At 44.9% G+C, this 57,671-nt stretch carries 53 protein-coding genes (2 of these 53 running past the window's edge); 11 read left to right on the top strand and 42 right to left on the bottom strand.

Annotated elements, in window-relative coordinates:
• The 4 genes in view from CS921_RS03955 to CS921_RS03940 are tightly spaced (at most 5 nt apart) and all read right to left on the bottom strand, a layout consistent with a single transcriptional unit that may run on beyond the window.
• Positions 1-1,570, bottom strand: the 5' portion of a protein-coding gene (locus CS921_RS03955) for an L-fucose isomerase (RefSeq protein ID WP_099221755.1). It extends 197 nt beyond the left edge of the window; only the first 1,570 of its 1,767 coding nucleotides appear in the window; the start codon lies at positions 1,568-1,570; its stop codon lies beyond the left edge, outside the window.
• Positions 1,567-2,025, bottom strand: a complete 459-nt coding sequence (locus CS921_RS03950; protein WP_099221754.1) for an RbsD/FucU family protein — start codon at positions 2,023-2,025, stop codon at positions 1,567-1,569. The genes CS921_RS03955 and CS921_RS03950 overlap by 4 nt, the downstream gene beginning before the upstream one ends.
• Positions 2,019-3,503 (bottom strand): rhamnulokinase, encoded by a 1,485-nt coding sequence (locus CS921_RS03945; protein WP_099221753.1) that lies wholly within the window; start codon positions 3,501-3,503, stop codon positions 2,019-2,021. Before CS921_RS03945 ends, CS921_RS03950 begins: the two co-directional genes overlap by 7 nt.
• A gap of 5 nt (positions 3,504-3,508) precedes the next feature.
• Complete coding sequence (locus CS921_RS03940; protein WP_240422295.1) at positions 3,509-4,201, bottom strand: class II aldolase/adducin family protein; 693 nt, start codon at positions 4,199-4,201, stop codon at positions 3,509-3,511.
• Positions 4,202-4,353: 152 nt separating this feature from the next.
• Here CS921_RS03940 and CS921_RS03935 point away from each other — a divergent pair, with 152 nt between their 5' ends.
• The gene (locus tag CS921_RS03935) at positions 4,354-5,109 is read left to right on the top strand and encodes a DeoR/GlpR family DNA-binding transcription regulator (RefSeq protein WP_099221751.1); all 756 of its coding nucleotides are present in this window, start codon (positions 4,354-4,356) and stop codon (positions 5,107-5,109) included.
• On the opposite strand, the gene CS921_RS03930 is transcribed toward CS921_RS03935, so the two are convergent.
• From CS921_RS03930 to CS921_RS03900, 7 genes are all read right to left on the bottom strand, one after another.
• Entirely contained in the window at positions 5,065-5,595 is a 531-nt protein-coding gene (locus CS921_RS03930; RefSeq protein WP_162921688.1) for a GNAT family N-acetyltransferase, read from the bottom strand. The genes CS921_RS03935 and CS921_RS03930 overlap by 45 nt on opposite strands.
• A 5-nt stretch (positions 5,596-5,600) precedes the next feature.
• Complete coding sequence (locus CS921_RS03925) at positions 5,601-6,329, bottom strand: MurR/RpiR family transcriptional regulator (protein WP_099221749.1); 729 nt, start codon at positions 6,327-6,329, stop codon at positions 5,601-5,603.
• A 101-nt stretch (positions 6,330-6,430) separates the two neighbouring features.
• Positions 6,431-7,093, bottom strand: coding sequence for a DUF1129 domain-containing protein (locus CS921_RS03920; protein WP_099221748.1), 663 nt, complete (start codon positions 7,091-7,093; stop codon positions 6,431-6,433).
• A gap of 78 nt (positions 7,094-7,171) precedes the next feature.
• Complete coding sequence (locus CS921_RS03915; RefSeq protein WP_099221747.1) at positions 7,172-8,311, bottom strand: hypothetical protein; 1,140 nt, start codon at positions 8,309-8,311, stop codon at positions 7,172-7,174.
• Entirely contained in the window at positions 8,308-9,423 is a 1,116-nt protein-coding gene (locus CS921_RS03910) for an ABC transporter permease subunit (protein ID WP_099221746.1), read from the bottom strand. The genes CS921_RS03915 and CS921_RS03910 overlap by 4 nt, the downstream gene beginning before the upstream one ends.
• 9 nt (positions 9,424-9,432) lie before the next feature.
• A complete protein-coding gene (locus CS921_RS03905; RefSeq protein ID WP_099221745.1) occupies positions 9,433-10,320 on the bottom strand; it encodes an ABC transporter ATP-binding protein in 888 nt (295 codons plus the stop codon).
• Positions 10,317-10,700 carry a GntR family transcriptional regulator gene (locus tag CS921_RS03900; RefSeq protein ID WP_099221744.1) on the bottom strand — a complete coding sequence of 128 codons (384 nt, stop codon included), beginning with the start codon at positions 10,698-10,700 and terminating at the stop codon, positions 10,317-10,319. Before CS921_RS03900 ends, CS921_RS03905 begins: the two co-directional genes overlap by 4 nt.
• Before the next feature lie 153 nt (positions 10,701-10,853).
• On the opposite strand from CS921_RS03900, the gene gshAB reads away from it, so the two are divergent.
• Positions 10,854-13,187 (top strand): bifunctional glutamate--cysteine ligase GshA/glutathione synthetase GshB, encoded by a 2,334-nt coding sequence (gene gshAB / locus CS921_RS03895; protein WP_099221743.1) that lies wholly within the window; start codon positions 10,854-10,856, stop codon positions 13,185-13,187.
• Positions 13,188-13,407: 220 nt separating this feature from the next.
• Complete coding sequence (locus CS921_RS03890) at positions 13,408-16,284, top strand: hypothetical protein (RefSeq protein ID WP_099221742.1); 2,877 nt, start codon at positions 13,408-13,410, stop codon at positions 16,282-16,284.
• A 137-nt stretch (positions 16,285-16,421) separates the two neighbouring features.
• Here the strand turns inward: CS921_RS03890 and ychF are convergent, their stop codons facing one another.
• From ychF to CS921_RS03835, 11 genes are all read right to left on the bottom strand, one after another.
• Complete coding sequence (gene ychF / locus CS921_RS03885; RefSeq protein ID WP_099221741.1) at positions 16,422-17,522, bottom strand: redox-regulated ATPase YchF; 1,101 nt, start codon at positions 17,520-17,522, stop codon at positions 16,422-16,424.
• 164 nt (positions 17,523-17,686) lie between these two features.
• Complete coding sequence (locus CS921_RS03880; RefSeq protein ID WP_099221740.1) at positions 17,687-18,346, bottom strand: suppressor of fused domain protein; 660 nt, start codon at positions 18,344-18,346, stop codon at positions 17,687-17,689.
• A 29-nt stretch (positions 18,347-18,375) separates the two neighbouring features.
• The gene (locus tag CS921_RS03875) at positions 18,376-18,684 is read right to left on the bottom strand and encodes a PTS sugar transporter subunit IIA (protein ID WP_099221739.1); all 309 of its coding nucleotides are present in this window, start codon (positions 18,682-18,684) and stop codon (positions 18,376-18,378) included.
• Positions 18,685-18,699: 15 nt separating this feature from the next.
• Positions 18,700-20,970 carry a glycoside hydrolase family 3 N-terminal domain-containing protein gene (locus tag CS921_RS03870; protein ID WP_099221738.1) on the bottom strand — a complete coding sequence of 757 codons (2,271 nt, stop codon included), beginning with the start codon at positions 20,968-20,970 and terminating at the stop codon, positions 18,700-18,702.
• Between the two features lie 67 nt (positions 20,971-21,037).
• Positions 21,038-21,340 carry a PTS sugar transporter subunit IIB gene (locus CS921_RS03865; RefSeq protein WP_099221737.1) on the bottom strand — a complete coding sequence of 101 codons (303 nt, stop codon included), beginning with the start codon at positions 21,338-21,340 and terminating at the stop codon, positions 21,038-21,040.
• The gene (locus CS921_RS03860; RefSeq protein WP_099221736.1) at positions 21,337-22,647 is read right to left on the bottom strand and encodes a PTS sugar transporter subunit IIC; all 1,311 of its coding nucleotides are present in this window, start codon (positions 22,645-22,647) and stop codon (positions 21,337-21,339) included. The genes CS921_RS03865 and CS921_RS03860 overlap by 4 nt, the downstream gene beginning before the upstream one ends.
• Positions 22,648-22,750: 103 nt before the next feature.
• The gene (locus CS921_RS03855) at positions 22,751-23,545 is read right to left on the bottom strand and encodes a sulfite exporter TauE/SafE family protein (protein WP_099221735.1); all 795 of its coding nucleotides are present in this window, start codon (positions 23,543-23,545) and stop codon (positions 22,751-22,753) included.
• On the bottom strand, positions 23,542-24,645 hold the full coding sequence (locus tag CS921_RS03850; protein ID WP_099221734.1) for a radical SAM/SPASM domain-containing protein: 1,104 nt from the start codon (positions 24,643-24,645) through the stop codon (positions 23,542-23,544). The genes CS921_RS03855 and CS921_RS03850 overlap by 4 nt, the downstream gene beginning before the upstream one ends.
• Before the next feature lie 76 nt (positions 24,646-24,721).
• Positions 24,722-26,206 (bottom strand): sulfatase family protein, encoded by a 1,485-nt coding sequence (locus tag CS921_RS03845; protein ID WP_099221733.1) that lies wholly within the window; start codon positions 26,204-26,206, stop codon positions 24,722-24,724.
• 10 nt (positions 26,207-26,216) lie between these two features.
• Positions 26,217-28,151: a beta-glucoside-specific PTS transporter subunit IIABC gene (locus CS921_RS03840; RefSeq protein ID WP_099221732.1), complete on the bottom strand. Its 1,935-nt coding sequence runs from the start codon at positions 28,149-28,151 to the stop codon at positions 26,217-26,219.
• A gap of 99 nt (positions 28,152-28,250) precedes the next feature.
• Positions 28,251-29,081 carry a PRD domain-containing protein gene (locus CS921_RS03835; protein WP_205527760.1) on the bottom strand — a complete coding sequence of 277 codons (831 nt, stop codon included), beginning with the start codon at positions 29,079-29,081 and terminating at the stop codon, positions 28,251-28,253.
• A gap of 287 nt (positions 29,082-29,368) precedes the next feature.
• On the opposite strand from CS921_RS03835, the gene CS921_RS03830 reads away from it, so the two are divergent.
• Positions 29,369-29,791 (top strand): hypothetical protein, encoded by a 423-nt coding sequence (locus tag CS921_RS03830; protein ID WP_099221730.1) that lies wholly within the window; start codon positions 29,369-29,371, stop codon positions 29,789-29,791.
• 43 nt (positions 29,792-29,834) lie between these two features.
• On the opposite strand, the gene CS921_RS03825 is transcribed toward CS921_RS03830, so the two are convergent.
• The 4 genes from CS921_RS03825 to CS921_RS03810 all read right to left on the bottom strand — a co-directional run bounded on the left by CS921_RS03825 (position 29,835) and on the right by CS921_RS03810 (position 33,696).
• The gene (locus CS921_RS03825; protein ID WP_099221729.1) at positions 29,835-31,763 is read right to left on the bottom strand and encodes a BglG family transcription antiterminator; all 1,929 of its coding nucleotides are present in this window, start codon (positions 31,761-31,763) and stop codon (positions 29,835-29,837) included.
• 98 nt (positions 31,764-31,861) lie between these two features.
• Entirely contained in the window at positions 31,862-32,065 is a 204-nt protein-coding gene (locus CS921_RS03820) for a DUF951 domain-containing protein (RefSeq protein ID WP_099221728.1), read from the bottom strand.
• A gap of 25 nt (positions 32,066-32,090) precedes the next feature.
• A complete protein-coding gene (locus CS921_RS03815) occupies positions 32,091-32,942 on the bottom strand; it encodes a ParB/RepB/Spo0J family partition protein (protein WP_099221727.1) in 852 nt (283 codons plus the stop codon).
• Positions 32,935-33,696: a ParA family protein gene (locus tag CS921_RS03810; protein ID WP_099221726.1), complete on the bottom strand. Its 762-nt coding sequence runs from the start codon at positions 33,694-33,696 to the stop codon at positions 32,935-32,937. Before CS921_RS03810 ends, CS921_RS03815 begins: the two co-directional genes overlap by 8 nt.
• Before the next feature lie 282 nt (positions 33,697-33,978).
• Here CS921_RS03810 and CS921_RS03805 point away from each other — a divergent pair, with 282 nt between their 5' ends.
• Positions 33,979-34,773 (top strand): SDR family NAD(P)-dependent oxidoreductase, encoded by a 795-nt coding sequence (locus CS921_RS03805; protein ID WP_162921687.1) that lies wholly within the window; start codon positions 33,979-33,981, stop codon positions 34,771-34,773.
• Between the two features lie 69 nt (positions 34,774-34,842).
• Here CS921_RS03805 and CS921_RS03800 read toward each other — a convergent pair whose 3' ends face one another.
• The 14 genes from CS921_RS03800 to CS921_RS03730 all read right to left on the bottom strand — a co-directional run bounded on the left by CS921_RS03800 (position 34,843) and on the right by CS921_RS03730 (position 49,119).
• Positions 34,843-35,574: a helix-turn-helix domain-containing protein gene (locus CS921_RS03800; RefSeq protein WP_099221804.1), complete on the bottom strand. Its 732-nt coding sequence runs from the start codon at positions 35,572-35,574 to the stop codon at positions 34,843-34,845.
• Positions 35,575-35,770: 196 nt separating this feature from the next.
• A complete protein-coding gene (locus CS921_RS03795; RefSeq protein ID WP_099221724.1) occupies positions 35,771-36,082 on the bottom strand; it encodes a hypothetical protein in 312 nt (103 codons plus the stop codon).
• 16 nt (positions 36,083-36,098) lie between these two features.
• Positions 36,099-36,959: a nucleoid occlusion protein gene (gene noc / locus CS921_RS03790; RefSeq protein ID WP_099221723.1), complete on the bottom strand. Its 861-nt coding sequence runs from the start codon at positions 36,957-36,959 to the stop codon at positions 36,099-36,101.
• Positions 36,960-37,078: 119 nt separating this feature from the next.
• Positions 37,079-37,795: a 16S rRNA (guanine(527)-N(7))-methyltransferase RsmG gene (gene rsmG, locus CS921_RS03785; protein WP_099221722.1), complete on the bottom strand. Its 717-nt coding sequence runs from the start codon at positions 37,793-37,795 to the stop codon at positions 37,079-37,081.
• 60 nt (positions 37,796-37,855) lie between these two features.
• On the bottom strand, positions 37,856-38,587 hold the full coding sequence (locus CS921_RS03780) for an HIRAN domain-containing protein (protein WP_162921686.1): 732 nt from the start codon (positions 38,585-38,587) through the stop codon (positions 37,856-37,858).
• Positions 38,588-38,892: 305 nt separating this feature from the next.
• On the bottom strand, positions 38,893-39,426 hold the full coding sequence (locus tag CS921_RS03770; RefSeq protein WP_099221719.1) for a HipA domain-containing protein: 534 nt from the start codon (positions 39,424-39,426) through the stop codon (positions 38,893-38,895).
• Positions 39,427-39,542: 116 nt separating this feature from the next.
• Positions 39,543-41,429 (bottom strand): tRNA uridine-5-carboxymethylaminomethyl(34) synthesis enzyme MnmG, encoded by a 1,887-nt coding sequence (mnmG, locus tag CS921_RS03765; protein ID WP_099221718.1) that lies wholly within the window; start codon positions 41,427-41,429, stop codon positions 39,543-39,545.
• A 21-nt stretch (positions 41,430-41,450) separates the two neighbouring features.
• Positions 41,451-42,824 (bottom strand): tRNA uridine-5-carboxymethylaminomethyl(34) synthesis GTPase MnmE, encoded by a 1,374-nt coding sequence (gene mnmE, locus CS921_RS03760; protein ID WP_099221717.1) that lies wholly within the window; start codon positions 42,822-42,824, stop codon positions 41,451-41,453.
• Between the two features lie 312 nt (positions 42,825-43,136).
• Positions 43,137-44,378 carry a DUF1015 domain-containing protein gene (locus tag CS921_RS03755; protein ID WP_099221716.1) on the bottom strand — a complete coding sequence of 414 codons (1,242 nt, stop codon included), beginning with the start codon at positions 44,376-44,378 and terminating at the stop codon, positions 43,137-43,139.
• A gap of 81 nt (positions 44,379-44,459) precedes the next feature.
• The gene (locus CS921_RS03750; protein WP_099221715.1) at positions 44,460-45,650 is read right to left on the bottom strand and encodes a phosphoglycerate dehydrogenase; all 1,191 of its coding nucleotides are present in this window, start codon (positions 45,648-45,650) and stop codon (positions 44,460-44,462) included.
• Positions 45,643-46,737 (bottom strand): 3-phosphoserine/phosphohydroxythreonine transaminase, encoded by a 1,095-nt coding sequence (serC, locus tag CS921_RS03745; protein ID WP_099221714.1) that lies wholly within the window; start codon positions 46,735-46,737, stop codon positions 45,643-45,645. The genes CS921_RS03750 and serC overlap by 8 nt, the downstream gene beginning before the upstream one ends.
• Positions 46,738-47,047: 310 nt before the next feature.
• Positions 47,048-48,202, bottom strand: a complete 1,155-nt coding sequence (locus CS921_RS03740; RefSeq protein ID WP_099221713.1) for an MFS transporter — start codon at positions 48,200-48,202, stop codon at positions 47,048-47,050.
• A gap of 13 nt (positions 48,203-48,215) precedes the next feature.
• Positions 48,216-48,638: a MarR family winged helix-turn-helix transcriptional regulator gene (locus tag CS921_RS03735; protein WP_099221712.1), complete on the bottom strand. Its 423-nt coding sequence runs from the start codon at positions 48,636-48,638 to the stop codon at positions 48,216-48,218.
• 121 nt (positions 48,639-48,759) lie between these two features.
• Complete coding sequence (locus tag CS921_RS03730; protein ID WP_420843736.1) at positions 48,760-49,119, bottom strand: hypothetical protein; 360 nt, start codon at positions 49,117-49,119, stop codon at positions 48,760-48,762.
• 235 nt (positions 49,120-49,354) lie between these two features.
• On the opposite strand from CS921_RS03730, the gene CS921_RS03725 reads away from it, so the two are divergent.
• Positions 49,355-49,954, top strand: a complete 600-nt coding sequence (locus CS921_RS03725; protein ID WP_099221710.1) for a nitroreductase family protein — start codon at positions 49,355-49,357, stop codon at positions 49,952-49,954.
• A 163-nt stretch (positions 49,955-50,117) separates the two neighbouring features.
• Here CS921_RS03725 and CS921_RS03720 read toward each other — a convergent pair whose 3' ends face one another.
• A complete protein-coding gene (locus tag CS921_RS03720; RefSeq protein WP_099221709.1) occupies positions 50,118-50,891 on the bottom strand; it encodes an endonuclease/exonuclease/phosphatase family protein in 774 nt (257 codons plus the stop codon).
• Positions 50,884-51,609, bottom strand: coding sequence for an alpha/beta hydrolase (locus CS921_RS03715; protein ID WP_099221708.1), 726 nt, complete (start codon positions 51,607-51,609; stop codon positions 50,884-50,886). The genes CS921_RS03720 and CS921_RS03715 overlap by 8 nt, the downstream gene beginning before the upstream one ends.
• A 314-nt stretch (positions 51,610-51,923) precedes the next feature.
• On the opposite strand from CS921_RS03715, the gene CS921_RS03710 reads away from it, so the two are divergent.
• The 5 genes from CS921_RS03710 to CS921_RS03690 all read left to right on the top strand — a co-directional run.
• A complete protein-coding gene (locus CS921_RS03710) occupies positions 51,924-53,174 on the top strand; it encodes a sugar ABC transporter substrate-binding protein (RefSeq protein WP_099221707.1) in 1,251 nt (416 codons plus the stop codon).
• A gap of 85 nt (positions 53,175-53,259) precedes the next feature.
• Positions 53,260-54,153 carry a carbohydrate ABC transporter permease gene (locus CS921_RS03705; protein WP_099221706.1) on the top strand — a complete coding sequence of 298 codons (894 nt, stop codon included), beginning with the start codon at positions 53,260-53,262 and terminating at the stop codon, positions 54,151-54,153.
• A gap of 18 nt (positions 54,154-54,171) precedes the next feature.
• Entirely contained in the window at positions 54,172-54,996 is an 825-nt protein-coding gene (locus CS921_RS03700) for a carbohydrate ABC transporter permease (RefSeq protein ID WP_099221705.1), read from the top strand.
• An 18-nt stretch (positions 54,997-55,014) separates the two neighbouring features.
• Positions 55,015-55,632 (top strand): YitT family protein, encoded by a 618-nt coding sequence (locus CS921_RS03695; RefSeq protein WP_099221704.1) that lies wholly within the window; start codon positions 55,015-55,017, stop codon positions 55,630-55,632.
• Positions 55,633-55,723: 91 nt separating this feature from the next.
• Positions 55,724-57,671, top strand: partial view of a glycoside hydrolase family 3 N-terminal domain-containing protein gene (locus tag CS921_RS03690; RefSeq protein ID WP_099221703.1) — the 5' portion only. Its footprint extends 224 nt past the window's final position; the window shows 1,948 of its 2,172 coding nt (coding positions 1-1,948); it begins with the start codon at positions 55,724-55,726; its stop codon lies off the right edge, out of view.

Raw genomic sequence — 57,671 nt, 5'->3', positions numbered from 1 at the left:
TGGCTCCCCAATTGTTCATCACTTGATAGACATCCTGAAATGCCCCTTCGCCCGTCAAAATTGGCGCAAACCAGGTGGTCGGCCAGGTCGGGTCGGTCCGTTCGTCTAGTTGCCGATGAATCTCCTCAGGCAGCTCGACTGTGTAGCCTTCTGCGATTTGCAGGACCGGTCCCAGGCCTTTCACCATATTCAGCCGCGTCATCGTGACTTTCATATTGCCCTTCGTTAAAAAGTTCGTCGAGAAGCCGCCGCCGCGGAAATATTCTTTGGAAGCCGGTCTGAACTGGGTGGCCTTGAGTGTATCGCTGACCTCCTGCCCGGTGATCTCCCAGAATGGCTTCATGGCTGGTTCGCCGTCTCGACTTTGGCAGCCCGTTCCGTCCAGTGCCGCCGATCCGGAATTGATCAGATGGAGCAGACCGCCCGCCGCATGTCCTGCCAGCTTATGCCCCGTTACCCGCTCGACCGAATCTGGGCTCCAGAAGGTCCGGACGTCAGCGAAAATTTGTGCCGTATTGGTCAGCAGGTAGTTGAAAAGCATCGACACGCCGTTCAGACTGTCATTTTCTGTTGCAACTAAATGCGGCGCCCGAATGCCGTTCCAGTCAAACGAGCTGTTCAAAATGGTTTCCATAAAGTCCCCGTTTGGAAAATGATCCGTCCACTGCCGCTGCCCCTGAAAGCCCGCCAGAATCGCCGCATGTCCCGCGGCCTCCTCCGCAAATCCCGCTGCCGCCAGCTCAGGATTGCCAACCATCAAATCGCGCCCGATCAGCGTCATCTTAACGACCGTTTCCCAATCCGCCGCATGTTCCGCCTGACTGCTCTGCAACGGTTCGGGATTGTTGTCCGCGCCCTGCTGCAAGTTCTCCTTCACCCACCGGAGAGCATGTTCATATTCCGCCTGGTCATAGATGCCCTCCTCGATTCGCCGCGTGAATTCCGACATGTCGACATATTCGTTCCGCATGCCCAGATACTCTTGGAAAAAGTCATCCTTTACGATCGAGCCGGCGATGCCCATTGAGACGCTGCCCATTGACAGGTAGGCCTGATTTTTCATGATCGAAAGGGCCAGCCCCGCCCGCGCAAATTGAAGCAGTTTCGCCTCGACATCTGCCGGTATGGACTGGTCGTCCGCTTCCTGAACTTCTCGACCGTAGATTCCGAAAGCCGGAATACCCTTTTGGGCAAAAGCTGAAAGTACGGCCGCCAGATAGACTGCCCCTGGCCGTTCCGTTCCATTGAAGCCCCATACGGCATGTGGTATGCGGTCATCCATGTCCATCGTTTCTGTCCCGTAGCACCAGCAAGGCGTGACCGTGATTGTCAGACCAACTTTCTCCAAATCGAATTTTTCCTTTGCCAAAGTGGCTTCGTGCACACCGCCGATCGTCCTGTCCGCAATGACGCAGCGCACTGGCTCCCCGCTTGGATAGTACAGCTTTTCCGACAGCAGTTGCGCCACATTTTCCGCCATCCGCATCGTTTGCTCTTCCAGCGACTCCCTGACACCTCTTCTGCGCCCATCGATCGTCGGCCTGATTCCAATTGCCGGGTAATGTTTCATTTTAACCGCTCCTTTTCCTCGCGGGGCAACTCTACGACCCCTTTTTTTAAAATAATATTCGCATACAAAGCCGTTTCACTCGTCGCCACAATCAGATAGCTGTTTCGGCTCCGTTCATAAAAATCAAAGCGTTCCAGACAGTCGACAGTCCGATTTTCCGCCGTACTGTCCGCCAAAATTTCTCGATAGCGCCGCCAAATCCCCGGCGCATCATCCCCCGGAACAGGCTGCATCAGGGTAAACGCAGCGCCATCCGTGTAAGTATCAAGCGGTAGAAGCACCAGTATCGCCGCCAGCAGGTCGCAAGTTCCCAGTCCGTCCGCCCGAATCACCTGCTGCCCATGCGTGTGACACGGATAGTTGCCGTCTGCAATGACAAGCTCGTCGCCATGCCCCATCTCTGCCAGCGCCCGCAGTAGCTCGGGAGAAAGAACCGCCGGAATCCCTTTTAACATGCGCCTTCACCCTCCTTGAGAAGCTTTCTAAAAATCGCTTTCTGCTCTGACCAGCCGCATTCCCTCGGCTCATATGTCTGAAAACTGAAAGATTGCCGGATCATTTGGCGTGCCTCCTGAATCGATTCAAACTCCTCCAACGCCAGCAGCTGCAAAGCGATGTTCCCCGCCGCCGTTGCTTCGACCGGACCAGCCAAAACCCGCCCGCCCATTGCTTCGGCAGTCATTTGGCATAGTAGCTCCGCCTGCGCGCCGCCGCCCATCAAGTAGACCTCAGACAGCCGGTAGCCGATCACCCGCTCGATTTCTTCACGCGCCGCGGCATATTTTAGCGCCAAGCTTTCATAAATCGTCCTGAAAATTTCACCATCTGAACGCGGCGGATTCTGCCCCGTTTTACGCGCATATTCCTCCATGCGCGCCACCATATTGCCCGGAGCCTGAAACAACACATCATCCGTGTCAATCAAGCATGCAAACGGCCGGCTTTCCTGTGCAAGCGCCGCAATCTGCTGATAATCATACGCTCTCCCTTGGCTTTCGAGATAACGCTTACACTCTTCCAACACCCAAAGACCCGTAATATTCTTTAGTAGCTGCGTGGTCCCGCCGTAACCCCGTTCATTGGTCAAATCGCCCAAAAATGCCTTTGTCGTCATGACCGGCGAATTGAGCTCGGTCCCAACGATAGACCATGTTCCGCATGAAATGAATAGCGCCTCCTCTTCCAGATTTTTCGGTACGGCCGCGACCGCACTCGCCGTATCATGCCCGCAGACAGCCACCACTTTCACTTCCGGAATCCCCAGTTCCTCCGCCAGAATCGGCTGAAGTGTTCCAACCAGTGTCCCCGGATCGATCAGCGGCGGAAAAAGCGCCTTTGTCAGCCGGTAAGCCGTCAAGATTTCCTTCTGCCAGTCACCCGTCCTAGGATCAAGCAGCTGACTTGTCGAAGCGATCGACCGCTCGGCAAAGCGCCGTCCAGTCAGCAGATAGTTGAACAAGTCCGGCATCATCAAAAACGTTCCGGCGAATCGGAACCGTTCTGGCTGCTGCTCCCTCTCTGCCAAGAGTTGAAACAGCGAGTTGATTGACATTGCCTGATTCCCCGTCAACTGGTACAGCTCCTCACGCGACAAAACGGTTAGCGCCTTTTCAAAAACCGCCTCCGTCCGCGGATCCCGATAATGAACAGGCGGCACCAAAAGCTCCCCTTTGCGGTCCAGCAAGCCATAATCGACGCCCCAGGTATCCACCCCCACACTTTCCAGCGAAGTAGTAGCCGCCGCCTTTTGAAGCGCAGTTTTCATTTCAGTAAACAATTGCACAATGTCCCACTGCAGCGTCCCGTCACGCATGATGCCCCCATTGTCGAACCGGTGCACCTCCTCCAAAGACAAGCGACCATCTGCCAGACGTCCAATGATCGCCCGACCACTTGTCGCCCCAAAATCAAACGCCAATACTGATTTTCCCACGCTCATCAGCTCCGTTCAGTCGAATATTTGCGGTAGCCCGGATGTCTCCCCGTAATTTTATATCCAGCACGCATGTCAAACAGCCGATCCAGCTGCGCACGCGGAATTTCCTTCTCGGGTTCGCCGCCCTTCAAAGTCCGCGCCACAAAAATCGTCTTTGCCACCAGTTCAAGCGTCTCCATGCGGTAGTAAGCCGTGATCAAGTCACTCCCCACCGCCAGCGCCCCGTGATTCGCCAAGAGCAGCACATCATGATCCGGCAAAAACGGCGCAATCGATTCCGGCACCTCATCCGTCGACGGCATCCCAAACGGCGCAATCGGCACGGAACCAATCGTCAGCGAACTCTCAATCAGCGAATAGGTATCAAGCGGCATCTCCGCCAAAGCAAAGCCTGTCGCAGTCGGCGGATGGGCATGGACGACCGCCCCAACATCCTCCCGCTCCTGATAACAGCGCAGGTGCATTTTGATCTCGCTGGATGGTCGATATCCATTTTCCCCCTCGATGACCTTGCCCTGCCCATCAATGATTAGCAATTTTTCAGGCGTAATAAAACTTTTGCTGATTCCCGTCGGCGTAGCCAAAAACCGATCCTCCCCAAGTTTTACCGTCACATTGCCATCATTTGCCGCCACCCAGCCCTGCTGCCACATCTTATTACACACAGCACAAAGCTGCTCCTTCAAATCCTCCATGTTCATTTCCTCCCGTCATTGATTTCTCTCTCAGTATAAAAATGATTCCGGCAAATGTTAATACTTGAAGGAAAAGTTGAAAAAACAGCGCTTCCAATGATATAATTTCTTCAACATTCATCAAAAAAATTCATGAGGAGGCGTTACGATTGATGCAAACCAATGAACGGATGGAAAAAATCATGCAAATCCTGCGCAAGAAAAAACATATCGCGCCACAAGCCTTGTCAGAAGCGCTGTTCGCCAGCCCCGCCACCATTCGCCGCGACTTAATCGAGCTTGAGAAAAACGGCCTGATCAAGCGATTCCACGGCAGCGTCTCACTTGTGCCCGCCACAAATACCGAAATGTCCCATTTTTTTCGCGAAATGGAGCACCCCGCTGAAAAGCAAGCCATCGCAGAGCTTGCCACCACTTTCCTGACAGACGGACAAGCCTTGTTCCTCGACTCCAGCAGCACCGTCAACCATCTCGTCCCGCACCTCGGCGACCTTACCAAGCTGATCGTCGTCACAAACGGCCTCAAAACCGCCCTGGGCCTAAGTGGCATGGATAATATCACCACTTTCATCGCAGGTGGCGAGGTTAAAACCGACTCCGCTTCCGTTGTAGGCGAATTTGCCGGCGATTTCCTGCCGAATTTCCGGGCTGACATTGCCTTTTTGAGCTGTCGCGGCATTGACGAAAACGGTCTCTACGAAGCCAATCAAAATCAAGCACTCATCAAACAAAAAATGATTGCCAACGCAGCCATGACTGTTATGTTGTGTGATAACAGTAAACTGGGACAATCACATTTCTTCAAGCTCACTTCATTTGATAAAATCGACGTATTGATTTGTAGTGCGGCACCGCCTAAACCGCTACTTGATAAAATCACAGCCGCCGGATGCGAAGTCCTCTGGTAGCCAAAAATCCACCTTTTGAAGCGCCATATGCTGAACCGCATGTCTCTTTTGCTCCTCATCGATAAAGTCCGCTTCCCGTCTATCGGTCGTTTTGAAGCCCACTTTTTCATAAAGACCAATCGCTCGGCGGTTCTCTTGAAGGACCGTCAACTCAATCTCCTCCGTCAGCCCCGCCTCAAAAATGGCTTGCAGCAAAAGTTGAAGACTAGTCTTTCCGTACCCTCTGCCGCGTTCATCCGCCTCACAAACCTTGATTCCGACTGCATAACTACCCGTTTCCGTCTGCCGATAATTGCATTCGCCGATCGCCTGCTCACCCTTCATAATCATCAGACGCGTGCCACTCTCGATCCGCGCCAGAATGTCCTCCGCTTCCTCTGAGAGCCCATTCGGAAAACCCACATGGCGCATCGTCTCAGGATCCAGATACCACGCCAGCAACTGGGCAACATCGCCTTCTTCCGCCTTTCTCAGCCAAATCTCCACACTTGTCACCCCTGTTCACGGTTGTAATTTTTCTTCGCCATCGCTTCAAGCAAAAACAAGACGGGAATCTGCGTCGTGATATTCGTCCGATCGACCATTTCCTGCGTCACATAGTACGGAATATTCACATCCGACAAACTAGCCAGCGTGTTTTTACTTGTATTTGTAATGCTAATGATTTTACTGCCATATTCCCGCATATTCTGCGCTTGTTCAATCACCTGATCCGTTTCCCCAGAGACCGACAAAATAATCATCACCGCATTTTCAAATTGCTCCCCCGCATTAGGATAAAACGGATCCTTAATATAAAATGTCCGTTTCTTCAAATTGGAAAAATAACGCGAGCCGTATTCCGCCAAAATTCCAGACGTTCCAATGCCAAAAAACACAACCAGCCCTGCCGCCCGAATCATCTCCACTGCCGCATCCAGCTGACTGTCATAATCACGATTCATCGTCCGCTCAAAGAATTCTTCCAGCACGTCCACCGTGTCGACCGTTTTCTTTTTCGTCTGCGCCTGCATTTCCTGCTTGAGTTTGAGCTTGAATTCGGAAAAGCCTTCGCAACCCAGCTTACGCGTAAAACGAACGATGCTGGCCGGCGATACATGCGTGGCTTCTGAAAGCTCGCGCACCCGCATGTAAATCACCCGGTCACGATTCTCCATGATATAGCTGTACAAATGCTGTTCTGTACTCGTAAACTGCTTGATGACCTCATAGGAAAACATTTCCTACCTCCCCTTTGCCAAATTATTCCCCGGGAAATATTCCCAACCTTCAAGAAAAGCAGCGAGCCCGCAACAAAGAAACTGCTGCAAGCTCAAACTGCTTAGAAGTTCGGAATATTTTTTTTGCGTTTGACATAGAATTTCAAAACCAATGCCAAGGCACCGATGACACATGTCACAATCGGATCAAGCGAAACGTTGATGGACGGTGGCAAGATGACTTGTACGAACGTCATGATGAACATCCAGACAAAAATAACACCGACTGCCACTAAAATATACTTAAGCGTCGCACCTTTTTCCTTTTCGCGCATTCCTGCTGCATATTTACGCAGGATCAGCATCGCAAAACCACCGACGCCCCCTGTGATCAGCAATACGACAATCCCCATTGTCTGACCGCCCATAAGTGCACTAAGACCTGTAATCAGCATCATAGCACCCAGAACGAGCAGTGCACCGTCAAGGACGATCCACCCTGTTGCTACATCCCCCTGAGGTGACGCTTTTTTCGTTTGAACGGTCAAAGCAGCCACATATTCAGTCGGCGTTAAGTCAAACAACTTACGCGCTGTCACGCCCTGCTTTTGCTGGATCAGAATTTTTTCTGTCATTTCATAAACAATCTGCTCTTTTTGCGCACCGGAATAGTCCGTTGTCTGCAAATGCTTTTCAACTTCATGGACGTACTGCAAGTTGCGCTTTGTCAGACCTGACTTCAGTTCGCTTAAAGGCTGCTTTACAGCTTCTGTTTCTGTACTCACTAACTCTGCTCCTCCTAACTCTTTTCTCCTCCCCATTATAACCTACTTACCAAAAAAACGGAACGAAAAGCGGAACTTTTAACTGGTTTTTGCCATTTGGAAATAGGCCATTAGACGCTTCACAATCACCGCTATCGCAATAAACAGAACCACTGCAATCAGACCAGCAATCACAAAATAAGTGTTCATTTGAAGCCCTTTTGTGTAATTTCCGTCAATTAAATTGGTGATAGCAAGTGCCGTACTGATGGAAAAGCCACCATAAACAACCCACTTGATCCAATCAAAAGCAAAGAGCTGCCCATTTTTTTCAATGGCCTGGTATTTATACATGAGAATCGCCAGCACCGTCAAGCTGAGCGCTAACACGCCATAAAATAGCGGAACAAAAGCGGAATCACTTTGCATATTGAATGGCGCAAAAATATTGATGCAGTCTTCGAGCGGAATAATACTTTTCATCTCCTGTATAGTGGCCAAATGATTAGCTTTCATCAAAAACAACTTATCAATGCTTGTAATCAACACGTTAGGCACAAAAATCGTCCCCATCCCGATCAAAACCCCAGCAAGCGGTGAAGCAATCGCCAGTCCGATCACAATCGCCGAGAGAAACAGTAGCAGATAGGACAGCCAGGAACTGCCCAAAAGCAGCAACAAGCGCGAAACGTCCCACTGGATAAAGTCCGGGTCGATCGACTGATTGATATATAATAATCCCAGTCCCACGCTGATAAGAAAGCTCATGGTAATGACTGAACTGGTAATGATCAGCCGCACAGCCATCACACGTGACCGTTTGTAAGGCAAAGTGGCCATCAGTCGATTGCCTCGCGTAAACCGTTCAAAAAGCACTAAAAACAACCCTAGCCCAAACACGGCAATTTTAATAAATAAGAAAAACAAACTGTACGGAAAGTAAAAGACAAAATTAGTTGAATCTACATACGCCGGATTGATAAATGGCTCATAATTTGGCTGAACAAGATAAACAACGGTCAAACTATTATTGATATCCTCCGCCGTCATATAATCATCTTTACTTTCCTTCTGCATTTCAGCAAACGCATCCGAATCATAGTAATCAACCGTTTCATGCCACCGATTGACGTCATTAAAGATGCCCCAGAATATCCCACCTAAAAAGAGAATGAAAATCACCAATGCAAACCAACGTATTCCTAGCCATTCTTTATACCATAAACCTCTATTTCTCATGATGTTTTCACCCTCCCTTTTTTCGGATTGTATAAGCGATGAATCACTCTATCCGTCACAATGGCCGCAATCAACAACAAACTAAAGAGACCAATCTGTAAAAGAATAAAAGCCGTATCGCCGGAAATATACGATAAACCATTTCGGCTTGGATCTGTTTCTATCAAAATTGAGACAGATTGCGTCACTATTAATAACACAAAACTGATCACCACCCATTTTAATGCTGCAAATGGGAAAAATCGGCTATCCTTTTCAGCAGAAAACCGCATATACAAAAGAACCGAAGCGCCAATTGCAAAAAGAAACAGGATCAACTGAAGAATAAACGGTCCCGACGCGCCAGTACTGTTGCCATCAATAATGAATGCACCAAAATAATCCGAGAAACTCGTTTTCTGTATCAGCGCTGGAAACAATACGTTAGCCAGCTGAAAGACCGCTCCGTAACTGTATGAAACACCCACAAGAATGAGTCCCAGTACAATCAGCGCCGGCAGTGTCCGCCCGACAACCAGTCCAACTAAAACCGAGAAACTGAATAGAAGAAGATAGACCATCAGATTGCTTAGTATCGTCCAAGTCGCATGGCTCCAATCGATTTGTATATACTGTTCAGGCACGACGCGCAAAAACTGCCAATAACCGATCAACAAACTGATCAAATAGCTGGCCACAATCGTCACTATTCCCAGCCCCAACTTGGCAAGTATAATTGAGCGCCGCGAAAACGGCAATCCCAACGTAAAGTGGTTACGCCGCATCAACCGTTCTCCCGAGACCATTGCATAGCCAAGAAAAATCGGCAGTAGCAGCAGAAAGCCTGAATAGCGCATTTTTGAAAAGTAGAGGACATAGTGATTCATTTTTTCGCCAACCTGTGGACCAATAACTGTCAGCGCACTTTCAATATCTTCCGGACTCATCTTTTGCTTTGGATCCTTCTGCAAGGCCAAAAATTCACTTGATTGAAACTGATCATATACCTCCTGCCAGTAAGTTCCATCTTTCATCAGTCCACCGCCTTGAATCAGCAGAAATAAGACAAAAACGATTATAAGCAGGTAGCGATATGTCCAAAATTCTTTTTTCCATAAAGTAAAGTTGTTCATCTCACACCTCTACAACTCATAATAGTCGATCTTATCGTCCGCCAACCGCAAAGTGAAAATATCCTCAATCGTAATCAGCATTTCTTCATAGAGAACAGGCTTTTCTGCTTTGAGCGCTTCTATAAAACCTTCTGTATTTTTAGTGACAAGTAGCGTATAGATCCTGCCATTTCGACTCAGCAGTTCCGCCCCTTCTTTCACAAAATCCGGAATAAATTTGGTACGAAAAGCCACTTGAATTTTCATGGATGACGCGCGAAGCTCCTCCAAATAGTAATCCAACTCGATTCGCGACCCTTTCAAAACGATCACCCGGTCGGCAATGCTTTCCAATTCATCCAGCCGATGAGAGGCAATCACGACACTCGTCTTTTTCAGCGCCACCGTTTCAATGATAAATTGAAGAATCTCTTTCCTAATAATCACATCCAACCCGTCCATCGGCTCATCCAGCAACAAATAATCTACATTCAGCGAAAATGCCAGAATCATGAAGAACAGCGCTTTTCTCCCCTTTGAAAAGGAGATGATCTTCGCATGCCGCGGCAACTCAAAGCGATCCAACAGCTGATAAAAGAAGGCTTCATCAAATTCTTTGTAAATCGTCCGATACATCCTTACAACAGATTTCACACTGTACGTGTTGAAATAGTTCATGCTGTCTTCCAGAAAAAACAACCCTTCTTTCACTTCCGGGTGACGATAGATGCTCTTTCCATCAATTTCAACATCCCCGCTGTCCGGCAGATAAATCCCCGTCATTGTAGAAAACAAGGTGGTTTTCCCAACGCCATTACGCCCGATAAGCGCCGTGATTTCTCCCGGCCGCAATTCAAATGAAACATCCTGCAGCACTTGATTTTTTTCGATTGTTTTTGATAAATGACTGACCTTCATTTTTGGCCCTCCAAACTCTGATAAAATTGGTTAATTTTATGCTGCAATGCCTCCCGGTCAATCTGCAGAAAATCCGCCTCAACGATAAGCTTTTTCAAAGACTCGTCAAAGTTTTCCAGTTCATGACGTGTCGGTTTCTGATGACTGCGTTCACTGACAAAACTGCCCTTTCCCTTCATTGTATAGATGACACCTTGCCGCTCCAATTCTTTATACGCCTTGCCAACTGTATTCGGATTGACCAGCATCTGCACAGACGATTCTCGCACAGAGGGCAGTTTTTCATGAGGCTTTAAAAGACCTTTCGCACACATTTCCTTGATCTCCGTTACGATTTGTTCATAAATCGGGCTGTTACTCTTTAAATTCAGCTGATACATAACAAACTCCCCTCATTTGATAACGGTGTTTAACGTGTATTATTATACTTAATACACTCCTTTTCGTAAAGCTTTTTATAAACCAATTATTAGGATAAAACTCGACTTTGTTGTAAGATTAGGCTATGAAAATAGAACCATCGAGGTGAAACTATGCTAGCATTAGATCATAAATTGATTCATTTTTTAGAAAAGCGCCCTAAAATCAGCCGCGAACTTTTTAGCGGTCATTTTGGGTTAGAAAAGGAAAATCTACGTGTCACGCCTGACGGAAAATTAGCACTGACGCCTCACCCGGCCGCATTTGGCGCCAAAGAAGATAACCCCTATATCAAAACTGATTTTTCCGAAAGCCAAGTCGAAATGATTACACCCGTCTGCAATTCCATCGATGAAGTTTTTGACTTCGTGAAGAATCTTCAAAATATCGTCTCTTTAGAACTGGAAAACGGCGAACTGCTTTGGCCGAACAGCAATCCCGCCCTTCTCCCAGCAGAAGAGGACATTCCGATTGCCGTCTACCGGACGCCCGACCATCCAAACCGTTTATATCGGGAACATTTGGCTCGCGAATATGGGAAGAAAATTCAGCTTCTTTCTGGAATTCATTATAATTTTTCCTTCTCAGAAAAACTGCTGGCAGGTCTATACGAAGAATATCATGTGGAGCAGGAGACAATAGCCGATTTCCGAAACCGAATGTACGTCAAGACGGCCAAATATTTTATGAAAAACCGCTGGCTGCTGGTCTATCTGACTGGTGCAGGTTCCATCTATCCGACTGGTTACACGGCAACGCCTGCTGAAAAGCCGCTCGACGATGGGGTGATGTGGATGGAAAATGGCATATCGCTCCGAAACAGCCCATTTGGCTACAAAAATAAGACGCCGCTTCATATTGATTACAATTCCTTCGACAGCTATATTGAAACGATTCGCCAGCATATTACGGAAGGCAAAATCAATAGCATGCGGGAATTTTATAATCCGATTCGCTTGAAAAACAGCCATACCGATCAATCGCTCGACTCATTGGCCGAAAATGGCGTGGAATATTTGGAAATCCGGTCGCTCGATTTGGATCCGCTTGAACCGAACGGCATCTCTAAGGAAACGCTTCGTTTTGTGCATGTGTTTTTGATCGCCGGACTGCTCAGTGCAGATACGGAACTTTGTCACAACAGCCAGACGATTTCCGACCACAATGAAGAACAGATTGCCCTTTACGGCCTCAGCCAACCGCCGATTACCGAATGCGACGAAAGCGAAAAGCCCTTTGTCGAAGCGGCCCTTGCCGAGCTTGATAAAATGCAGCAGCTTATTGAAACATTTGCCCATGATCGTGAGCTTCTTCTCAAAACGATCCGCCAGCAAAAAGAACGCATTCTCGATCCGCAAAAAACCATTGCCTGGCAGACAGTCGAACGAGTCAAGCAAATGGGCTATCTGGACTACCACTTGGAAGCCGCTCGACTGGCGCTGGCTGATTCCGATGCCACCGCCTACCAATTTGCCGGCTATGAAGATATGGAACTGTCCACCCAAATTCTGATCCAATCCGCCGTCAAAAGAGGCATCCAGTTCGAGATCCTCGACCGCAGTGAAAATTTTCTTCGATTGAAGGACGGCACACATGTCGAATACGTCAAACAGGCGACAAAAACAGCTCGTGATCAATATGTGACCGTTCTACTAATGGAAAACAAGGTCGTGACCAAGCAGGTGCTGGCTGAAAACGGTATTCGCGTCCCGTTCGGCGAAAGCTTCACCGATCAGGCCGCAGCTCTGGAAGCCTATCCTGATTTTCGTGACAAGGCCATTGTCGTCAAGCCAAAGTCGACCAATTATGGCCTGGGTATCAGCATTTTCAAAGCCAGCTTTTCAGAAAAAGATTATCATGAAGCGCTCGATATTGCCTTTAGTTATGATCAGGCCGTCATTGTGGAAGAATTTATCCCCGGTGAAGAATACCGCTTCCTTGTGATCGATGATAAAGTAGAAGCCGTGATGCGCCGCATTCCCGCCAATGTAGTGGGAGACGGCATCCATACTGTCGCTGAACTCGTAGCACAGAAAAACAGCGATCCACTGCGAGGGACGGATCACCTGAAACCGCTCGAACAGATTCAAAGCGGACCTGAAGAAACACTAATGTTGTCCGTACAGGGACTTAATTTTGAAAGCATTCCGGCACCCGATCAGATTGTTTACCTGCGAGAAAACTCCAATATTAGTACCGGTGGAGACAGTATTGACGTGACGGCAGAAATGGATGAGCATTACAAGCAGCTCGCCATTCAGTGTACGCAGGTGGTGGGCGCAAAATTTTGCGGCGTAGATATTATCCTGCCTCCTGATCCAACTGCCTATGAACAAGCTGCCATCATTGAGCTGAATTTCAACCCAGCCGTTCATATGCACTGCTTTCCTTATCAAGGTGAACGTAAGAAAATCGGCGACCGAATCATCGACTATCTATTTAAATAAGTATCATTTAAAACTCCTGATAGCTATTATTTGCTATCAGGAGTTTTTTCTATGCAAAAGTTTAAAATAATACCTTTAAAACGGAAAATGTGACAAAATCAAAAACTTCCCATTTGTTCACATATCTTTCACATTCTATCCATTGATAATATTCCTTAAAAATGATAATTATTGTAGTGCCCCTAAGCGCAATACCTATCAAGAAAGGAGAATATATTCATTGAAGCCATTAAAAAAGGGTGTTACTAACGGACTAAAAATTTTACTACTTTTATCATTTTTAGCCCTCTTTATTCCACATTTTAGTAAAGCTGCTGAAGAGCCGCTCCCTACTAATAAAACCTACCAAGAAATTTTTCCTGATTACTATTTTCGCGAAGCTATCCTTGAAACACTCAACCATAGCGGAAAAGCTGTAACCAGCAAATCAATCGTGACCCCCGCTGAACTGGCTCAAGTTACAGAGATTCAGATAGAGGATAAACGACTTGCTTCTATTGAAGGCGTTCAGTATTTAACTGGCTTGCAATATCTGATCATTCATCGTACTGACCTTTCAGATATCTCACCTCTCAGCAAATTTACTCCTAAAAATACTTTTATCGACCTTGATGAAAATAAAATTTTTGATGTGAAAGCACTAAAACCGCACGCCAATCTTTTTACACAAGGAGCGAGCCGGTTAATTCTTCAAGACCAGTACGCCGAACAAACGATTTCCATCCCGACGGGCAACACCAGTTATGATTTCAAACTTCCTGAAGGCTTCACTCAGGCAGCTATGACCGTCAGCGGCTCCACGCCTTCTCAAATCGGCAGAGTTGTACCCTCTGATCCCACCACTTACCGGATAGATCTGTCTTCCCAACCAGCAAAAGTCACATTTTGGCTTGTGAGCGGCTATCCAGATGACCAAAGCACCACCGTCAAGTATACCGGGACGGTCACGCTGAATTTCCAATATTCGCAGACATGGGCGCCGGCTGCTGATTCTGGCATGACCTACCGAACAAAAACCAAGCTAAATGCCGACCAATTTCTAAAGGATGTCCATGCTGAAGATATTTTCGGTTTGGTGAGGGAAGTTAATTTCTCGCAAGTTGACGTTAACACACCGGGTGAGTATCCCGTCACAATTGAATATAAACGCCCTGTTATCAAAACGCTTGTTCACTCCTTGAAACGCCATATAAAAATTGTTGAGCCGATCACACTCACCGGTTGGGACGGCCGCCTCTCTCCAGGTCATTGGGATTTGTCTACCCACCTTGAACGTTATGACCTTTTTGCCGACAGCTACCACCAAAAACTAATCGTGCTTGATGCAGTCACAGCTAAGCTTGATCCGGGTTCCCCTGATCCTTATATTCACACATATGCACTCGACAAGGATTTTTTCAAGTTCATTCAGTATCGGGATAACACGATTGTTATGTCCACTACATTAAAAGGAGGTAGCCAAACGGCCGCCTCTCTTCCGTCCATCGCCAATTGGGAATACCGACTGGGGGATGAATATGAGATACACTCACTGGAAAAAGAACGCATCACACAAGCTCCAGTTGCCACAATGAAAAATAAGCCACCAATCGCAACGGCCGGAAATATGATTGGTCCCAGCTTACTATTAGACAACAATAAAAGTGAAGGCTGTCTGCGGATCAAATTTGATAATGAAGGGTTAGTTTATGTGGACAATATTACACCTACACTGCAAATCCAGCATAACGACCTCCAACTAGAGTACAAGGATTCTGTGCCATTTGAACGGTTGAAAGAGCTTATCGGGCTAACCTGTAAAGACAATATGGATCGCGTTCTTAATAGCGGTGACAGTGTCAAACTTACGACAGATTACGATCCCAACCTAACAAATAATAAAAATGGCCAGGCAACTATTCGTATTACAGCAGCGGATGCACAGGGAAATCAAACTTCGCAAACTGTCCAGCTGCAAACAAAAGTGACCTTGCCCACTGCCGACGCCGCATCGAAAAGCTATCCGCTTGGCACAGACAGCCAGGATATCCGTTCCGAAGATCAAGTCACGAACCTTCACTCGGAAGTCCCATTCGTCCATTCTGTCACGGCTAAAAGCTTTCCAGCGACACATCCAGTTAACACATCTCTGATCGGTACTACCGCAACAACCGTAACCATTCAAGATGATCGCGGAATAGAGGCTGAAATCCCGACTTCTATCCAAATCGAGTACGCCAACAGCCTTGCTTTCAAAGCGGACCCATTAAATGGAGCCGATCGAACTGGCGCCGCTCTCACGCTGCATGAGAAAAATAACAAACCTTTCATTACAGTCACACCAGCGGATAATGACGGCACCCAGCCTTTTAGCAGCCAAAATGGCGACAAAACGTATCTATCTTACAAATTTTACCACCCGACCGAGCATCAAGTAATCGACAACTCCAAAAAATTCGCCGAGTTTGCCGTACAAAATAAACAGAGCACGAAAGATCTGCAAACCGCCTTTCAAACTAGCAAGCTCCCTACCGAATTGACCTATGGAGACATTGTTGAAATTCACTACAATCGGGATACACCTGTTGACCGTTATACCAATTCCGTTAAAGCGACCGATGAACACAAAGCAACCGAACCGCTCTACTATCGTGTCACTGCTGACGGATTCAAACGACTGACACAAGACGAAGCAATCGGCGTTCTGAAATTTGACCCTGATCGAACGACAGCTGATATAGATTTCAAAGACACCCCCGTTGCTTCAGGAACAAAACTAATTCAGCGCAAAACTGACAACTTTGCGATTGGTATCACGGACACTCGGTATACAAAAGGCTGGAAACTAAAAGCCGCTTTGATCAATCCTTTTACAAATGCTTCGGGCGATCAGCTTTTATCCAGCAGATTGATCTTTAAAGATAAAAACGCCCAAAAAGTCTTGTCCGATCAAAATGTTGAAATTGCCTCACTTGCTACGACCAACGATCCGGCCGCCAGCAGCACCATCTTGCAATATGATAAAGAAAACGGGCCACTCGTTCAGTCGAATACCTCCATGCTCAAAGCCGGCACATACACGGCGACCATTCAATGGACACTGGAAACAGCCCCTTAAATAAAAAAATAAGAGAATCAAAAACAAGCAATCGAGCCATTTTAAAATGGACTTGCCGTTTTTGATTCTCTTTTTTTAGTTAGAAATTTTACGTTTCAGATAACAGACCATTACTTTTCATAATAAATGGTAAGTCATCAAACATTAAAGCGGAAGTGGACCACATCGCCGTCTTGCATTAGATACTCTTTTCCTTCAAGACGAACCTTCCCTGCTTCTTTGGCAGCCTGTTCCGAACCAAATTCCACTAGGGCATCATACGCAACGACCTCTGCACGGATAAAACCACGTTCAAAGTCCGTATGAATAATTCCGGCACATTCCGGCGCTTTCATCCCTTTGCGGAAAGTCCAAGCACGAACTTCCTGCACACCCGCTGTAAAATAAGTAGCCAGACCAAGAAGGGAATAAGCCGAGCGAATCAACTTGTCGAGCCCGGATTCTTCAATGCCCAGCGCTTCAAGAAACTCCACTTTGTCCTCATCTTCAAGCTCAGCAATTTCCTCCTCAGCACGCGCACAAACGACGATCACATCAGAGCCTTCACTTGCTGCAAGTTCGCGCACCTGTTGCACATAAGCATTGCCATCAGGATCCGCCACATCTTCTTCACTCACATTGGCCACATATAGAACGGGCTTTTTCGTCAGTAAAAACAGATTGCGAACGATTTTTTCTTCTTCTTCATTGAATTCCACCGAGCGAGCCGGTTTATCGTCCTCGAAAGCAGCTTTCAGCTTGGTCAGCACGTTGAACTCAGCCACCGCGTCTTTATCCTTTTGCTTAGAAAGCTTTTCAACACGGCCAATACGCTTGTCAACCGTTTCCAGATCAGCCAGAATCAGCTCCAAATTAATGGTTGCGATATCATCAAGCGGATCCACGCGCCCTTCCACGTGTGTGATATTTTCATCTTCAAAGCAGCGCGTCACATGGCAAATCGCGTCAACTTGGCGAATATGAGACAGAAACTTGTTGCCAAGCCCTTCGCCTTTACTCGCACCCTTCACGATTCCCGCAATATCTGTAAATTCAAAAGTTGTTGGAACAGTTTTTTTCGGTTCAACCAGTTCCGTCAATTTATTCAAGCGATAGTCCGGCACCTCCACGACGCCCACGTTGGGATCGATCGTTGCAAACGGATAGTTCGCAGCCTCTGCACCGGCCTTAGTAATTGCATTAAAAAGCGTCGATTTCCCCACATTCGGAAGCCCGACAATACCTGCTGTAAGTGCCATTTCTCAAATTGCTCCTTTTCAAATTGATAACGTTCAAAAAACAAGCCGCAACGACTTGTTTCCACTATGCTTTATTATAAAGGTTTTTTAGGAAAAAGACCAGCTTGTGTTTTGTGTGAAAAAGAGAGCCTGATTCACAATCTCAGACTCTCTTTCAAGTTTCTTCACAAATAATCCTTCGTCCGCGCCATATCCGTCACTAAATCCGGATAATCGACACGTAAATTCTCCACTAACTGACTAATCAGCGCCGGATCGCGCCTCACTTCTTGAAATTCCGTTTCCGTCACGCCAACCAATTGAATAAATTCAACCTTGCCATAAAGCGTATCACGTGCGGCGATTTCTGTATCTGGTACTGTCACAAGGGCTGTGATTTTGGACTCTTCACCAATTTGGATTGACTCACCATTGCCGCCAATAAACTGATAAGCTTCCAAATAACGCTTCGATTCGTTGGTATACCTGGCCAAATTGGAGAGCATGTCAACCGCCCACATACATTCTTTCGCTGACTCATACGGCAGCTTGATCGTCATCTCGTAGCCCCAAAAACTGTGCTCGCCGCCAAGCGAATGCTCATTCGTATAAAGCTCCGTCAAGCCATAGGTGACAAGGTGCTTGTAGCCCTTCTCCGAGCTGAAAATGCTGTAGCCGTCCAAATACTGGTCGCCACCAAACATAGCCCGACTCGGCATCATCGTGCCGTAATGCGCCGGCTCCTGATCACCATATACCGCTGCAAAAGCCGCATCAATCTCGTCCCAGCCCGGTGCCCAACTTTCATCTTCCGCTGCTTTCTTCTTGAATGTTTCCAGATCCATATGATCGCCTCCTTGCCGCTAGTATACCACTACTTCATTTCTTTCCAAAGTGCAATCATTTCGTAGGCAACATCCCGCAGCGAGTACGTCGTCATAAATTGATCCTCAGCATGCATGAAAAGCAGTGAAAACGGCACCTGATCACCGTCCGCCTCCTGCTGGATCAACTTGACATGCTCCTTATGCCCGTCACTCAAAAACTGGTTGGCCTCATCAATTTTCTGATAGGCCTCGGTAAATTTGCGTTGCCGCGCCAACTGCATCGCCTCAATAATGCTGCTTCTGGCCGCCCCGACCGCGCTGATTATTTGAAAAGAGGCTAACTCTAAACCATCCAAAATCCATTCATCTCCTTACTTTACGTGAAATTGGGTCCTGAGCTCCGTTTCCGAATTCCCGCCTGCATAAAGCTGGAAAGTCCCCGCTTCGATTTCATAACACCGCCTGATCGACCAGATCTCAAGCTCATTTGCCGTGAGCGACAGTGTGATCGTCCGTTCCTCGTGCGGCGCCAGTTTGATTTTCCTAAAGCCTTTCAGTTCGCGCTTCCGCCGCGTAATGCTGGCCTCCTGATCGAACAGGTAAAGCTGGATAACCTCTTCGCCCGCCACATTCGACCGGTTTTGAAGCGTGACAGCCACCTCGACAGTCTGCATTCCGGCTGCCAGTGCCGCCAAATCGTATTCCGCTCGATCGGTTTGGATGGCGACATACTGAAAATCGCTGTAGCTCAAACCATAACCAAACGGATACAGCGGCTTGCCAGTGCCATCAAAATAGTCTTCCTTATATTCGACCGCTTTCTGATTGTAGTAGACCGGCAGCTGACCGCTCGACCGTGGGATACTGACAGGTAGCTTGCCGGACGGGTTATACTGCCCGAAAAGCACTTCCGCCACTGCCTGACCGCCCACTGCACCTGGATACCAGGCCGTCAAGAGGGCATCTGTCGCCTCGCTTATTTCCGGTATGGCCAGCGGTCGGCCTTGGATGAGCACCACGATGAGCGGCCGCCCCGTTTTGCGCACCGCTTTAAAAAGGGCACGCTGAGCAGCTGGCAGACATAAATTCGCCACGTCGACATTTTCGCCAGCGTCCATGTTCGGCCCCTTGGAACTGACCGCCCCGTTTTTCAGAAAGTCCATGTCAAAATTGCGTGCACTTGAGCCGCCCAGAACCAGCACAACTGCATCGGCATCCTCGGCCACCGCCACCGCCCGATCAAGTCCGCCCGGAACCGCCTCACGCACATCAGACCCCTGCTCATAATGAATCGCCACATCGGCAGGCGCCATTTTGCGAATCCCCGCCAGCACACTCAGGCCGCCAGCTGACTCATCTTGCGGAGCCGTATAGTCGCCCAGCTGGTTATAGAGCGCGTCCGCATTCGGACCAATGACCGCCAATTTTTTCACATTCGAGCCGATTGGTAAAGTTTTCCCGCGATTTTCAAGCAGACAAATCCCTTCACGAGCCGCCTGCAGATTCACTTCCCGCCAAGCTGGATCAGGCGTCGGCACCACTTCATTCACATAGGGCGATTCAAACAGCCCCAGCTTGAATTTCAGCGTCAAAACGCGCCGCACCGCCTGATCAATCACACTCTCAGCCACGATTCCCGCCTCGACCGCCTCCTCAAGCACCGGGTAGATTTCATCCCAAAGGCTCAAATCGACACCCGCTTCCGCCGCCAGACCAGCAGCCACACGTGCATCCCCCGTCAAACCGAGCAGCCGATCGAGCGCACAACCATCCGCCATCACGACCCCATCAAACTGAAACTCATCCCGCAAAATGTCCGTTAGCAGCGCCCGATTCGCATGGCAAGGCACGCCGTCAATCTCATTATAGGCCGCCATCAGCCCCCCGGCTCCGGCTGCGATTCCCGCCTGAATGCCCGGCAGAAAAATTTCCCGCAGCTCCCGTTCACCAATCGACACCGGCCCGGAATTATGCCCGCCAACCGGCTCACCCTGTGCCGCAAAGTGCTTCAAAACGACCGCCATCCTGTCCGCCTGCTCAATCCCCGCCGTAACAGCCTCCGTCAGCCGCGCCGCCAGATAGGGATCCTCACCGAAGCATTCCTCCGAGCGCCCCCACCGCGGATCCCGCAAAATGTCGAGCGCCGAAACCAGCGCTAAATGCACACCTTTAGACGCCACTTCCGCCGCCATCGCCTCTGCCACCTGCCGCTGCAATTCCGGATTGAATGAAGCCCCCCGCGCCAGATTGACCGGATAGCACTCACTTTCAAGCGCCTGATGCCCGTGCGGCAGTTCCTCAGAAAACAGCACCGGAATCCCCAGCCGCGTATTCTCCATCACATAGCGTTGCAGCATGTTGGCCACCTTGGCGCTATTCGCCCGACTGATGCCCGTCCTAGCATTCATTTTCGACCATGGATCCGCCCGAAACAGCCCATAAAGTGCGCCAATCCCCGCAAAACGCTCGACCTCCTGATAAAATTTTTCCGTCAAAACGAACGTATCGTCACCCGTCCGCCGAAAAGTTTCCCAACCATAAAGCCGCTGATTCAGCTGACCGCATTTTTCCTGCAACGTCATCCGCCCAAGCAGATCCTCCACACGCTCCGAAACGCTCGCCGTATGATCCAAATAATGCATCCTGCTTCCTCTCCTTCAAAAACGGCAGAACCCGAGCCATGATGCCAACTGACTCGGGAAAACCGCGTTATTTTAATAATGCCAAGCCCTGCTCAAGAACCTTTTCACCATTCATCCGCCCGTAATCCACAATATCGATCACACCGACCGGAATCTGCCCCTGCACGACCTCACTCACCTTATCCTTCATGTAGCTTACTTGCGGCCCAAGCAAAATTGCCTCCGCGTTCCGCCAATTTTTTTCAAAGTCCGTCTCGGAAATAGCCCAGATCTCGATTTCAATGCCTTTTTCATCCGCAACCTTCTGCATTTTCCGCACGAGAACGCTGGTCGACATCCCCGCATTGCACATTAACATCAACTTTTTCATTTTGATTCACTTCCCATTTTAATTCGATCATTTGCTTTCAAGAATGGTAGGTATAAAAGGACGCAGACCAGGATCAAGAAAACCTGAAAAACAGCGGCCCGCCAGTCCCCACCTGTCGCTAGAAAACCGGAAGCAACTACCGGCGTTGTCCACGGAACCATCACGACGACCGGTGAAATCAGATGAATCTTGGTCGCAATATAGGCCAGCAGCAAGCAAAGCGGCGTCGAAATAATAAACGGAATCATCAAGCTCAAGTTGTACACAATAGGAAGCCCAAAGACGACCGGTTCATTGATATTGAACAGCCCAGGTGCCGCCGAAAGCCCTGCAATCTCCCGGTAGTCCTTCCGTTTACTCCAAATAAAAATGGCAATCAGTAGCGCGATCGTATTCCCGCCGCCACCCATAACGCCAAATACATCACGGAAAGTCGTATTGATAATATGCGGAATCGCTTCATTATTGGCAAACGCCGTCATATTGTCCTGCATATTGGCCAGCAGCACGGGATCCATGATCGGCCCTAAGATCCCACTGCCGGCAATCCCAATCGAATACAGCATTTGCGAGATTGTCATTAGCACAATAAAGCCTGGCACACTTGTCACTAGGAACGTCAGCGGCTTTTGCAGAATCGTACTGATCAGCGAGTAAATATTGATACTTGTCAAAAGTGTCAATAGGAATGAAGCGAACGCAAAAATCAAAATGGTCAGCATCGTTGGAATCAGCACATTAAACGATTTGATTACAGCAGGCGGCACACTGTCCCCCGAAACTTTAATTTTAAATTTGCTACTCTTGGAAAATTTGATAAACAGCTCCGTCGAAAGCAGTGCCGTGACAATCCCAACGAACATCCCCGCCGAACCAGTCAGCGCAGTTGGAATAACACCGCTTACATCGACAGCCTTTTCAGCCCCAATCGGCACAACACTTGTCACCGTAGGAATAAAAATAATAATCAGCGCGATCGTTTGTAGAGCCGGGGCAAACGGATTATCAAACTGCCTGTTTTGCGCGAGAAAGTAGGAAACCGAGGCACCAATCAAAATGGTGATAATCCCGAGCGTCCCGTTCACAATATTGTTGCCTAGCCCCTGCCAGGTCGTTAGCGTTTCAGGACTAACAATATTCGACATAAAGCCATCAGGTTTGATAATGACATTATTGATCAAAATCATAAACCCGGATAACATAATAAATGGCAAAATCGTCGCAAAGCCGTCGCGCATGGATTTCAAGTGAATCTGATTCCCCAATTTTTGCGAAATCCAGCTCAATTTTTCAATAAATTTTTTCATTTCCTTCCCTCCTATAGTTGTTACCTCAAGTGTAGCGCTTTCTTTTCAGGAGTTAAATCCAATCTTTTGCCGCTTCAACAGCTCAATTGCGGAAATGGGCTGTTTATCCCATCAAAATTCGATAGCCATTATACAAATTGATCAATAGAACCAAGAGAATCACGATTTGAAAAACCATCGTCACTTTTTGTACCGAAAGAATGTTGCTGAATTTCGTTCCCAACAACCCGCCAATTATGGCAGCTGGAATAATATAAAACAAAACCGTTAAATCATAACTAGCAAAACCTGTGGAAAAACCAATCGTGATTAATTTGGCTAGCTGAGAGAAAAAAATTGTACAAATCGAGTACATCGTCGCTTCTTTAATCGGCAAAGCAAATAATAGCATCAGCAGGGAAACGTTGATGGGTCCACCACCAATTCCCAGTAAACTGGCTAAAAACCCCAATAGCAAACCACAAAAAAAATACCAGTATGTAGAGAGCAAATGAAACTTAGGCCTATCATATCTCGTATAAAAGAAAGCAAATAATAGCGTTAATATGGTCAAAACTATTTGAATTAATTGCACTATATCATCACTCTTAAACAGCTTTAGAAGACCCTCAAAAGTCAAATTTCCCAGAATTCCGCCTAGAACTGCTCCCGCTGAAACCCACGTAACAATCCTCCAATTGAATTTTCTTCCACTAGTAAACTGCCGTGAAGTTGACACAATCGACATCGTGAACACTGCAACTGTTGAATAAAAAGAAATAGCCGCCACAGAATGTGCACCAATAAGATCAAAAATCGGCTTGATCAACACTCCACCGCCCATTCCAGATACAGCACCCACAGTATTCGCAATCACAATCACACAAAAATAGAGAATTCCTACTAAACTACTTGTCATCGTCGCACACATGCCAATATATGATCTAATTTAGGTAAAAATACCCGCAAGAAATCTTGATATCCGCAAAAACCTGCTTCGTCTAGATATACTGCATCTTTCATCCGTTTACATCCCCCATGACACATCTTTACAAAGAAGCAATCATTACACATTTCAGATACAATTTTTCCTTCACAAAGAAACTTTTTTCCTCGATCCTGTTCAAATAAATCCCGTAAAGTTTGATCTTGAATGTAGCCTAACCGATACTCATCCAGCACATAAAAATCACACGGATAAACACTTCCATCGGCTTCAATCACATATTGTATCTGACAATTCCCCAAAATACCGCAAGCAGTTACCTGACGCTTTACCAAAAGGTTACATAGATCATCAAATAATTTAATACTAATATAGTTTCCTCTTTCTAATTCCTCTAGCCACAAATCCAAAATCCGCCGATAAAAAGCAGCAAATCGTTTTGGTGTCAAAGCATAATTGCTGCACTCTTTGGCATCTAGATCATCCAAGCAGGGAATAAACTGTATGTAGTTAATCTGATTCTCCTTTAAAAAGTAAAAAACTTTTTCTGCCTCTTCCGCCAGTGAATCTGTCAGCACACATAATACATTGTAGTCAATTTGATAGTGATCCAATAACCCTTTATTTTTTAATATCCGCTGAAAAGTTCCCTGTCCCTTTGCGTCAATACGATTCAAATCATGATAAGAGGCGGGGCCGTCAATAGACAACCCCACTAAAAAGTCATTTTCTCTAAAAAATTCACACCAGCGACTGTTAATCATTGTCCCATTAGTTTGAATCGCATAATGCACCTCTACATTTTTCTTCTGCGCTTCCACAAAAGAAACCACTTTCTGGTAGTAATCCAACCCCACTAACATTGGTTCCCCACCCTGAAAGGCAAGTGTCAAATGATCTCCATCCTCCAAATCTACAAAAATTTGATCGATCATTTTTTGCGTAATGGTTTCTTGCATTTTCCCATAAGAACGGACCTCTCTTAATGAACTTACATTGGCATAAAAGCAATATTTACAACGCAAGTTACACAAAGATGAAGCCGGCTTGATCAACACAGAAATTTGCTTCATCAAAACCCCTCTATTCCGTTGACAATTTTTGGTGTCTTATCAACTAGTTTTATATTTTCGTCTGCAGTATCTCAGATTACCTTTTATCTCTTTTATTTGGCACAAAATCCGTTGTTTCCAGAAAAAATTGTGCCACTCTATTTTTCATTTTTTGAGCGACTTCCTGATATTCTTCTTTTATCGCCAAATTACTAGTCTCCATCGGATCACTTTCCAAGTCATATAATTCATCTGTTTCGTACAATCTCATCACATATTTATAGCTGCCCATCTTACACATGACGGCTTTTGTGTGCTCGGGTCCTTCACTATATTGCGTTGCTAGCCTTGGCCAATAAATAGACTCTGAGCCATGCCCTAGCTCCATCGCTTGCTCCTCACCATGAATCCGACCACCCTCACAAAAAACCGCATCTTTATGAAACTCATCTCCTGCCACTGCGTGCAGAAGTGATTGACCAAATTGTGTATAAGAAAGCTCAAACCCTGCCAATTCTGCAATTGTAGCCGGCAAATCAACTAATTCAATCTGTGCTTTTGAAATACGCGGTTTTACTGGAATACCTTTTGCTGGCTTTATTAAGAGTGGCACATTAGAAATAGGGTCTTCAAAACAGTTTTGTACTTTTTCTGTAATCGCATAGTCCCCTGTGTAGTCACCATGGTCACTAAAAACAAGCAGATTCGTATCATCATATAATCCAGCTTCTTTCAGCTTTTCTTGGATTAGGCCTAATTGATAATCAAATCTTGAAACCATTGCCAAATAGGTACCACGCAATTCATCAAAACGCGCCTCCGTCCAGCCATTAAGATTTTGCTTTTCATTTATGCCATACAGCATGCTCGCTTTATTTTCCAATTGTCGAATATTTGGCCTTCTAGGGGGCAACTTCCCACGATCAATACTGGAATACCACGGATCTTCACAAGCATATGGCGGATGAGGAAACATCAATGTACAGTAAACAAAAAATGGTTTATCCGATTTCTCCTTGCCTCGTTTTTCAATATATGCTAATGCTTTTTCAACGCAATTCCAATCTGTTTTACCATAACCTTCTCCATCAGGCAGTTTTCCCATGTAAAAAGAGTAATAATTATCATCCGAAAGCATCTCATCATAGAGTTTTTGACTCGCCTCGTTCATATCATGTGCCTTGAGCCCAGTTCCTTTTTCGTCTCGTGTATTTCTGTCAATCACACCATCATAATACTCATCACAATAAGCGGTTTTTGTTCGAGTAGCAGGTACAAAATCATTCCGTCCAATCCAAATAACTTCATAACCATTGTCCTTCATTTCTTTTAAGATATTAGGTTCATTTTCATTTTGCAGATAATGCATGGTTCGATGCCCATTCACATGTGGATAGAATCCTGTTAGAAAGCTATTTCTGGAAGGTACACAGACAGGATTTTGACAATAAGCATTCTCAAAAGAAACACCTTCTTCCACCAAGGAATCCAAATTCGGTGTAATTGCTGCCGGATTCCCGCTGTGCCCCATTGCATCACTTCTCATCTGATCTGCTACGAAAAGAAAAATATTTTTCTTCATTTTATCCTCCTTAATTAACGACCGTCAGCAATATATCATCACTTTGTACAATCTGCTGTTCCGTACTGACTACCTCTAAATATTCTTTTCCATTTGAAATAACAACAGGCGTCACAACGGAGTAGCCTTCTTTTTTAATGGCTTCTAAATCAAATTCAAGTAGAACCTGTCCTTTTTCCACCTTATCCCCCTGATGAACTTTAGGTGTAAAATATTTCCCTTCTAAGTTCACTGTATTCATACCAATATGAATCAATAACTCAATCCCTTCTGTAGTAGTGACACCAATGGCATGCCCAGTAGGAAAGAGTGTTGTTACCTCGCCATCAGCAGGAGCAAATACTCGTCCCTCTTCCGGTAAAATTGCCACGCCTTTACCCAGTAGTCCCGAAGCAAAAACCTCATCTTCCACTTGACTAAGCGGTACCGTTTTTCCATTTAAAGGTGCAGTTAAATCACATAAAAGTGTTTGCCCTAGTTCTTTATTTAACTCTTTAAAAGTATTTTCTTCTGGCTTTCTTTCTTCTACTTCCTCATCATCAACTTTAGGATCATACGCATAAAAATAGGTCAGCAAAAAGCCCAAAACAAGCGCAACTGTCACAGCAATAACAAAGCCAATAAAACTGTTATCAATCCCCGTTTCAGGATTTATAAAACGTGGAATGGCAAAAATACCCGTGCCTCCATTGATATACGTTTTCGTATTAAAAAGTCCCATAATGACCCCAGCGACTGCCACTGAAATAGATGTCATATAGAAGGCTTTCTTTCTTGGCAAAGTGACCCCATAAAGAGCTGGTTCTGTCACACCAAATATAGATGACAAAAATGCTGGAAAAGCAATTTCTTTTAGTTTTCTATTTCTCGTTTTCAAAAAGATGGCAAATGTTACCCCGGCCATAGCAAAAGGTGTTGCCAAGCCAGCCATCATCACAACATCATAGCCAAGCGTCGCATAATTGTTCATCGCAATCGGAACGAATCCCCAATGTAAACCGAACATGATGAAAAATTGCCAGAAGAAACCAATAACTGCTCCTGCAATGACTGGACTAAGCGCATAAGCTGACGCTAAAAGATTTCCTAAAATTAAACCAAACCATGTCGTAATCGGCCCAATAATCAAGAAAACAAGCGGTGCAGCAATCAATAGTGTAAGAAAAGGTACAAAAAAGCTGCGTACAGTAACTGGAATAAAGCGATTCAATAATTTTTCCACTTTGGAAGCTAGATAAGTAGCTGCAATAATCGGAATGACGCTCGAAGTGTAATTCATCATCACAACAGGCAATCCCAAAAAAGTAAAATAAATCGGTGATTCGATCATCGTCCCTGCAAATAGTGTATACAATGGTTCTGCTCCACTGTTTGCTGCAACAATTGTCGGATAAACAAGTATCGCACCAATCGTCATACCAAGAAATGGTTTCAAGCCAAATTTCTTAGCAGACGTATATCCTAAAAACAATGGGAGAAAATAAAAGAAGGCATCTCCAGTTGCATTCAGAATCAAATAAGTGCCACTTTCTTTATCCACGACATTCAAAGCAGTCAGCAATGCCAATATCCCTTTAATGATCCCTGCGGCCATCAAGACACTGATGACGGGGGTAAAAATACTGGAAACCATATCAATAAACATATTCAATGGCCCTTTCGGTTTTTCAGTCGAATCAGCTGTGTTTTGCTCCCCTTGCAATCCAGTCATTTCAATCAGTTCGTTGTACACTTCTCCAACATGATTTCCGATTACAATTTGATATTGTCCCGCACTATGCACAACTGTCACGACATCTGGAATTTTTTTAATTTCTTCATCCTCAGCCTTAGACTCGTCTTTTAGCTTAAATCGCAGTCTTGTCATGCAATGTGTCAAGCTCTTAATATTGTTCTTTCCGCCGATATTTTCTACTATTTTTTTAATTAATGCTTCATATTTCATTTTTGGTCGTCCTTTCTCAAATTATTAAAAAAAGCAAGACTATATAAAGACTTCATTCAAGAAATCCTTATTAGTCTTGCCTGCTTTACCAGTAACACCCTAATCGTTCTCTATTAATTTTTGAATATGTAGCGATAAATACACTTTCTCATCATCACTTAGTTCGACTTGCAAATATTGTTCCACTAGCAGCATGATTTCATAAACCTTCTGATACTGCTCTTTTATATGGTTCAATAATACATTTTCCTTTGCAACTTTTAAGTGGCTATCCTTCTCCAATCGTTGAAAAAAAAAGCGCAAGTGGGTGACAAAACGATCAAATGCTAATGAATCCTCATCGATTTCACGTTTGCTGGAAAGACGAATGAGCACAATAATATCGCGAATTTTTTTGGTCGTTAACTGCACGTCTCCCAATTGATCCAATTCATCTGTCATTTGAGCATTGATGATGTGCATGGCAATATTACCAGCCTCTTCTTCCGGCAAAGCTAGGCTCTCCTGCTCTTCAATCATCCTTAAAGCTTTCTTCCCCACTTCAAATTCTTTTGGATAAAATTTCTTGATTTCCCAGGAAAGGCGGTTATTGATTGTCAGTCCTTGTTCATAAAGCTTGACTAAATTGTACAGATGATCTGTCAAAGAAATATACAGCGTTTCACTTAACTCATATGAAAGTTCATTTTTGGCTAATAGTATAATATTATCAGCCAGCGAAACATACTCAACAGGTATTGATTCCATCAAACTTAAAAATCGTTCCTCAGCCTTTTTTTGATGAAGAATAAATACTTTTTCAATCTTTGTCTCATCAGCTTCCTGCCCAAGCTTTTTTTTAAAACCCAGACCTGCACCGATCCAAATAAAATCCTTTCCATCTTTTCCGACCAAAACTGCGTTATTATTTAAGATTTTTTTGATCTTCAAGATGTTTCTCACCTCCTAATCATCAAAAAAGGCTATACCTCCATATGCGCTTTTCTGACACGCATAAAAAGGTATAGCCTGCTTTACCAGTAACCATCCATCTATTTCATTTTCATTCTACCTGTTCCCCTGAAATAATGCAAGCGGTTTCCGAAATTTTATTTACGATTAGTCTAATTAAAACAGGTTAAAAAGCAACAATCAAAACCCTATTTCGCCAGCGATGGCAACGTTTACAAGCAGAAAGCGTTTTGATATAATTAATTTACAGAAAAGGCGGTCGACTTATGAGTAGAACAATCAGCATATTGTTTTTTATCATCTCGTTTATATGTATCTTCTTCCCTTGGCTGGCCAGTGGTATAGATGAAAACACGTGGCTTCCCATCTACCCACCAGCCTATCAAATGCTTTACTCACAGCCAATCTTGATTATTGGCTATCTGGGCTCCCTTGTTTGTCTCGCAATCCCTCATTTTAAAACAGGCACTTATCGAGCGGTCCCGTTTGTTGCGCTACTAATTTTAGTTCTGGGGCTTTTTAATCTCGGCGTGCAGGTGTTTATTGAGCTGGATATTTATAATTTTGCTGGTATCGAGCTCTACTTTACCAAAATCGTCCAACCGGCTTTTCTAATTGCTGGTTTGTCAGCTCTTTTATCCTGGCTCTCTTACTTGCTTTACCTGAAAAAACACCCGCCAATTAATTAAAAAACAGGAATCAGCACTTTTTCCCGCCTGATTCCTGTTTTTCCTATTTCGTATCCTGCAAATCTCCCACAATCCGCAAAAATGTCGAAAAATCTGTCACATCTCGGAGTAGCCGCATGACTTTGGGCTGCTCGGCGATGTCGCTAATCAATTCATAGATCGCGGCAAGCTGCGCCTGTTCCTTATTTCTGACCGCCAGCATGAAAATCAGCCGCGCTTCCTCCTCACCGTTCCACATGACGCCTTCTTTTGCCACGCAGACCGCAATCGCCGTCCTCTTCACATCCGCCTTGATCGGATGCGGAACAGCCAAGCCATTCCCCAGATAGGTCGGAACAATCAGCTCCCTTTCCCATACCGAGGCCAAATAATCCTCCGCGCAAATCCCCTCCCGCTCAAGCTGCTCAGCCATGCGGGCAATGATCGTCTGCTTATCCCAGTCATCCTCCGCAACTAAAAACAGCTTTTCCGAAAAAACTTCTTCCGGTCGAAACGGTAATCGACTAGCGCCGCTCGCCAGCATCTCCTCAATATTTCGAATATCTGCCGGTGATAAAAACGGTGAAACCTGTACATATTCCTGTACATGGTCAGAAATTGGCACTGTTGAAACGACAAAATCACATGCCACCTGATGGCGCCCATATTCCTGAAGCGACTGTACCGCAATAATATCCATCCGTTCGGCAAATGTGCGCCGTAATTTCGTTTGCAAAAGCTGCGCGGTCCCCAGCCCTGAAGCACACACAACAATGACCCGCTTCTTCCCATCCAGCACCAGTCCATCCAAAGCATACAACAAATGAATCGCAATATAGCCCGCCTCGGCCTCGCTCACAGCTGTATGAAGTTCTGCTTCCAATATATTTTTCGCCGCCAGTGCCAGTTCAAAGGCCAGCGGATAATTCTGCTTCAAGTCAGATAAATACGGGTTGTCAATATTCATATTAAATTTGATCCGATTGATCGCCGGCTTTAAATGCAGGGCTAAATTATTGAGCAGCCGACTGTCGCCCGTCAAATCGATTGCAAATTGTTCCCGCAAATGTTCCAGCATCTTGTTGACCAGAATCAGCTCACGGTAGTCATCATAATCCTTGGCAATATGCTTGGCACTCAAGTGAAGCAAGATATACGACAATTCGCTTTCTGGAAAATGAATGCCCTCCCCCACTTCAATCAGCCGCAAGATATTCTGTGCCGCTCGAAGCTCCTGCATGTTGAATTCAATATTCTCCAAATCGCCCGTCGCAATGTAGCAATTCTCCTGCACCCGACTGACCGCAATCGCAATATGGATGATCAGATTCTTGACCGCCATGTCCGTCATTTGGATTTTATAGGTCTGGATACTTTCCGTCACCGCCTGCTCGATCCTTTGCAAATCAATTTCTGCAAAAAAGGCCTGCTCACTTTCACTAATCAAAACGTCCGCCGATTCTGTAAGCAGATATTTTGAGAAGCAGAATCGAATATTGAGCTCATCACCGGAAATGCGAATCCCATATCCCGGCCGTTTTTCCAGCACCAATTTGCATTCAGCCAGTTTTTTCTTTACGTCGACCATCTCAGCATTAATCGTTGACTTGCTGACATACAGTTCATCCGCAATTTCGTCAATTTTCACATAATCATTTTGAAGCAGCAGCAGTCGAATGATATAATCCACACGCTTTTCTGCCAGCATTGGCACGATCGTCAAATTCGCATGCGCATGATGATCGCCCAGAATGACCTCCCGGATAGCCGCTTCATTTTTCACATGCAGCAGATAGCCGACACCTCGAACCGATTCGATCCCATTGCCGTCCTGCGCCAAGACCTCATTGATGATGCGAATATCACTTCTGATCGTGCGAGCACTGACACCCAAACGATCCGCCAACTCATCGCCACTCATGAAGTCCATCTTCAAATAAAGCTGCTGTACCAGTTCCCGCCACCTCGGCATCTGCAGTTTTTGCATACTCATTCCGCCTGATCCCTTCCCATTTCGATTTTCTCAAGTTCATTGTAGCATTTCCAAATTTTCTTGGATAGGCTTCCCACAAAAATAAAAACCGGAGAAACTTAATTCTCCGGCTCAGCCTTTACAAGGATTCGTTTCATTTTTCGTTCAAAATCACGTCTGGGGATCATGACACTATGTCCGCAACCTTCGCATTTAATCCGGATGTCCATCCCCATGCGAATGATGCGAAACTGATTGGCCCCGCAAGGATGCGGTTTTTTCATCTCCACAACATCATTTAATCCAAAAACTGGTTTTTCCATCCAGCCTCCCCCTTACTCTCAAAGCTTATTCGTCGTCAAATTTCACATCTAAGATTTCCAGGATCCGATCTAGATCATCATCTGATAAGAATTCGATCTCAATACGCCCCTTCTTATCTCGACGTTTGATATTGACAGCCGTACCAAATTTGTTGCGCAATTGTGATTCACTTTCGCGAATATATACAGGCACTTTTTTCGGTTTGATTGTTTCACGTGAAACATTTTCGTTTGCATGTGTCACAATTTTTTCGAGTTGGCGCACTGTCAAACCTTCCGCCACTGTCTTTTTAGCGAGAGGAACAATGTTTTTCTTTAATTTCAAACCAAGCAGCGCACGCCCATGTCCCATTGATAGGGAACCATCACGCAACATCACTTGAACCTCTTCCGGTAAAGTCAGCAACCGCACAAAATTGGCAATATAAGGACGGCTCTTACCAACACGTTCAGCCAATTTTGCCTGCGTCAACTTAAGATTTTTCATAAGAAATTCATAGGATTCAGCTTCTTCAAGCGGCGATAGATCCTCCCGCTGCAAGTTTTCAATCACTGAAAGCTCCATCATTTCCTGATCGTCAAGTTCACGAACAACCGCCGGAATATCTGTCAACTTGGCTTCTTTAGCTGCTCGGAAACGCCGCTCACCTACTACGATTTCATAGCCATCATCTTTTTTGCGTAAAATGATCGGTTGCAGCACACCATGAATTTTGATAGAATCACGTAATTCACGAATCGCCGCTTTATCAAAAATTTTCCGCGGCTGGTACGGGTTAGGTTTGATTTCTTTTAACGGAACACTTGTAACCGTCTCTTCATTGGTATCCACTGTGCCAAAAAGCGCATTGATACCCTTTCCAAGTCCTTTAGCCATGTGCGATCACTTCCTTTGCAAGCTCTAAATAAACTTCCGCACCTTTGGATTTTGCATCATATAGCAAAATTGGTTTACCATGGCTGGGCGCTTCACTCAGCCGAACATTCCGCGGAATAATCGTCTCAAATACTTTATTCTGGAAGTATTTTTTCACTTCTTCAATTACTTGAAGTCCCAAATTGGTACGGGCGTCAAGCATGGTCAAAAGAACACCTTCAATTTTTAAATCATCGTTCAAATGCTTCTGGGCAATCCGAATCGTATTAAGAAGCTGACTTAATCCTTCCAGTGCATAGTATTCACACTGTACGGGGATTAGGACAGAATCAGAGGCTGTTAAAGCATTCAACGTTAACAGTCCTAGTGACGGCGGACAGTCAATAATAATATAATCATATTCATCTTTTAATGTATCAAGCGCTTTTTTCAAACGTAGTTCCCGTGAAATAGCTGGAACCAGTTCTACTTCCGCTCCTGCTAGTTGAATCGTTGCAGGGATGACATCAAGATTATCCAAATCTGTTGGCTGGCGCACATCCTTTAATGGCACATCGTCAACCAGTACATCATAAACGCAATGTTCGATTTCGCCCTTATTGATACCTACCCCACTTGATGCATTTCCTTGTGGATCAATATCAACAAGTAGCACTTTTTTGCCTAGAAAAGCTAGGCTAGCACTCAAGTTTACTGATGAAGTGGTCTTTCCAACTCCGCCTTTTTGGTTTGCAAGTGCAATCACTTTGCTCAATCTTTTTCACCAACCCTTATCTTAGATCCTGAATGAACAGTTCTTTTATTTTCTATTCTACCAAAACTTTTTGATTTCGTCCCTAAAAAAGTAAATATTTATGACAGGTTTTATAAAAAAGGAATGTTTCACGTGAAACATTCCTTTTTGACGGAAAATTCAGTTATGTGGTCAGCTGAAAAATTGGTTTAGAACTGTAGTTAAAAAGGCTTAGAAAAATGCTTTCTATAATACTTATGATATAATATGTTTATCAAATTATCGAAAAAGGGGCATACTGAAGTGAGCATAAACTTAAAAGGATATACAGTACTGATTACTGGCGGCTCAAGCGGTATGGGCTATGAAATGGCAAGAAAATTGTTATCTCACGGAGCCACCGTCATTATTAGTGCCAGAAATGAAGCCAAGTTGGATAAGGCCTACAAACAATTGTCTTCGGAAGGCTTAGATGTTTACGCCGTTCCAATTGATGTTAGTGATGAAAAATCTGTAACAGAAGCAGTAGCCTGGTTTGAGAAACATTTTGATCATTTGGATATGCTGATTAATAATGCAGGCATTGGTAGCAATGCGCCAGGAATGGAAAATTTGGAGTCAAATCATCATTTTTATGATATTCCTATAGCTTCTGTAAAAGCCATTGTAGAAACAAATTTCATTGGTTATTTTATTGTTTCCAGTAAATTTGTTCCTCTCATGGTTAAAAACGGACGCGGTAGTCTCATTTATGTATCAACAAGCACTAATACCATGACAAGAAAAGGCCAACTCCCCTATGGTCCTTCTAAAGCTGGTGCAGAAGCCATGGCTAAAATTATGGCCGAAGAACTTCGTGACTTAGGGATCATGGTGAATGTGATTTGTCCAGGCGGATTTACTGATACTGGCATGGCTGGCACGGGAGTTAAAGAGTTTTTCCAAAAGAACAATATGGAGATTTTACAACCAACTGTCATGAATAAAGCGATTTTATTTTTAGCATCCTCAGATTCAAAAGGGATGACAGGTGAGAAAATCATTGCAAACGATTTTGACGAGTGGTTAAAAAATAAAGGAATCGAATTCGATAATTGAGAAGGATATGTATATTTGTCCTTTATCTACAATTAAGCCGCCTTCCAATAAAAGAAAGCGGCTGTTTTTTTATCGTTCGTTATCTTTCAAAAATACGTTTCTTATTCCTAGCGTCGAACCTGCTTTTTGATACATGCGAAGCGTTAAATCTGGATCTCCTGCTTCGATACGGGCGATAATCACTGGTGCCAAGTCAGATTTCAATGCCAAATCCATTTGAGACCATTTATGTGCCATCCGTTTTTCAAAAATATGCTGTCCCAAGCTAGCGGAAAAGCTGTCCAAGTAATGCACGATGCCTTCATTTTTCCAAGCCAGCTCTTTTAAAGACTCAAAGCTGTGTTCCTGATCGGCCACTTGAAGCGAAGAATCGATTTGGCGCAAAAAGACACGCTTGGCCTCCTCGCGATACGTCCCCATTTTATCTGTAAAGGGATTTTTATCTTTAAAATAGCCTTTCACAAAGCAATAATAAGTCTCTGTTTTTGAAAAAGCTGTAAAGAAAATCAATCGACAGTTTTTATCTTTAAAATGAATCTTCATTTCATGGATCGGACGGTCGGCGGATGCTTCAATACGCACAGTTTCAAGGGAATACGCCTGACTCTTACCGATCAGAAGATGAATGTCCGGCGTGATCTGTTTACCTGTACTTAATTTCCGTGTTTCTGCCTTCTCGAGCTGAAAAAGCCCTTGCATCAACATTGTTGCCATAAGCGGTTCATTAATGATCAGATCATGAATGAAATCATAAGCCTGCAACGTATCCTTCTCATCTTTCACAAAAATAATTTTAGCCATATCTTTCGCGGATAGCACTCCTAAACGCCCCCGCTACCTCCTTCGCTTATGTTTACCTCTTTATTTTACTTTTTTTACAGCCAAATTGCACCCCGTAACTAGCAAAATGTGCAATTTCACTCTTAATATACCCTTAAATCCCCTCTTCAACCTGCATTCAGGCAAAGAAAAACACTGAACCGGAATTTATTTCGATTCAGTGTTTGTGTTCTGCATCAAATTGCTTCGCTTTTTTATACCAGCCTTTGACCCTACGGAAAGCATAAACCATATAAATAGCAGTAATCAGATAGGCCGCATAGCCCATCGCCATATTGAGAATCCCCATCAAGCTGCCGGAATCCTGCGCTACTTGGGCACTCGTCAATATTGGGTACATGAAAAAGTACACAAAAAGTGATGGTTCAAGCTGCATGATGCCGCCTGTAATGGCCGATACAAATAATGGTAAAACCAGCAGAGAACATAAAATGCCCAATATCTGCCATAATATTTTTAAAAATTTCATCTAGTAGTTGACCCCTTTATTTCTTTTTTGGAATCTGGATGGTGATCTTGAAGTAGTCTTCCTCTTCTTCTTCCTGTACGTCTAAATCCATGCCGCTGTCTTTGATCATCGAGACGGATTGTTTGATCGTATTGACAGCAATCCGAACATCCTTACTAATCGCGATTTTCTTCGGCTTTTTCGCTTTTTGTGGTGCTTCTTCCACCGTTTCCGCTGTTAGAATTTCGCGAATATGCTCTTCTGTTTGCTTCACATTCCAATGGTTGTCCACCACTTCTTTTAAAACGGCAAGCTGTTCTTTTTCTGTTTCGAGTGCTAAAAGTGAACGCGCGTGACGTTCGGAAATTGTTTTTTCAAGGACGGCTTCCTGCGCTGCTACCGGAAGTCTGAGTAACCGCAATTTATTGGCAACAGCCGATTGACTTTTACCGACTTGTTTGGCCAAGGCTTCCTGTGTGACATCGCGCATACTGAGTAGACTTTGATACGCTTTGGCTTCTTCGATTGGCGTCAGCTGTTCGCGTTGCAAATTTTCGATCAAGGCGATGGCCGCAGTTTCATCATCATCAAAATTTTGAATGATCGCCGGGATTTTTTCCATTTGAAGGTGCACCGCCGCACGATAGCGACGCTCGCCCGCAATAATTTCATAGCCAGTCGGTTCGATTTCTCGGACAACGATAGGCTGAATCACGCCATGAACCTTAATTGTTTCAGCCAGCTCCTCGATTTTTTCCTGATTGAAAATGGAGCGCGGTTGGAATTGATTGGGCAAAATTTGATCAAGCGGTAACTCTTCCACTTGTTGCTTCACGTCTTCGAGATTCAGTTCTGTTTCTTTATTTTTATCTTTCTTTCCAAATAGTGAAAAAGCCATGAAGGTCCTCCCTCTCCAGAGTTCTTACGTTCGCGGTACATCTTCTGCATTCTGGATGGGCAGAAGCCTGCATTTTGCGATACTACCTTTTATTTTAGCAGAATTTGCCAAGAAAAACATTATTCAATCGGTTGTTTATTGGGCGTTCCTGCTTTGCGCGGATATTTATTCGGTGTTTCCTTTGTTTTGCGAATCGTATAGATGTAGCGGTCGCTTCCTTCAAGCGGCAGTTGAAACGCAAATTTTTCTTCTAATTTTCCGCCTAAAAGTGTGATCGCTTTTTGCGCGACTTGTAGCTCTTCCTCCGCCTGTGCGGCTTTCATGACTAGGAAAATCCCGTCTTTTTTGACCAGCGGCATGCACAGTTCCGACAATACACTCATCCGAGCCACCGCACGCGCTGTGACAAGATCGAAGCTTGCCCGATGCTGCTTATTTTGACCAAAATTCTCGGCGCGATCGTGGTAAAAAGCTGTCTGTTCGAGGCCTAATTTTTCCGCCAGCGTATGCAAAAAAGTAATGCGTTTATTGAGCGAATCGACAATACTGATTTTTAAATGCGGGAAGCAAATTTTGAGCGGAATGCTAGGAAAACCTGCCCCCGATCCCACATCACAGATGGTTTCCACTTTGGTGAAATCCATGAAAAAGGCCGCACTGACAGAATCATAGAAATGCTTCAAATAGACTTCCTGCTTTTCCGTAATGGCTGTTAAATTCATTTTTTGATTCCATTCCACAAGCAGCTGATAGTAGTGGTCAAACTGGGCCATTTGCGTGTTGTTCAGCTCGATTCCCTTTTCTGCCAGGGCTTGTTTGAATTGTTCCGGGTTCATTGAATCTTCTCCTTTTATAAAATATCATAAAAAAACTATACCACCATTATGGAAGTATAGCTAAACTTGCATAACTAATAGATCATCTTTATTTTGTAACCATTCTTTTTGCCCCAACTCACCTTCAAGCGAAATCTTAAGTTTATAGTGAGAAAATGCTTTAGAATCAAACTTGATATCTGTCATTTTATATGTGCCATTCTCCTCTAAAACTTTCGACATGAACTGAGAATAGAACGCTGGCACGTATCCAATGATCTTTTCTTTATTTTTGTATACCTGAACTGCATACATATCGTGTTTGTTGGCTGTATCTCTTTGAAAGGTTAGACAATCCGTTTGAAGAATCTTTTCATTTTGATCATTGTAATGTCTCCAACCCCTCAAATAGAAAGCTAATTCAAAATGCTGCCCTTCCATTTTAATTGGCTGAACAAATTCATAGGCGTCTGAATTTAAACTTCCACCTGTTACTTTTAACACTTCATAAGTAGAGCTTTTTTCTGTGATGCCCAAATTTTTGAAAAGAAGCTGATAATCTGGACGCCGACGATCTGGAATCCGTCTTGAAAATGCACTAAATAAATTTTCGGACGTATAAACCTTATCAATATCCGGGAAGGACGGATGCACTTTATAACCATTTTGCAAGGCCTCATTTAGCCCACGATGTTTTTTTGAAGTTTCATATCTAAAAATATACGATCCACTCGTTTGTTGAAACAATGTTCCCACATGATACCATTGTCTTGTTTGACAGTTCTGCCATAATAAGCACAATTGGCTTTGCATGATCATCCCTCCATTCTATTTAATATGGAATACCGATAGCAAATTAGTTTTGCAATAAGATGTCGACGATCTTTCGATAGAAAGCTGCCATCTATTTTTTTAAGAAGCTGATTTATACCTTCGTAAGTAGTATTTTCAAAAGTGCCCAGTGCTTGTTGAAAACATTTGCCATCTTCTTTTTGCAGATATCTCAATAATTCTATATATTTTACTTTCTTCTTTTGACCGTCTATCGTAAATAATGATTTGGCACGATTTGTATAGGCCTGAAACCGCCTCTCATCAGTCAAATACGCTGTTATATCCTATTCAGATAAGCCATTAAATAACGAAGAGCCATTGTCATAAATTGGTGCCAAATACTTTTGGTTCCTATTGTTGATCAAAATACCCCAGTTTTCCGCATGACGATCTTGATTAGCAATCAGATAATCAAATAACAGCATTTCGTAAAAAGGACGTTTTAAACACATGTCCTCCATAAATTCAATGGCTGTTTTTATTTGATATTTCGACAAATCTGTCGGATCAAATGAGGGATCCTTCTGGAAAAAGTAGTCTCCTGCCTCTATAAATTCAACATTGGCATTTTTGTTAACAAAGTTTTTCGATAGTGTACCATATTGTTCGTTTTTTATAGCAATGTATGTTTCAGGAAGGTGCAGCTTATAGCAGTTTGTTCCGATCAAGTAAGCCGCCATTTCTGCTGTGATTTCACCCGAAGTTTTAGGAATTTTAAAAAGATAACGCGTTCTATCCTTCTCAAGCCAAGTTTTCACTCGCTTCCCTGTCGTCCAAATATCGACTTCTTGCCAATCAGACACATCCACTATTTGCATATTTGTTTCATCCCATCTCGCTTATTCTAAGTTTATTTTACCAAATCAGCGAGATGAAATAAAACAATTCCTCATCATTATTATAAAGTTAAGTTTTCTCGTAAAAATATCATTTTTTAACGTATCTTCGCAATTTTCCCCTGCTCGATATACACAAGTAGAATCGAAATGTCGGCTGGGTTGACGCCGCTGATTCGGCTAGCTTGGGCAATTGAAAGTGGCTGAATTTTTTTTAGCTTTTCAACGGCTTCTGTTGCCAGTCCGAAGATTGCATCATAATCAATGTTATCTGGAATCTTTTTGTCTTCCATTCGCTTCATTTTTTCCACTTGTTGATAGGATTTTTCAATATATCCTTCATATTTGATCTGGATTTCCACCTGTTCCGCTACATCTTGACTGACGGATGTTTCACGTGGAACAATTTCGCAGATTTTTTCGTAAGTCATTTCTGGGCGACGGAGGAAATCAGCTGCCAGAACGCCATCCTTCAATTCTGCCGAGCCAAGATCGCGTAGCATTTGCTGAACAGCTGGTGTCGGTTTGATCCGAGTGGTTTCTAGGCGGTGCTTTTCTTCTGCGACCTGCTCTTTTTTCTGGATAAAACGAGCATAGCGTTCATCGCTGATCAGACCGATTTCATGCCCGATTTCTGTTAAACGCAAGTCTGCATTATCATGACGCAAAAGCAGGCGGTATTCTGCACGTGAAGTCAGTAGGCGGTATGGCTCTTCGGTTCCTTTTGTGACCAGATCGTCGATTAGGACGCCAATATAGGCCTGATCGCGTCCCAAAATGACTGGTTCCTTGCCTTGGACTTTTCGGCAAGCATTGATGCCGGCCATTAGCCCCTGCCCCGCTGCTTCCTCGTAGCCGCTCGTTCCATTGATCTGACCGGCAGTGAATAGACCGGGAATCCGTTTCGTTTCAAGTGATGGCCAAAGCTGATCCGGCATGACGGCATCATATTCGATCGCATAGCCGACTCGCATCATTTCGACATTGGCAAGTCCTGGAAGTGTCCGTAGCATGGCTTCCTGCACATCTTCCGGTAAACTAGTCGACAGCCCCTGAACGTAAACCTCTTCGGTGTTGCGACCTTCTGGTTCAAGGAAAATTTGATGGCGCGGCTTGTCACTGAAACGGACAATCTTGTCTTCAATGGATGGGCAATAGCGTGCACCTGTCCCCTTTTTCGTTGCTGTGAACATTGGCGAACGGTGCAGATTGTCACCTATAATCTCATGTGTGGCTTCATTTGTGTAGGTCAGCCAGCAGGGTAATTGTGGCAGATCCATTTTTTCTGTTTCATAGCTGAATGCCCGCGGTTTCTCGTCGCCCGGCTGCTCTTCCGTCTGGCTGTAGTCGATCGAACTCGACTTCACGCGTGGCGGTGTACCAGTTTTGAAGCGGCGCAGCTCGAAGCCCAGCTCCTCCAAATGCTCAGAAAGCTTGATCGATGGCTGCTGGTTGTTGGGACCGCTGGAGTAGCGCAATTCGCCAACAATGATCTCACCGCGTGAAAAAGTGCCGGTAGTCAGGACGACTGCATCGGCGGTATATTTGGCGCCGCCGTTCGTGATGACGCCTCGACAGGTGCCGTCTTCGATGACGAGTTGATCGACAAGGCCCTGCCGCAAAGTGATATTGTCTTCTTTTTCAATCATATGCTTCATTTCGTGTTGATAGTCCCACTTATCGGATTGGGCACGCAGCGCGCGCACCGCTGGACCTTTCCCCGTGTTTAGCATGCGCATTTGGACGTATGTTTTATCCGTATTGCGCCCCATTTCGCCGCCTAATGCATCAATTTCGCGGACGACGACACCTTTGGCCGGACCGCCGACTGAGGGGTTACACGGCATAAAGGCTACCATATCTAAATTGATCGTCAGGATAAGCGTCTTGGCACCCATCCGTCCACTGGCAAGACCTGCTTCAACACCGGCATGGCCTGCACCAACAACGATCACATCATAATGACCTGCTTCATAGACTTGCATAATTTTAAAACATCTCCTTCGTTATTTCCCAAGGCAAAATTGATTGAAAAGTTGATCGAGCAGTTCATCCTGTACAGAATCACCGGTAATTTCACCGAGCAGGTCCCAGGCACGCGTCATATCGATCTGCACGATGTCGACCGGCATGCCCATATCTACGCCGCTGATTACTGCATCTAGTGCCTCCTGAGCCTGATGGAGCAGTGCGATATGACGGACATTCGACACATAGGTTGCGTCACCTGCGTCAATTTCGCCTTCAAAGAACATCTTTTTAATGGCTTCTTCAAGCTGAATCGCGCCCTGTTCCTCTACCATCGACGTCAGAACGACCGGGTGATCCCCTGCCAGTCGGTAAACTTCCTCTAGATCCATTTCCCTCTCCAAATCGGTTTTATTGAGCACGACAACAAATTGCTGACCGCTTGCTGCTTCAAAAAGCGCATAGTCCTCTTTTGTGAGCGGCTCATGCTGATTTAGTACTAGCAAAATAAAATCTGCTTCTGACAGCGCCTTGCGTGACCGTTCAACTCCGATTTTCTCCACAATGTCCTCTGTTTCCCGAATCCCAGCTGTATCGATCAGCCGCAACGGAACTCCCCGAACGTTGACGTATTCTTCAATGATGTCACGTGTGGTTCCGGCAATATCTGTCACGATGGCCTTATCTTCCTGAATCAGCTGATTGAGGAGCGATGATTTGCCGACATTGGGCCGCCCGATGATGGCAGTAGCCAAACCTTCACGCAGAATTTTCCCTTGCTGAGCCGTTTGCAGCAACTGTTCAACGGATGCTTTTACGAGCCGAGTTTTCTCAAGCAGCATTTGCTGGGTCATTTCTTCCACATCATCGTATTCTGGATAGTCGATATTGACTTCCACCTGGGCAAGCGCATCAAGGATTTCTTGTCGCAAATTACGAATCAGTCGTGAAAGATTGCCGTCCATCTGCCGCAGCGCCACGCCCATCGCCCGATCTGTTTTGGCACGAATCAAGTCCATCACAGCCTCTGCTTGTGAAAGGTCAATCCGTCCGTTCAGAAAAGCTCGTTTGGTAAATTCGCCCGGTTCTGCTAAGCGCGCCCCCGTCCTGAGAAGCAGCTGAAGAACCCGATTGACCGAAACGATTCCGCCGTGACAGTTGATTTCTACAACATCTTCACGGGTGAACGTTCGCGGCGCCCGCATGACAGATACCATGACTTCCTCAATTACTTCATTATTTTCTTTAATATGTCCATAGTGAATGGTATGACTTTCGGCCTCGTTCAGCCGTTTTTTGGCATAAAAAATACGATCCGCTATTTGAATCGCCTCATCACCGCTTAACCGAATGATAGCAATGGCTCCCTCGCCAGGCGGTGTTGAGATAGCTGCGATAGTATCAAAATCCATTCTAAAAACCACCTTTCCTCTAAAGCGCTCAGAAAACCTGAACCTCTCTAAAATTGGCGTGCGAATAAAAATTGGCACAATAAAACGCTATCTGCAACAGTTCGCTCTGCTTTGACCAAAGCAATCTAATTGTCAGCATCTATATGGATAAATTACCCACATATCCACAGGTAATCTACACATTTTAAAAAATTTACCCCTCTATTTTAACTTATTCACATGTGGATAACAATAGTTTTGCCGGATTTTTTTGTTATCCACAGGCTACTTCCATTAAAAAATGACCACCCGTTTTTCAGGCGGTCACTCGCTCTATTTGCTTTCCAGCTCATGAATAAATAATCCACTAAGCAGTTTCGGCTCAAACCAGGTCGATTTGGGGGGCATCGTTTCTCCCGCATCGGCTACGCGCAGCAAATCTTCCATCGTTGTCGGGTACATTGCAAAAGCAACCGTATGGCTTCCGTTATCCACAAGTCGCTCCAACTCGCCCAGACCTCGAATTCCACCAACAAAATCAATCCGGTTATCACGGCGAATATCTTCAATCCCGAATAACGGGGTTAAAACCTGCTCCTGCAAAATCGACACATCCAACTGACCGATCACATCATCTGGAATCACGGCCGGCTTCGCTTCAAGCTTATACCACTCTTTCTCAAAATAAAGCCCGATTTGCTTAGGCGCTTCCGGTTTGAACGCCGTTTTCCCAACAGGCGTAATATCGAAAGCCCCCTCTAATTGTTCCATAAAATCTGCCGCTAACGGAATGTTCACAACTCGATTGTAATCAAGAATTGCCAGCTGCTCTTTTGGAAACAGGACCGAAAGAAAATAATTGAATTCTGCCTCCGAACCTGCTTCTGGATACTGCTCTCTGCGCTTGAAACCCACCTTCACGGCCGATTCTGTGCGGTGATGACCATCGGCAATGTAAAGCGCTGGTACCGATTCAAATTCGGCTTCGATCGCGCCATTCACTTCTCCATCCGTGATTGCCCAAACCCGGTGCGCTACCTCGTGAAAACTTTCAAAGGCATAAATCGGTTCATGCTCGACTTTCCATTTTTCAATCTGCTCATTCACGCTGTCTTTTCCGCGATAGGTCAGAAAAATCGGGCTTGTATTCGCATCGCAGGTATCCACATGTCGAATCCGATCGAGTTCCTTCTCTTCTCGTGTAAATTCATGCTTTTTAATTGTTCCGGCTGCATAATCATCGATCGATGTCACAGCCACCAGTCCCGTCTGTGCTCTGCCGTTCATCGTTAACTCGTAAATATAGAAACCAGCCGTCGCATCTTTTTGAAGCCAGCCTTTTTGAAGAAATTTTTGCAGATTGGCAGCCGCCTGCTGATATACGTCATCAGCATAAGGTGAAATTGTAGGATCAAGATCAATTTCCGCCTTGTCGATATGTAAAAAAGAATAAGGATTTTGATCGCCTAATTCCCGTGCCTCTTCACTATTCAGTACATCATATGGCAAAGAAGCTATTTTCTCTGCTTGTTTTTCATTTGGTCTCACGGCTTTAAACGGTCTTACTTTTACCACGCTTATTCCTCCTTTTAAGTGAAAAGGGTCTTAAGTTTCTATCAGCTTAAGACCCTGCTATCATTATTTCCCGGGTAATAATTAACTAATCGTCACACCAAGCGGCTCGATGACGCGCACACGAAGCACGCCTTGTACAGCCTGAAGCTCACGTTTGATTTCATCCAGCTTCACTTGATTTTCCTGATCAATATCAATCAGCGTATAGGCAAAGTCTCCCTTGCTGCGGTTTGTCATATCCATAATGTTCAGCGTATAGCCAGCCAAAACCGTGGTGATCTGGCCCACCATATTGGGGATGTTCTGATGACAGATGCCAATTCGCGGATGACCATTATAAGGCATTTCCACATTGGGGTAATTGACCGAGTTTTTAATGCTGCCAGTTTCCAAATAGTACTGCAATTCTTTGGCAGCCATCTTGGCACAGTTTGTTTCAGCTTCTTCTGTAGAGGCTCCCAAATGCGGCAGCACACGAATCTGCGGCTGGTTCATTAAGCTGGGTGAAGCAAAATCCGTTACATAGAGACGCAGCACGCCTTCATCCAAAGCGCCTCTGATCGCATCTTCATCTACCAGCTCCCCGCGTGAAAAGTTCAACAGGACCGCATTGCTTTTCAGAATCCGCAATGTCTCTTCATTGAACATCTCACGTGTGTTATCACGCAGCGGCACGTGGACCGTAATGTAATCGCATGTCGCCAGAATCTCTTCGATGGTCAGCGCCCGTTCGACTTCTTTGGAAATTCGCCAAGCTGTATCCACCGAAACGTATGGATCATAGCCGACCACTTCCATGCCAAGCGCTAGTGCATCATTGGCCACAAGTGCCCCAATTGCTCCCAGCCCGATGATTCCAAGGCGTTTGCCAGCGAGTTCTGTGCCCGCAAAAGCTTTTTTACCAGCTTCAACCTCTGCCGCAATATTTTCGTCCACTTCCAGATTTTGCACCCAGGCATTGCCTTCGATAATTGGTCGAGCCGCCATAAATAAACTTGCTAAAACCAGCTCTTTGACTGCATTGGCATTGGCTCCAGGTGTATTGAAAACAACGATTCCCTGCTCGGCACATGCCTCAACCGGAATATTGTTCACGCCAGCGCCAGCTCGGGCAATCGCCTTGACGGATTCAGGAAAAGCATGTGCATGTAAGTCATAGCTGCGCAGAAGAATTCCATCCGCCGGCTCGTTCGCATCAATCACATATTTTTCAAGGTCAAAGGTTTGTAATCCTTCTTTCGCAATGGCATTAAAGGTTTGAATATTAAACATGAATTTCTCCCCCCTTATAAGTTCTTGCAAATTCATCCATGAAAGTGACGAGCGCTTCGACACCTTCCACTGGGAAAGCATTGTAGAGACTTGCACGCATGCCACCGACCGAGCGGTGCCCCTTCAAGTTCACAAATCCTTTTGCTTCGGCTTCCTTGACAAAAGCTTTATCTAGGTCGCTGTTTCCAGTAACAAACGGAATATTCGTCAGCGAACGGGATAGCGGGTCAACTGGCGAGCGGAAGAATTCGGAGGTATCTAAATAATCATATAAAATGCCGGCTTTTTTGCGGTTGATCGCCTCGATTGCCTCTACACCTCCAAGATCTCGAATCCATTCAAAAACAAGCTTGGCCACATAGATTGCAAATGTTGGCGGCGTGTTGTACAGCGAATCATTATCCGCCTGCACCTTGTAATCCAACATGGACGGCAGCCCGGCCACCCGACCGATCAGATCTTCCCGCACGATGACAAGTGTAAGTCCGGCTGGTCCGATATTTTTCTGCGCCCCTGCGTAAATCAGGCCAAATTTTTGTGTATCGTAGACGCTCGCCAAGATATTGGAAGACATATCTGCAACCAGTGGCACGTCTCCTGTTTCCGGAAGATTCCAGATAGTGGTTCCTTCAATCGTATTGTTCGTTGTGATGTGAAGATAAGCCGAATCCTTTGAAACGGTAGGAATTTCAGGAATATAGCTGAAATTTTTATCCTCGGATGAAGCAAGTACTTCTACTTCGACATTTGAAAGTTTTTTTGCTTCAGAGATTGCCTTTTTCGACCATGAACCGGTATTTACAAAAGAAGCCTTTTTCCCTGCGGCAAGATTCATTGGCACGGCACTAAATTGTAGACTCGCCCCACCTTGCAGAAAAAGTACTTTGTAATTATTCGGAATTTTCATCAGGTCGCGAATCAAACTTTCGGCTTCTGAAATTATTTCCTCAAACAATGCCGATCTGTGACTCAGCTCCATTACTGACATTCCCGACCCCTTATAAGAGATTAACTCCTTTTGAACTTGCTCTAAGACTGGTACCGGTAATACTGCCGGTCCTGCTGAAAAATTATATGCGCGCTTCACTCATCATCTCTCCTGTTCCAATTGATATTCCACTTGATTTCCTTGGCAAAATTTTCCTACATCTTGTTGAGATTATGAGCCTTTCTTGTGTTGCTCTCGCTCCGGCCCCCTTCCTTTAAGCGGTCTCTAACTGTCTTATTGTGAAATAAACAACAATATTTCAAATTTAACAAAAAGACTGTCTTTTTATGCTTTTGTTTATTATAGCAGATTCCTATTTTTTTTAAAGAGAAACTTCCCCAAAACGAAAAGTTATTTTCACGAGCAAATTATCCATAAAAAAAACGAGCTGTGCGCTCGAAGTAAATCGTCACACAGTCCGTTTTCTGCAAAATTTAATCCAGTAAATAATGAAAAATACAATTAACGCGATAATGGAAGTTCGGTACATGACAGCATAGCTGGAAAAAGTTGCGATGATACTGAGGCCAAAGCTTCCGACCGCCATTCCAATATCCATGCCCGAAAGAAACGTCCCATTCGCAGCCCCTTTGTCATGCGGCGCAGCCCGATCGATCGCAAGTGCTTGCAAAGATGGCTGTGTCATGCCGTAACCAAGGCCAAAAAATAGAGAAGAAATAAATAACATACCTGCTCCACCCGAGAAGGATAGCAGAATGATCCCGATAACCATAGCCACAAAGCCTGGCAGAATCACATATTTATGTCCCTTTTCATCGTAGAGCCGTCCTGCAAACAGTCGACTAACGAGTACCATGATGCCCTGTCCGACAAAAAAGATCCAGCTGCTGGAAATATTCAATTCTTCCTGACCGTAAATCATCATAAAGGTCTGAATGCCACCCAGTGGAATCGCCATTAGGAAGCATAGGAAGGCTGGCAAAAGCGCCGACTTAGCAATCATCTTTGGTTTTTCTTGCGGTTTACGTAAAGCCTTGGAACGAGGTACTTTCAGTTGTGTCAGCAATAAAAAAACCGCCGTAAGTGTCACCAGCGAGAAAGTAATCAACGTGTTAAATGAAAAATAGTTCATGATTAGGATGGCGATAATCGGAGCAAATGATAAACCCAGCGCAGTCGTTAAACCATAGAAGCCAATTCCTTCTCCAGTTCGACTGGGTGGTACAAGTAGCGAAACCGCTGTTGCAATCGATGTTGTTCCTATACCCCAACCGGCACCTTGTACTAGCCTTAAAGCCAGCAATAAAGCAACCGTTCCAGCTAAATAAAAATTAGCGGTTGATAAAATTAAAATAACAAAGCCAATTAAAATAAGTATCTTAGAACCAAAACGGTCATTCCAACCGCCAGCAAGTGCCCGCGTTAAAAGCGCCACTACTGAAAACAAGCCTACTGCAAGGCTCGCCTGTACTTGTGTACCACCCAGCGCTAAAATCTGAGCAGGAAGTGTCGGCATGAAGATCATGAAGCCAACGTAGAGCAAAACACTTCCGATCAATAAGAAGACATAATTTTTTGTCCAAAGTTTTGTGTTTTCCTCCAAGCAAATCCCTCTTTTATTCGATATTTTTGGTGATGTGCGAAAGAAGTGCCATATATTGTTCAAGTTGTTCCTCATTAAGACCAGCAAACATTTGTGCACAAGCCTTTTCTATAACAGGGCGCAGTGCTGCTACCTCTGTATCGCCTTTTTCCGTGACACTGAGGAACGTTTTACGACGATCTGTCTCACTCAATTCCCGACGAACTAATTCTTTGCGAAGCAGAACATCAATGATTCGATTGACAGTTGGCGTATCTTTTTCGACCAGCTCGGCAATCTTTTTCTGCGTAAGCGGGCCTTGCAGTTGAATGACGTTCAACACAGACCACTGCTCAGGTGTTACATCATAGTCTGCTATATAACGCGCTAAAAAAAGGTGCATCTTTTTCCCTGTAAGAGTTGTTGCAAAGGAAATACCATCATAATATTCTCGCATCTTTTCACACTCCCAAATAATTGCATTGACAATTATTGTCTAGACAACTATATCATAAAAATCGAAATAAAGAAAGGTCTCTAAAAAAACAACTGTTATTTTCCTTTAAAAATAACAGTTGTCATAAAAGCTCTATATCCACTAAATCACTAAATTGAATCGGATAAATCGTCCCAAAAACATCTTTAAAAAGAATTTCCTGTGTCACAATGTCCATTTCGAGTGGTACGACATCCAATTTTTCTATCTGCCCCATCCCCTGATAGATTTCTGGATATTCAAAGGGAGCCAAAACAAGCTGATTCAGATCTGCTTCCAGAAAATAGCGGATGCGAACGAGCCATTCGCGCTTGATTGCATCCTTAAGCGTAATGTAGAAACTTTCTTGTTCTGCCGGGTCGACAATCGGACGCTTCTCTAGTCGTGCCGGGTCTATCCTTTTTTCATCCATCGTCTTAAATGCCAAAATCATTGTGATCACCTCTTTCATTTTTATTATACGAACAAACGTTCTATTTTGCAAGTTTTTTATCTCTCATTCTTCTAATAGCCAGGAAATCTCATAACAAAACTCGGAATAACAGATTTTTTTCGCTTAGAACCCCAACGTAGATAGCGGTTACATGTGATTTCGAGAAGAAAAACTACTTGCATTTTAAAATTATATCGCTATACTTAAGTAAGTAAATAACAATTATAAAGGAGCTAATTCAATTATGACAACTACATTTTTAGATGCGATTAAAACACGTCGTTCCATTTACGCTTTGGACAAAAATATTACTCGTTCCGAAAACGAAATTGAAGAAATTATCAAAGAAGCGGTGAAACATAGCCCATCTTCTTTTAACTCTCAAAGTTCCCGTGCGGTTATTCTTTTTGGCGGTGAACATGATAAGCTTTGGAATATCGTGGAAGATGCACTTCGTAAAGTCGTTCCAGCTGACAGCTTTTCTGCCACAGAAGAAAAAATCGCTTCATTCCGTGCTGGATATGGCACAGTTCTTTTCTTTGAAGATGAAAATGTCATCAAAGGACTACAAGAAAACTTTGCGCTATATGCTGAAAACTTCCCAATCTGGTCCGAACAAGCGACTGGTATCGCGCAACATTCTGTGTGGGTTGCACTTGCTGAAGCCGGTCTTGGTGCTTCCCTGCAACACTACAATCCGCTAATCGACGACGCAGTTCGTGCTGAATGGGATATTCCGGCAAGCTGGAACCTGCGTGCGCAATTGCCGTTTGGTAACCCGACAACTGAACCTGGTGACAAAGAATTTATCGCTGACGAAGATCGGTTCCGCGTTTTTAAATAAATAGATGGCAAAAACACCTTTTCTATGCGCAGAAAAGGTGTTTTTTTATTTCCAATCAACCTATTCAATTTGAGCAGCTTCCAACACAATTCACACAAATAGAAGAGAATTTCTCCTATGAATATATCGGCGGTCAAAATCGTTCGTCAGCTGTAGCCGCTCATTATCTCAAATCAGCTTCAATCACAACCGGAAAATGATCCGATGCGCCGTATTTTTCGCCGGCCAATTTGAGTGTTGCATATTTCAATACATGAAATTCTGGCGATACAAAAAGATGATCGATTTTTTCCAACTCTTCTTCCGGGCGAAGCGGATCAAAATCGTGGAAGCTTCCGGCTGGGCCCGCGTGCGTTATCTGCTCATCCAGCCGCGGATCCCGCAGAACTTTCAAAATCGCTTCATATGTAGGCGTGTCAGGCTCCGTATTCAAATCGCCCATAAGTACCACTGGCTGGTCTGCCGCTATTTTCTGTAGCCGCTCTAAAATCAAGCTCATTCCAAACAAGCGTGCCTCTTCGGAAACGTGGCTGAGGTGTGTATTGAAAACAAAAAATGCCCGACCTGTCGAGCGGTCCTCCAACTGCGCCCACACACAAATGCGCGGAAACATGGCGCCGGAATAAATGGACGGCTGCTCCGGTGTCTCCGAAAGCCAAAAGTGGCCATCTTGAAGTTTTGTGAAACGTTTCGCATTATATAAAACAGCGGTAAACTCGCCCGCCTTGTCTCCATCCTCGCGACCAACGCCAAAGTATTCAAAACCGCCAAATCGGCACATGTCCTCCATTTGAAAAAGCAGCGGTTCCTGCACGCCGCAAATATCGAACTGCGCCTCTTGAAATACCCGCTCAGCTAGCGGTGCCCGAAACGCCCAGCTTTTGATTTCGTCAGCCTGATCATCAAATCGCACATTAAAAGTGGCTATTTTATACATGTTCTCCCATCCTTTCGTCCATCCAATCGAGTGCTGTCTGAATCGCCGCTTCCCAGAACGCCCAGTCATGATCGCCCGGACGCGCAATAAAAGTAAAGTCGGTCAAATTTTCCTCAGCAGCCTGCTTAAATTTCAAATTATCCTTATATAGGAAGTCTTCCGTTCCGCAAATCTGCAAAACTGGCGGCAGATCCTCTTGCTGCAGTAACGCGAACAAATCATTCCCCGAACCGTCGAACGCTTCCTTCGTGCCAAAGATACGGGTGAACTCCGCCTGACGCTCCGTCCAGTCACGACGCATTCGCGGAACATCTACAGCTGCCGACATGGCCACGATCCCTGCAAAGCGCTGCGGCCAGTTCAGTCCCCACTTGAGCGCACCGTATCCACCCATCGACAGGCCGGCCACAAATTCCTTATTCGACAAGCGGAACTCCTGATGCAGCTCCTCATACCATTCCTGTGTCAAAAACGTCCAATAAGGAAGTCCATCTGCCATATCCGTATAATAGCTGCGATGAACGCTCGGCATAAAGACGGCTAGTTGGTGCTCCTCTGCATAGCGCGCAATGTTGCTGTTCCGGAGCCAAGCTGAATGGTCATCCGACATCCCGTGCAGTAAATAAAGAACCGCCCGCGGATTTTTTGGAATAATCGCCGAAAACTGCGTTTCTAAATCCAAAACTTGCGAGCGGAACATTCCTTGATAAACAGTCATTTGATCACCTCATTTATTATGTAAGCGCTTTTACCACTATTTTACTATTATATCACAAACAAAAACGTTTCACCATTTTTTAATAATTATTTTAATGAGAATTTAAGCTCTTGTAAGGCTATAAAACCATATTTCTCAACAAACCGCATAACAGAGCCATTTAAAAAATTAAAATTAAATTAAAGAAAGCGCTTGCCAATTTGACTACCCCTGTAGTATAATTCTTATAGAAACGTTTCTACAAATTTTAAATTGCCTATAAAAGGGCATGGCAATGAGGTTTTATAATAATTAAAAAGTGATGGAGGTCAATCATGAAAAAGAAATTTTCGATTGCAGTATTAGCAGTTGCACTAGTATCGAGTTTATTTCTAACAGCATGTGGTAGTTCTGGTGACAGCAAGGGATCCTCAGATGACGAATTGGTTTTCTGGGCAATGGGGGATGAAGCATCTGCTACAAAAGAATTGGTAAAAGGCTTCACAGAAGAAACTGGTATCAAAGTAAAAGTCCAAGCTATTCCTTGGGACAATGCACATGACAAAATGTTAACAGCAATCGCTTCTAAATCCGGTCCAGATGTTGTTCAAGTTGGGACAACAAACATGGCTGAATTCGTAGAAGCCGGCGCTCTTGAAGATATTTCCAAAGAAGTAAAAGACAGCGACAACATGAAACCTGAAAACTTCTATGACGGTGCTGTTGAAACGACTCAATTTGACGGTAAAACTTACGGTGTTCCTTGGTACACTGAAACACGCGTCCTTTTCTATCGTACAGATATTTTAAAAGAAGCTGGTTATGATCACGCTCCTGCAACTTGGGACGAATTCCACGATGCTGCTGTTAAGCTAAGCAAACGCGGAGATGACAAATATGGCTTTGTTATCGATCCTAACGAACTTTCACTTGGATTCATGTTCGGTCGTCAAAATGGTTCTGAATTAATCTCTAAAGACGGCAAACCTCTATTTGACCAAAAAGAATTTGTAGATGCTATTAAATATCTAGATAGCTTCATTACTGACGGCGCTGCACCTAAACAAGATCTAGGTCTTGATTTAACACAAGCATTCAGCGGTGACGATCCTACTTTCCCAATGTTCATCAGCGGACCTTGGATGGTTAACACGCTTCAAACAACAGCTCCTGACCTTGATGGTAAATGGGCAATTGCTGAACTTCCTAAAGGATCTGCAAACAACACTTCCGTACTTGGTGGTTCTAACCTGTCCGTATTCAAATACAGCGACCATAAAGAAGACGCTCTTAAATTGATCGACTACTTGAGTGGTAAAGATGTACAAAAAGAATACCTTGATAAAACAAAAAATCTTCCTGCAAACGTTGAAGCATGGGATTACAAAGAAATCAAAGACGATCCAAACTATCAAGTATTCCAAAAACAACTAGAAGCTTCTGAACCAATGCCACTAATCCCTCAATATGAAGAGCTTGGCGAAACTTACAAGAAATATTGGGAACAAATCTCCGTTAATGGCGAAGATGTAGATAAGGCAATGAAAGAATTTAATCAGGAAGCTGAAACAATTTTGAGTAAATAATCACACACAAATAACTGGTAAGAGGTATTGATGCAAAATCAATACCTCTTGCTTCCAAAGAAACCTTTTGAAGGAAGTGAAAAACATGAAGGCTTTTCTTAATCGCAAAACGCCTTACTTTTTTATAGCACCAGCATTGATCCTCTTGCTATTATTCTCATTGGTGCCTATTTTTTTGGCTGTTTTTATGAGCTTTACCGACATGGATTTGCTCGGACTGGCCGACTATTCAAATATCAGCTTTATCGGGTTTGAAAACTATGTCAACCTGTTTAAAGATCCGCAATTCCTACAAGCTCTGGGAAATACAGCTTTTTACGTAATCATCGGTGTACCGCTCGTTATTGTTTGCTCACTCGGCATCGCCCTTTTGATCAACTTTTCCGATGCACGGATCTTCCGGTTCTTCCGTTTGATCTTCTATGCACCATCCATTACAAACGTTGTCGCAGTTTCCGTTGTATGGCTTTATCTGTACAACCCTACTTTTGGTCTCTTGAACTATATTCTGTCATTCTTTGATTTAGGGCCTGTTCCATGGCTGCAAGATCCAACAATGGCCAAGATCTCCTTGATCATTTTGGCACTTTGGCGGGGGATTGGTGTCAACATGCTGATTTTCCTTGCTGCACTTCAAGGAATTCCAAAAGAGTACTACGAGGCAGCTGCTATTGACGGCGCTAACAAATGGAACCGTCTCGTCAACATTACGATTCCAAGTCTACGTTTTGCAACCTTCTTCGTTATGATCACAACATTGATCGGTTGGCTGCAATTCTTCGAGGAACCGTTTATCATGACGCAGGGCGGGCCAGTCGGGAGTACCACCTCAGCCGCGCTATTTATTTACCAGAACGGGTTCCAGCTTAACAAGTTCGGGTATGCGTCGGCCGGGTCGATCATTCTGTTTATCATCATTATTACGATTACCATCATTCAATTCAAATTCCAACAGCGTCATGATGATAACGCTATTTAAAAGAGAGGAGTACGCAAAATGCTTTTTAAACATTCTTGGAAAAGTAAGACTGTTGTCATTACAATTTTAACACTCGGCGGAATTTTAATGGTACTGCCGCTCGTTTGGATGCTGCTCTCCTCTTTTAAAACGGATGCAGAGATCCTGAAAATCCCACCAACCATTTGGCCGGATAATTTCACACTGGAGAATTTCAAAAAACTATTCACAGAAATGGACTTCGGTGTCTATCTGTGGAACACATTATTCGTCGTTTTCATGTCCTTTATTGGGCTATTCTTCTGTGCGATGGCAGGTTACGGCTTTGCCAAATTTAAATTCAAAGGCCGTCGCTACCTGTTCTATCTCGTACTTGCAACAATGATGATTCCTGGACAATTGACAATGATTCCGGTTTACTTGGAACTTAACGCAATGGGCCTAACAAATACGCTTATGGGGATTGCCCTGCCAGGCCTTGTTGGTGCATTCGGTATCTTCCTATTCCGGCAGTTTATGTCGACGATTTCAGATGAACTGCTCGAAGCGGCTCGACTAGATGGTGCCAGTGAATTCTTTATTTTCACTCGTATCATTCTACCAATTTCCAAACCAGTTCTCGCTGTGCAAGGGATTCTGACATTTATCGCCGGATGGAACTCCTTCCTATGGCCTTTGATCATTGCCAACGATGAAAAATACTATACGCTTTCTGTCGGCTTGCAACTCCTAAAAGGACAACACGCAAGCAACTACGCGCTACAAATGGCGGGCGCAACCTTTATGGTCATTCCGATCATTATTATCTTCTTGGTTTTCCAAAAATACATCCTTAAAGGGTTCAATGTTACAGGCATAAAGTAAGAAAAGAGGACTTGATGAATGGATGGCACTTCCTTCAAAAAACATGGTGCAGGTATCCTGAAAATCGCACTGGGCAACGCTATTATGGCGCTCGCCTATGCGAAGCTCATGGTACCTCATCATATTATCAACGGCGGCGTAACAAGCATCGCACTGATTTTCTCCAAATTAACAGGACTTTCCGTGCCGGCTGTTACAAATATAGCCTCTGTAGTGATTTTATTGCTCTGCCTATTTGTTAGTAAGGAACTGTTTATCAAATCGACCATCAGCAGTTCATTCTATCTGTTATTTTTTAATTTATTTGCCAGTCTGGATTTTAGTATGACGATCAATATCGTGCCTGATTTGGCGATCGCAATCATTTGCATCGCTTTCGGTTACTACTGCTGCCTTTCTTCGGGGGGATCAGCTGCAAGTGTAGATGTCATCGCACTGATTTTGAAGAAGCATCATCCCAGCTGGAATCTAGTTTTAATGATTCGCTACTTGAATTACAGTGTACTTTTACTAGGTCTGTTCGTTTATGGATTCGGTTCGGTTATTCTGGGGATCATCTTCTCCTACGCCTATTCCAAAGTACTGAGCATGATGCTCAAAGCCCATCAGAAAAGGACGCATCATTCGCTAAAATAGAAACGTTTCACTTTATAAACTACTCGTTTGCGGATGTTTGCTGTGAAACGGTGAAATAAAAGGATCATTTAGTATCGGAGGGATTTCTTTCATGGAAAAAAGAGAATTGGAAGCGTTACTTGGAAAAATGACGCTTTCTGAAAAAGTATGTCAGCTTGAACAGCTGGTACCCGCTTTCTTCGAGGGCGCGCTGAATAATGGTGAAACTACCGGGCCGCTGATCGCACAGAAAAGCGACTTTACGTCTGAAGAAATGCACAGTATCGGCAGTTCGCTTGGTACTGGCTCTGCGGAAGAAGTAATCGCCATTCAGGAGAAGCATCTTGAAAACAACCGCTTAGGCATTCCGCTTCTATTCATGGCTGACGTGATCCACGGTTTTCGGACGATGTTTCCGATTCCACTAGGTGTAGGTGCAAGTTTTGATCCGCAAGTTGCGGAAGATTGTGCCAAGATGGCGGCTCGGGAAGCTGCTGAAGCTGGCACGCATGTCACATTCTCACCAATGGCTGACCTGGTTCGTGATCCACGCTGGGGACGTGTGCTTGAGTCTACGGGTGAAGACGCTTATTTGAACGGTGAACTAGCGGCGGCATTCGTCAAGGGCTATCAAGGCGATGATCTGAAAAACGACTTCGACCGGATTGCTTCCTGCGTGAAACACTTTGCGGCATATGGAGCTCCTGAAGGCGGCCGTGAATACAATACGGTGGATATTTCCCGGCAGGCATTGAAAAATGACTACTTGCCGGCATATCAGAAAGCCTTGGAAGCTGGCGCCAAGATGGTGATGACTTCTTTCAACCTCTTTGAAGGGATCCCTGCTTCTGGAAATGAATACTTGATGCGCGAAATTTTGCGTGACGACTGGGGCTTTGACGGCGTGTTGATTTCTGACTGGGCATCGGTTGGCGAGCTCTTCAACCACGGTGTTGCAGAAACGCCGGAAGATGCGGCTGAACTGGCCATCAAAGCTGGTCTCGATATTGAAATGATGACGACAAATTACTTAAAAGGCTTGGAAAAATTGATCGAAGCGGGCAAAATCGACGAACAACTGGTCGACGAATCGGTCATGCGTGTCTTGGAACTGAAGAACGATTTGGGCTTGTTTGAAGATCCTTATCGCGGGTTGCAGGCTCGGAGCGAACAGAAAACCTTATCTGCGGAGCATCGACAAGTGGTCCGCACGGCGGCGGCGGCGTCTTCCGTTTTACTTAAAAATGATGGGGCTGTCCTACCTCTTGATGCGTCACGAAAGATTGCACTTGTTGGGCCATTTGCGGCAACAGACGACCTGCTTGGCGGCTGGGTATGCTGCGGTCGGCGCGATGAAGCTGTCACGCTTGAAACGGGCATGAACGAGCGCTTCAGCCACATCAGCATTCGCGGCACCGAGGATCCACTGGCATTCTCCGCTGCGGAACTAACAGCAATCAGTGAAGCCGCGGCTGGTGCAGAAGTCATCGTGGCCGCACTCGGCGAACCGTCCGCATGGGGCGGCGAGGCAGCGAGCCGCTCGGAGATTACCCTTCCGAAAGCACAAATCGACCTACTTCGCGACCTGAAAGCAACTGGCAAACCGGTCGTGGCACTGATTTTCAACAGTCGACCGCTCGACATTCGCGATGTCAAGGAGCTGGCAGATGCCATTATCATCCACTGGTTCCCGGGCACAGAAGCCGGCCATGCGGTTGCCGATCTGCTTTCCGGTGATGTGAACCCAAGTGGCCGACTGCCAATGAGTTTCCCTTACAATACGGGCCAAATTCCGGTCTACTATAATGGGCACAATACGGGGCGTCCGGTGACTGCCAGTGATGCCGACCCGCATTACAGCTCGAAATATTTGGATATTCCAAACGAACCGCTCTACCCGTTCGGCTTCGGGCTCAGCTACACGACATTTGCCTATCAGGATTTGAAACTTTCGACGAAGGATTGGCACAGTGGCGATTCGCTTGAAGTGGCTGTTACTGTGAAAAATACCGGTGATGTGGCTGGGAAAGAAACCATTCAGCTGTATCTGCGTGACGTTG

Source organism: Listeria costaricensis, from assembly GCF_900183385.1.
GTDB classification, from domain to species: domain Bacteria; phylum Bacillota; class Bacilli; order Lactobacillales; family Listeriaceae; genus Listeria; species Listeria costaricensis.
Note: the sequence above shows the minus strand (reverse complement) of the source record. Positions and strands in the feature narration are given on the sequence as shown.

Excerpts from the sequence above, each read along its gene's own strand:
- CS921_RS03950 (WP_099221754.1), bottom strand. The coding sequence starts at position 2,025 with ATGTTAAAAGGGATTCCGGCGGTTCTTTCTCCCGAGCTACTGCGGGCG.
- CS921_RS03940 (WP_240422295.1), bottom strand. The coding sequence starts at position 4,201 with ATGGAGGATTTGAAGGAGCAGCTTTGTGCTGTGTGTAATAAGATGTGG.
- CS921_RS03935 (WP_099221751.1), top strand. The coding sequence starts at position 4,354 with ATGCAAACCAATGAACGGATGGAAAAAATCATGCAAATCCTGCGCAAG.
- CS921_RS03925 (WP_099221749.1), bottom strand. The coding sequence starts at position 6,329 with ATGTTTTCCTATGAGGTCATCAAGCAGTTTACGAGTACAGAACAGCAT.
- CS921_RS03915 (WP_099221747.1), bottom strand. The coding sequence starts at position 8,311 with ATGAGAAATAGAGGTTTATGGTATAAAGAATGGCTAGGAATACGTTGG.
- CS921_RS03910 (WP_099221746.1), bottom strand. The coding sequence starts at position 9,423 with ATGAACAACTTTACTTTATGGAAAAAAGAATTTTGGACATATCGCTAC.
- CS921_RS03905 (WP_099221745.1), bottom strand. The coding sequence starts at position 10,320 with ATGAAGGTCAGTCATTTATCAAAAACAATCGAAAAAAATCAAGTGCTG.
- CS921_RS03900 (WP_099221744.1), bottom strand. The coding sequence starts at position 10,700 with ATGTATCAGCTGAATTTAAAGAGTAACAGCCCGATTTATGAACAAATC.
- gshAB (WP_099221743.1), top strand. The coding sequence starts at position 10,854 with ATGCTAGCATTAGATCATAAATTGATTCATTTTTTAGAAAAGCGCCCT.
- ychF (WP_099221741.1), bottom strand. The coding sequence starts at position 17,522 with ATGGCACTTACAGCAGGTATTGTCGGGCTTCCGAATGTGGGGAAATCG.
- CS921_RS03880 (WP_099221740.1), bottom strand. The coding sequence starts at position 18,346 with ATGGATCTGGAAACATTCAAGAAGAAAGCAGCGGAAGATGAAAGTTGG.
- CS921_RS03870 (WP_099221738.1), bottom strand. The coding sequence starts at position 20,970 with ATGCATTATTTGGATCATACGGCGAGCGTTTCGGAGCGTGTGGAGGAT.
- CS921_RS03865 (WP_099221737.1), bottom strand. The coding sequence starts at position 21,340 with ATGAAAAAGTTGATGTTAATGTGCAATGCGGGGATGTCGACCAGCGTT.
- CS921_RS03860 (WP_099221736.1), bottom strand. The coding sequence starts at position 22,647 with ATGAAAAAATTTATTGAAAAATTGAGCTGGATTTCGCAAAAATTGGGG.
- CS921_RS03855 (WP_099221735.1), bottom strand. The coding sequence starts at position 23,545 with ATGACAAGTAGTTTAGTAGGAATTCTCTATTTTTGTGTGATTGTGATT.
- CS921_RS03850 (WP_099221734.1), bottom strand. The coding sequence starts at position 24,645 with ATGAAGCAAATTTCTGTGTTGATCAAGCCGGCTTCATCTTTGTGTAAC.
- CS921_RS03845 (WP_099221733.1), bottom strand. The coding sequence starts at position 26,206 with ATGAAGAAAAATATTTTTCTTTTCGTAGCAGATCAGATGAGAAGTGAT.
- CS921_RS03840 (WP_099221732.1), bottom strand. The coding sequence starts at position 28,151 with ATGAAATATGAAGCATTAATTAAAAAAATAGTAGAAAATATCGGCGGA.
- CS921_RS03830 (WP_099221730.1), top strand. The coding sequence starts at position 29,369 with ATGAGTAGAACAATCAGCATATTGTTTTTTATCATCTCGTTTATATGT.
- CS921_RS03825 (WP_099221729.1), bottom strand. The coding sequence starts at position 31,763 with ATGAGTATGCAAAAACTGCAGATGCCGAGGTGGCGGGAACTGGTACAG.
- CS921_RS03820 (WP_099221728.1), bottom strand. The coding sequence starts at position 32,065 with ATGGAAAAACCAGTTTTTGGATTAAATGATGTTGTGGAGATGAAAAAA.
- CS921_RS03815 (WP_099221727.1), bottom strand. The coding sequence starts at position 32,942 with ATGGCTAAAGGACTTGGAAAGGGTATCAATGCGCTTTTTGGCACAGTG.
- CS921_RS03800 (WP_099221804.1), bottom strand. The coding sequence starts at position 35,574 with ATGGCTAAAATTATTTTTGTGAAAGATGAGAAGGATACGTTGCAGGCT.
- CS921_RS03795 (WP_099221724.1), bottom strand. The coding sequence starts at position 36,082 with ATGAAATTTTTAAAAATATTATGGCAGATATTGGGCATTTTATGTTCT.
- noc (WP_099221723.1), bottom strand. The coding sequence starts at position 36,959 with ATGGCTTTTTCACTATTTGGAAAGAAAGATAAAAATAAAGAAACAGAA.
- rsmG (WP_099221722.1), bottom strand. The coding sequence starts at position 37,795 with ATGAACCCGGAACAATTCAAACAAGCCCTGGCAGAAAAGGGAATCGAG.
- CS921_RS03780 (WP_162921686.1), bottom strand. The coding sequence starts at position 38,587 with ATGCAAAGCCAATTGTGCTTATTATGGCAGAACTGTCAAACAAGACAA.
- CS921_RS03770 (WP_099221719.1), bottom strand. The coding sequence starts at position 39,426 with ATGCAAATAGTGGATGTGTCTGATTGGCAAGAAGTCGATATTTGGACG.
- mnmG (WP_099221718.1), bottom strand. The coding sequence starts at position 41,429 with ATGCAAGTCTATGAAGCAGGTCATTATGATGTGATCGTTGTTGGTGCA.
- mnmE (WP_099221717.1), bottom strand. The coding sequence starts at position 42,824 with ATGGATTTTGATACTATCGCAGCTATCTCAACACCGCCTGGCGAGGGA.
- CS921_RS03750 (WP_099221715.1), bottom strand. The coding sequence starts at position 45,650 with ATGTTTAATATTCAAACCTTTAATGCCATTGCGAAAGAAGGATTACAA.
- CS921_RS03735 (WP_099221712.1), bottom strand. The coding sequence starts at position 48,638 with ATGCGAGAATATTATGATGGTATTTCCTTTGCAACAACTCTTACAGGG.
- CS921_RS03725 (WP_099221710.1), top strand. The coding sequence starts at position 49,355 with ATGACAACTACATTTTTAGATGCGATTAAAACACGTCGTTCCATTTAC.
- CS921_RS03720 (WP_099221709.1), bottom strand. The coding sequence starts at position 50,891 with ATGTATAAAATAGCCACTTTTAATGTGCGATTTGATGATCAGGCTGAC.
- CS921_RS03715 (WP_099221708.1), bottom strand. The coding sequence starts at position 51,609 with ATGACTGTTTATCAAGGAATGTTCCGCTCGCAAGTTTTGGATTTAGAA.
- CS921_RS03710 (WP_099221707.1), top strand. The coding sequence starts at position 51,924 with ATGAAAAAGAAATTTTCGATTGCAGTATTAGCAGTTGCACTAGTATCG.
- CS921_RS03705 (WP_099221706.1), top strand. The coding sequence starts at position 53,260 with ATGAAGGCTTTTCTTAATCGCAAAACGCCTTACTTTTTTATAGCACCA.
- CS921_RS03700 (WP_099221705.1), top strand. The coding sequence starts at position 54,172 with ATGCTTTTTAAACATTCTTGGAAAAGTAAGACTGTTGTCATTACAATT.
- CS921_RS03695 (WP_099221704.1), top strand. The coding sequence starts at position 55,015 with ATGGATGGCACTTCCTTCAAAAAACATGGTGCAGGTATCCTGAAAATC.